Source organism: uncultured Bacteroides sp. (genome assembly GCF_910586915.1).
Taxonomy (GTDB): Bacteria; Bacteroidota; Bacteroidia; order Bacteroidales; family Bacteroidaceae; genus Bacteroides.
The window spans coordinates 1-57671 of sequence record NZ_CAJULN010000011.1 but is presented as its reverse complement, the minus strand read 5'-3'; the positions used below and the strand labels follow the sequence as shown (position 1 = coordinate 57671).

Annotated in this window: 51 protein-coding genes and 1 tRNA gene (1 of these 52 running past the window's edge); 31 read left to right on the top strand and 21 right to left on the bottom strand. The window is 47.4% G+C overall.

Translation table 11 applies throughout. From position 1 onward, the window contains the following. From ilvD to ilvC, 5 genes are all read left to right on the top strand, one after another. Positions 1-575 carry the final stretch of a dihydroxy-acid dehydratase gene (gene ilvD / locus QZ331_RS06360; RefSeq protein ID WP_294629052.1) on the top strand. Its footprint begins 1228 nt before the window's first position, so 575 of the gene's 1803 nt are visible here — the last part of the coding sequence; the start codon falls outside the window, past its left edge; its stop codon occupies positions 573-575. A gap of 25 nt (positions 576-600) precedes the next feature. Beyond that, complete coding sequence (gene ilvB, locus QZ331_RS06355; protein ID WP_294629050.1) at positions 601-2298, top strand: biosynthetic-type acetolactate synthase large subunit; 1698 nt, start codon at positions 601-603, stop codon at positions 2296-2298. 32 nt (positions 2299-2330) lie between these two features. Next, positions 2331-2894: an acetolactate synthase small subunit gene (gene ilvN / locus QZ331_RS06350; RefSeq protein WP_294629048.1), complete on the top strand. Its 564-nt coding sequence runs from the start codon at positions 2331-2333 to the stop codon at positions 2892-2894. Next, positions 2894-3637 carry an acyl-ACP thioesterase domain-containing protein gene (locus QZ331_RS06345; protein ID WP_294629047.1) on the top strand — a complete coding sequence of 248 codons (744 nt, stop codon included), beginning with the start codon at positions 2894-2896 and terminating at the stop codon, positions 3635-3637. The genes ilvN and QZ331_RS06345 overlap by 1 nt, the downstream gene beginning before the upstream one ends. 64 nt (positions 3638-3701) lie before the next feature. Continuing rightward, a complete protein-coding gene (ilvC, locus tag QZ331_RS06340; RefSeq protein ID WP_294629045.1) occupies positions 3702-4745 on the top strand; it encodes a ketol-acid reductoisomerase in 1044 nt (347 codons plus the stop codon). 75 nt (positions 4746-4820) lie between these two features. On the opposite strand, the gene QZ331_RS06335 is transcribed toward ilvC, so the two are convergent. Then, positions 4821-6761 carry an AAA domain-containing protein gene (locus QZ331_RS06335; RefSeq protein WP_294629043.1) on the bottom strand — a complete coding sequence of 647 codons (1941 nt, stop codon included), beginning with the start codon at positions 6759-6761 and terminating at the stop codon, positions 4821-4823. A 136-nt stretch (positions 6762-6897) separates the two neighbouring features. Here QZ331_RS06335 and QZ331_RS06330 point away from each other — a divergent pair, with 136 nt between their 5' ends. From QZ331_RS06330 to QZ331_RS06305, 6 genes are all read left to right on the top strand, one after another. Further along, positions 6898-9141: an aconitate hydratase gene (locus tag QZ331_RS06330; protein ID WP_294629095.1), complete on the top strand. Its 2244-nt coding sequence runs from the start codon at positions 6898-6900 to the stop codon at positions 9139-9141. 2 nt (positions 9142-9143) lie between these two features. Further along, a complete protein-coding gene (gene icd / locus QZ331_RS06325) occupies positions 9144-10334 on the top strand; it encodes an NADP-dependent isocitrate dehydrogenase (protein WP_294629041.1) in 1191 nt (396 codons plus the stop codon). A 21-nt stretch (positions 10335-10355) separates the two neighbouring features. Further along, complete coding sequence (locus tag QZ331_RS06320; protein ID WP_294629039.1) at positions 10356-11699, top strand: citrate/2-methylcitrate synthase; 1344 nt, start codon at positions 10356-10358, stop codon at positions 11697-11699. Between the two features lie 183 nt (positions 11700-11882). After that, on the top strand, positions 11883-14297 hold the full coding sequence (locus QZ331_RS06315) for a TonB-dependent receptor (RefSeq protein WP_294629037.1): 2415 nt from the start codon (positions 11883-11885) through the stop codon (positions 14295-14297). 42 nt (positions 14298-14339) lie between these two features. After that, positions 14340-15734, top strand: a complete 1395-nt coding sequence (locus QZ331_RS06310) for a DUF4374 domain-containing protein (protein ID WP_294629035.1) — start codon at positions 14340-14342, stop codon at positions 15732-15734. 2 nt (positions 15735-15736) lie between these two features. Next, positions 15737-16855 carry a PepSY-associated TM helix domain-containing protein gene (locus tag QZ331_RS06305; RefSeq protein WP_294629033.1) on the top strand — a complete coding sequence of 373 codons (1119 nt, stop codon included), beginning with the start codon at positions 15737-15739 and terminating at the stop codon, positions 16853-16855. A 524-nt stretch (positions 16856-17379) separates the two neighbouring features. Here QZ331_RS06305 and pfkA read toward each other — a convergent pair. The 3 genes from pfkA to cmk form a co-directional block, all read right to left on the bottom strand. After that, the gene (gene pfkA, locus QZ331_RS06300; protein ID WP_294629032.1) at positions 17380-18360 is read right to left on the bottom strand and encodes a 6-phosphofructokinase; all 981 of its coding nucleotides are present in this window, start codon (positions 18358-18360) and stop codon (positions 17380-17382) included. A 101-nt stretch (positions 18361-18461) separates the two neighbouring features. Beyond that, positions 18462-19334: a 4-hydroxy-3-methylbut-2-enyl diphosphate reductase gene (locus tag QZ331_RS06295; RefSeq protein WP_294629030.1), complete on the bottom strand. Its 873-nt coding sequence runs from the start codon at positions 19332-19334 to the stop codon at positions 18462-18464. Between the two features lie 42 nt (positions 19335-19376). Then, complete coding sequence (cmk, locus tag QZ331_RS06290; protein ID WP_294629028.1) at positions 19377-20150, bottom strand: (d)CMP kinase; 774 nt, start codon at positions 20148-20150, stop codon at positions 19377-19379. Between the two features lie 132 nt (positions 20151-20282). Between cmk and QZ331_RS06285 the strand changes: the two genes are divergently transcribed. From QZ331_RS06285 to QZ331_RS06245, 9 genes are all read left to right on the top strand, one after another. Beyond that, positions 20283-20966, top strand: a complete 684-nt coding sequence (locus QZ331_RS06285) for an energy transducer TonB (protein WP_294629027.1) — start codon at positions 20283-20285, stop codon at positions 20964-20966. Positions 20967-21039: 73 nt separating this feature from the next. Beyond that, entirely contained in the window at positions 21040-22014 is a 975-nt protein-coding gene (locus QZ331_RS06280) for a polyprenyl synthetase family protein (RefSeq protein WP_294629026.1), read from the top strand. 15 nt (positions 22015-22029) lie between these two features. Further along, positions 22030-22749: a hypothetical protein gene (locus QZ331_RS06275; protein WP_294629025.1), complete on the top strand. Its 720-nt coding sequence runs from the start codon at positions 22030-22032 to the stop codon at positions 22747-22749. Further along, complete coding sequence (locus tag QZ331_RS06270) at positions 22740-23513, top strand: TatD family hydrolase (RefSeq protein WP_294629023.1); 774 nt, start codon at positions 22740-22742, stop codon at positions 23511-23513. Before QZ331_RS06275 ends, QZ331_RS06270 begins: the two co-directional genes overlap by 10 nt. A 123-nt stretch (positions 23514-23636) precedes the next feature. Then, a tRNA-Ser gene (locus tag QZ331_RS06265) sits at positions 23637-23724 on the top strand. Between the two features lie 75 nt (positions 23725-23799). Further along, the gene (locus QZ331_RS06260) at positions 23800-24600 is read left to right on the top strand and encodes a MotA/TolQ/ExbB proton channel family protein (RefSeq protein WP_294629021.1); all 801 of its coding nucleotides are present in this window, start codon (positions 23800-23802) and stop codon (positions 24598-24600) included. Between the two features lie 6 nt (positions 24601-24606). Next, positions 24607-25092 (top strand): hypothetical protein, encoded by a 486-nt coding sequence (locus QZ331_RS06255; RefSeq protein WP_294629019.1) that lies wholly within the window; start codon positions 24607-24609, stop codon positions 25090-25092. A gap of 35 nt (positions 25093-25127) precedes the next feature. After that, positions 25128-25724 carry a biopolymer transporter ExbD gene (locus QZ331_RS06250; protein ID WP_294629017.1) on the top strand — a complete coding sequence of 199 codons (597 nt, stop codon included), beginning with the start codon at positions 25128-25130 and terminating at the stop codon, positions 25722-25724. After that, on the top strand, positions 25724-26194 hold the full coding sequence (locus QZ331_RS06245; RefSeq protein ID WP_294629015.1) for a biopolymer transporter ExbD: 471 nt from the start codon (positions 25724-25726) through the stop codon (positions 26192-26194). Before QZ331_RS06250 ends, QZ331_RS06245 begins: the two co-directional genes overlap by 1 nt. Before the next feature lie 79 nt (positions 26195-26273). Here the strand turns inward: QZ331_RS06245 and QZ331_RS06240 are convergent, their stop codons facing one another. Both QZ331_RS06240 and QZ331_RS06235 read right to left on the bottom strand, forming a co-directional pair. Continuing rightward, positions 26274-26810 (bottom strand): GNAT family N-acetyltransferase, encoded by a 537-nt coding sequence (locus QZ331_RS06240; RefSeq protein ID WP_294629013.1) that lies wholly within the window; start codon positions 26808-26810, stop codon positions 26274-26276. Positions 26811-26878: 68 nt separating this feature from the next. After that, positions 26879-28159 carry an IgA Peptidase M64 gene (locus tag QZ331_RS06235; protein WP_294629011.1) on the bottom strand — a complete coding sequence of 427 codons (1281 nt, stop codon included), beginning with the start codon at positions 28157-28159 and terminating at the stop codon, positions 26879-26881. A 153-nt stretch (positions 28160-28312) separates the two neighbouring features. Between QZ331_RS06235 and QZ331_RS06230 the strand changes: the two genes are divergently transcribed. Continuing rightward, positions 28313-28792: an Lrp/AsnC ligand binding domain-containing protein gene (locus QZ331_RS06230; protein WP_294629093.1), complete on the top strand. Its 480-nt coding sequence runs from the start codon at positions 28313-28315 to the stop codon at positions 28790-28792. Between the two features lie 41 nt (positions 28793-28833). Here the strand turns inward: QZ331_RS06230 and QZ331_RS06225 are convergent, their stop codons facing one another. From QZ331_RS06225 to QZ331_RS06200, 6 genes are all read right to left on the bottom strand, one after another. Continuing rightward, entirely contained in the window at positions 28834-29328 is a 495-nt protein-coding gene (locus tag QZ331_RS06225) for a dihydrofolate reductase (RefSeq protein ID WP_294629009.1), read from the bottom strand. A 5-nt stretch (positions 29329-29333) separates the two neighbouring features. Next, positions 29334-30128, bottom strand: coding sequence for a thymidylate synthase (locus QZ331_RS06220; protein ID WP_294629007.1), 795 nt, complete (start codon positions 30126-30128; stop codon positions 29334-29336). A gap of 43 nt (positions 30129-30171) precedes the next feature. Then, on the bottom strand, positions 30172-31443 hold the full coding sequence (gene cls / locus QZ331_RS06215; RefSeq protein WP_294629005.1) for a cardiolipin synthase: 1272 nt from the start codon (positions 31441-31443) through the stop codon (positions 30172-30174). A 137-nt stretch (positions 31444-31580) separates the two neighbouring features. Continuing rightward, positions 31581-31910, bottom strand: a complete 330-nt coding sequence (locus QZ331_RS06210) for a DUF5056 domain-containing protein (RefSeq protein ID WP_294629003.1) — start codon at positions 31908-31910, stop codon at positions 31581-31583. Further along, the gene (locus tag QZ331_RS06205) at positions 31891-32442 is read right to left on the bottom strand and encodes a sigma-70 family RNA polymerase sigma factor (RefSeq protein ID WP_294629001.1); all 552 of its coding nucleotides are present in this window, start codon (positions 32440-32442) and stop codon (positions 31891-31893) included. Before QZ331_RS06205 ends, QZ331_RS06210 begins: the two co-directional genes overlap by 20 nt. Then, complete coding sequence (locus tag QZ331_RS06200; protein ID WP_294628999.1) at positions 32439-33038, bottom strand: DUF6249 domain-containing protein; 600 nt, start codon at positions 33036-33038, stop codon at positions 32439-32441. The genes QZ331_RS06205 and QZ331_RS06200 overlap by 4 nt, the downstream gene beginning before the upstream one ends. Positions 33039-33149: 111 nt before the next feature. On the opposite strand from QZ331_RS06200, the gene QZ331_RS06195 reads away from it, so the two are divergent. Then, on the top strand, positions 33150-34619 hold the full coding sequence (locus QZ331_RS06195; protein ID WP_294628998.1) for an RsmF rRNA methyltransferase first C-terminal domain-containing protein: 1470 nt from the start codon (positions 33150-33152) through the stop codon (positions 34617-34619). A 28-nt stretch (positions 34620-34647) separates the two neighbouring features. Here the strand turns inward: QZ331_RS06195 and QZ331_RS06190 are convergent, their stop codons facing one another. After that, on the bottom strand, positions 34648-35799 hold the full coding sequence (locus QZ331_RS06190) for a 6-bladed beta-propeller (RefSeq protein WP_294628996.1): 1152 nt from the start codon (positions 35797-35799) through the stop codon (positions 34648-34650). Positions 35800-35917: 118 nt separating this feature from the next. Here QZ331_RS06190 and QZ331_RS06185 point away from each other — a divergent pair, with 118 nt between their 5' ends. Then, positions 35918-36205, top strand: a complete 288-nt coding sequence (locus QZ331_RS06185; protein ID WP_294628994.1) for a hypothetical protein — start codon at positions 35918-35920, stop codon at positions 36203-36205. Positions 36206-36236: 31 nt separating this feature from the next. Here the strand turns inward: QZ331_RS06185 and QZ331_RS06180 are convergent, their stop codons facing one another. The 7 genes from QZ331_RS06180 to QZ331_RS06150 all read right to left on the bottom strand — a co-directional run bounded on the left by QZ331_RS06180 (position 36237) and on the right by QZ331_RS06150 (position 48992). Then, positions 36237-37427: a TolC family protein gene (locus tag QZ331_RS06180; protein WP_294628992.1), complete on the bottom strand. Its 1191-nt coding sequence runs from the start codon at positions 37425-37427 to the stop codon at positions 36237-36239. A gap of 16 nt (positions 37428-37443) precedes the next feature. Further along, on the bottom strand, positions 37444-40533 hold the full coding sequence (locus QZ331_RS06175) for an efflux RND transporter permease subunit (protein ID WP_294628990.1): 3090 nt from the start codon (positions 40531-40533) through the stop codon (positions 37444-37446). Positions 40534-40566: 33 nt separating this feature from the next. Then, positions 40567-41844, bottom strand: coding sequence for an efflux RND transporter periplasmic adaptor subunit (locus QZ331_RS06170; protein WP_294628988.1), 1278 nt, complete (start codon positions 41842-41844; stop codon positions 40567-40569). Positions 41845-41929: 85 nt separating this feature from the next. Beyond that, positions 41930-42349 (bottom strand): DUF6769 family protein, encoded by a 420-nt coding sequence (locus QZ331_RS06165; protein ID WP_294628987.1) that lies wholly within the window; start codon positions 42347-42349, stop codon positions 41930-41932. An 85-nt stretch (positions 42350-42434) separates the two neighbouring features. Next, entirely contained in the window at positions 42435-44072 is a 1638-nt protein-coding gene (locus QZ331_RS06160) for an ABC-F family ATP-binding cassette domain-containing protein (protein ID WP_294628985.1), read from the bottom strand. A gap of 77 nt (positions 44073-44149) precedes the next feature. Beyond that, positions 44150-46444, bottom strand: coding sequence for an inorganic phosphate transporter (locus QZ331_RS06155; protein ID WP_294628983.1), 2295 nt, complete (start codon positions 46442-46444; stop codon positions 44150-44152). A 463-nt stretch (positions 46445-46907) separates the two neighbouring features. Continuing rightward, positions 46908-48992 carry an RNA degradosome polyphosphate kinase gene (locus tag QZ331_RS06150; protein ID WP_294628982.1) on the bottom strand — a complete coding sequence of 695 codons (2085 nt, stop codon included), beginning with the start codon at positions 48990-48992 and terminating at the stop codon, positions 46908-46910. 385 nt (positions 48993-49377) lie between these two features. Here QZ331_RS06150 and QZ331_RS06145 point away from each other — a divergent pair, with 385 nt between their 5' ends. The 7 genes from QZ331_RS06145 (at position 49378) to rfbB (ending at position 55277) form a co-directional block, all read left to right on the top strand. After that, positions 49378-49989, top strand: coding sequence for a hypothetical protein (locus QZ331_RS06145; protein WP_294628980.1), 612 nt, complete (start codon positions 49378-49380; stop codon positions 49987-49989). Positions 49990-50073: 84 nt separating this feature from the next. Then, positions 50074-50328, top strand: coding sequence for an NVEALA domain-containing protein (locus QZ331_RS06140; RefSeq protein ID WP_294628978.1), 255 nt, complete (start codon positions 50074-50076; stop codon positions 50326-50328). A gap of 95 nt (positions 50329-50423) precedes the next feature. After that, a complete protein-coding gene (locus QZ331_RS06135; protein ID WP_294628976.1) occupies positions 50424-51587 on the top strand; it encodes a 6-bladed beta-propeller in 1164 nt (387 codons plus the stop codon). Between the two features lie 23 nt (positions 51588-51610). Then, positions 51611-52615 (top strand): 6-bladed beta-propeller, encoded by a 1005-nt coding sequence (locus tag QZ331_RS06130; RefSeq protein WP_294628974.1) that lies wholly within the window; start codon positions 51611-51613, stop codon positions 52613-52615. A gap of 62 nt (positions 52616-52677) precedes the next feature. Continuing rightward, complete coding sequence (locus QZ331_RS06125; RefSeq protein WP_294628972.1) at positions 52678-53172, top strand: metallophosphoesterase family protein; 495 nt, start codon at positions 52678-52680, stop codon at positions 53170-53172. A gap of 72 nt (positions 53173-53244) precedes the next feature. Beyond that, on the top strand, positions 53245-54114 hold the full coding sequence (rfbA, locus tag QZ331_RS06120) for a glucose-1-phosphate thymidylyltransferase RfbA (RefSeq protein ID WP_294628970.1): 870 nt from the start codon (positions 53245-53247) through the stop codon (positions 54112-54114). A gap of 23 nt (positions 54115-54137) precedes the next feature. Then, a complete protein-coding gene (gene rfbB, locus QZ331_RS06115) occupies positions 54138-55277 on the top strand; it encodes a dTDP-glucose 4,6-dehydratase (protein ID WP_294628968.1) in 1140 nt (379 codons plus the stop codon). A gap of 6 nt (positions 55278-55283) precedes the next feature. Here the strand turns inward: rfbB and QZ331_RS06110 are convergent, their stop codons facing one another. After that, positions 55284-56177, bottom strand: a complete 894-nt coding sequence (locus tag QZ331_RS06110; RefSeq protein ID WP_294628966.1) for a 1,4-dihydroxy-2-naphthoate polyprenyltransferase — start codon at positions 56175-56177, stop codon at positions 55284-55286. Between the two features lie 416 nt (positions 56178-56593). On the opposite strand from QZ331_RS06110, the gene QZ331_RS06105 reads away from it, so the two are divergent. Beyond that, positions 56594-57658: a metallophosphoesterase gene (locus QZ331_RS06105; protein WP_294628964.1), complete on the top strand. Its 1065-nt coding sequence runs from the start codon at positions 56594-56596 to the stop codon at positions 57656-57658. Positions 57659-57671: the final 13 nt, after the last annotated feature.

Below are 57671 nucleotides of genomic sequence, written 5' to 3'. Positions count from 1 at the left end.
TGGAACACGCTTACAGTAAAGACGGCGGACTCGCCGTACTGAAAGGGAACATCGCACAGGACGGCTGTGTGGTAAAGACAGCAGGCGTAGACGAGAGTATCTGGAAATTTACCGGCCCTGCCAAAGTATTTGATTCGCAAGAAGCAGCCTGCGAAGGTATTCTCGGCGGGCGGGTGGTCAGTGGCGACGTGGTTGTCATCACGCACGAAGGCCCGAAGGGCGGTCCCGGTATGCAGGAGATGCTTTATCCTACCTCTTATATAAAATCACGCCATCTCGGAAAAGAGTGCGCCTTGATTACCGACGGGCGTTTCAGTGGCGGAACTTCCGGTTTGAGTATCGGACATATTTCGCCCGAAGCGGCGGCAGGAGGAAATATCGGAAAGATTGTTGACGGAGACATCATCGAAATCGACATTCCTGCCCGGACCATTAACGTGCGGCTGACGGATGAAGAATTGGCGGCACGTCCGATGGCGCCTGTCACTCGGGAGCGTTATGTGCCGAAGAGCCTGAAAGCATATGCAGGCCTGGTAAGTTCCGCCGATAAGGGAGCAGTGAGAATAATCGATTGATACACATCTTTCAATATCAAAAAGAATGAGTAAAGACTTAATAACAGGTGCGGAAGCTTTGATGCGCTCTTTGGAACATCAGGGAGTAAATACCATCTTCGGATATCCCGGGGGCTCTATCATGCCGGTATTCGATGCTTTATTCGATCATCAGCAGACGTTGAACCATGTTTTGGTTCGTCACGAACAGGGAGCTGCCCATGCGGCACAAGGTTACGCCCGCGTATCGGGCGAGGTAGGGGTTTGCCTGGTGACAAGCGGCCCCGGCGCTACCAACACGATTACCGGCATTGCCGATGCAATGATAGACAGTACGCCTATCGTAGTGATTGCCGGGCAGGTGGGAACCGGTTTCCTCGGAACGGATGCTTTTCAGGAAGTCGATTTGGTAGGTATCACGCAGCCCATTTCCAAATGGAGTTATCAGATTCGGCGGGCGGAAGATGTAGCTTGGGCGGTGGCACGTGCATTCTATATTGCCCGCAGCGGCCGTCCCGGTCCGGTGGTGCTCGATTTTGCCAAGAACGCGCAAGTGGAAAAAACGAAATACGAACCGGTGAAGTTGGACTTTGTGCGCAGTTATGTTCCCGTGCCTGATATGGACGGGGAGGCACTGAAAGCGGCTGCCGAACTGATAAATAAGGCCGAACGTCCGCTTGTATTGGTAGGACAGGGCGTTGAATTGGGCAATGCACAGAGTGAATTGTGCGCTTTTATTGAAAAGGCGGACCTTCCTGCCGGCTGTACACTGCTCGGACTTTCGGCTTTGCCGACGGAACATCCGTTGAATAAGGGTATGTTGGGTATGCACGGCAACTTGGGGCCGAATATCAACACCAACAAATGCGATGTGCTGATTGCCGTCGGTATGCGCTTTGACGACCGTGTGACAGGCAATCTCGCTACTTACGCCAAACAGGCAAAGGTTATCCACTTCGACATCGACCCTGCCGAAATAGACAAGAATGTGAAAGCGGATGTAGCGGTGTTGGGCGATTGCAAACATACATTGGCGGCTGTCACGGAACTCTTGAAGGAGAATACCCATACCGAATGGATTGACAGCTTCAAGGAATACGAGCGAGTAGAAGAGGAGAAGGTAATCCGCCCCGAACTTTATCCAGTTTCGGATGCTTTGACTATGGGAGAAGTGGTACGTGCGGTGAGTGAGGCAACTCGTCACGAAGCTGTGCTGGTGACGGACGTAGGACAAAATCAAATGATGTCCGCACGTTATTTTAAATATACGAAAGAGCGTAGCATCATCACTTCCGGCGGACTTGGAACGATGGGCTTCGGACTTCCTGCCGCTATCGGCGCGACGTTCGGTGCACCGGAACGTACCGTATGCGCATTTATGGGCGATGGCGGGCTTCAAATGAATATCCAGGAGTTGGGAACCGTCATGGAGCGCAAAGCCCCGGTGAAAATTATCTGTATGAACAATAACTACCTCGGCAACGTGCGCCAATGGCAAGCTATGTTCTTCAACCGCCGCTATTCATTTACACCGATGTTGAATCCGGACTATATGAAAATAGCTTCGGCGTATGATATTCCTTCCAAACGTGTCTTCACCCGCGAAGAATTGAAGGAAGCCATTGAGGAGATGTTGGCTGCCGATGGGCCGTTCCTGCTCGAAGCCTGTGTGTTGGAAGAGGGGAATGTATTGCCGATGACACCTCCGGGCGGTTCGGTCAATCAAATGTTGCTGGAGTGTTAACGGAAGTCGGGGTTCGCATAAAAAATAGAGTTATGAGTGATAAGACATTATATACCATCATCGTCCATTCGGAAAACTTTGCCGGATTGTTGAATCAGGTAACGGCTGTATTTACCCGTCGGCAGATAAATATTGAAAGTTTGAATGTATCCGCATCGTCCATCAAAGGCGTACATAAATATACCATCACGGCTTGGACGGATAAGGATACGATAGAGAAGGTTGTGAAGCAGATAGAGAAGAAGATTGACGTTATCCAGGCGCACTACTTTACGGAAGATGAAATTTACTTTCATGAGATTGCCCTATATAAGGTATCTACTCCAGAGTTTCAGGAGAACCCGGAAGCATCGAAAGTGATACGCAGGTACAACGCCCGTGTGGTGGAAGTGAATCCTGTATTTTCCATTGTCGAGAAAAACGGCATGAGTGAAGAGATTACTTCGCTTTACGGCGAACTGAAAGCGCTGGATTGTGTTCTTCAGTTTGTCCGTTCAGGGCGCGTGGCCATCACTACCAGTTGCTTCGAACGAGTGAATGAGTTTCTCGACGGACGGGAAACAAGGTATAATCAAAGTAAAAAACAACAGGAATAATGAGTGAATCTGATAAAATAGGAACTTACAAATTTATTGCCGAACCGTTTCATGTCGATTTCAACGGACGTCTGACAATGGGCGTGCTTGGCAATCATCTATTGAATTGCGCTGGCTTTCATGCTACCGACCGTGGGTTTGGTATTGCGACGCTGAACGAGGATAACTATACTTGGGTGCTTTCCCGATTGGCTATTGAACTGGACGAAATGCCTTATCAGTACGAGAACTTCTCGGTGCAGACGTGGGTGGAGAATGTGTATCGCCTGTTTACCGACCGTAACTTTGCCATTGTCGATAAAGACGGCAAAAGGATAGGCTATGCCCGTTCGATATGGGCTATGATTAATCTGAATACCCGCAAACCTGCCGACTTGCTGACATTGCACGGTGGAAGTATCGTAGACTATGTGTGCGATGAACCTTGCCCGATAGAGAAGTCTTCACGCATTAAGGTGACAAGCGACAAGCCGTTGGCGACACTGACGGCGAAATACAGCGACATTGACATCAACGGTCATGTGAACAGCATTCGTTACATAGAACATATCCTCGATTTGTTTCCGATAGAACTTTATAAGACGAAGCGCATCCGCCGTTTTGAAATGGCCTATGTAGCGGAAAGTTATTTCGGCGATGAACTTTCGTTCTTCTGCGACGAAGTCAACGAAAACGAGTTCCATGTCGAAGTGAAGAAGAATGGCAGCGAGGTAGTCTGCCGCTCAAAAGTAGTATTTGAATAAGTAGAATATAAAATCAATTAATAACAGATGGCGTAAGCTGTCGAAACTAAAAACAAAGAAGAAAATGGCACAGTTGAATTTTGGCGGAACTGTTGAAACAGTAGTGATTCGTGACGAATTTCCATTGGAAAAAGCTCGCGAAGTATTGAAAAACGAAACAATAGCTGTTATCGGTTATGGCGTTCAGGGACCCGGACAGGCATTGAACTTGCGTGACAACGGTTTCAATGTAATCGTTGGGCAGCGTGAAGGAAAAACATACGATAAGGCAGTGGCAGACGGATGGGTTCCGGGCGAAACATTGTTCGGAATTGAAGAAGCCTGCGAGAAAGGTACTATCATCATGTGTCTGTTGTCCGACGCGGCGGTCATGTCCGTATGGCCTACCCTTAAGCCTTATCTGACTGCTGGAAAAGCACTTTATTTCTCTCATGGTTTTGCCATCACCTGGAACGACCGTACGGGCGTTGTTCCTCCTGCCGATATCGACGTTATCATGGTTGCTCCTAAGGGGTCGGGTACTTCCTTGCGTACCATGTTTCTTGAAGGTCGCGGCTTGAACTCTTCTTATGCTATTTACCAGGATGCTACCGGTAAGGCTTACGAAAGAACCATCGCTCTGGGTATCGGTATCGGTTCGGGCTATTTGTTTGAAACGACTTTCCAGCGTGAAGCTACGTCTGACCTTACAGGTGAACGCGGCTCATTGATGGGTGCTATCCAGGGTTTGTTGCTGGCACAATATGAAGTCTTGCGCGACAATGGTCATTCTCCTTCCGAAGCATTCAACGAGACGGTAGAAGAACTTACTCAGTCGTTGATGCCGCTTTTCGCAAAGAACGGTATGGACTGGATGTATGCAAACTGTTCTACTACTGCTCAGCGTGGTGCTCTTGACTGGATGGGGCCTTTCCATGATGCCATCAAGCCGGTAGTTGAAAAGTTGTATCACAGCGTTAAGATCGGCAACGAAGCTCAGATTTCCATTGACAGCAATTCGCAACCGGATTACCGTGAGAAACTGAACGAGGAACTCCGCCAACTGCGTGAAAGCGAAATGTGGCAGACGGCTGTTACCGTACGCAAACTTCGCCCGGAGAATAATTAATCCGGTCGGGATATTGCTTGGGTGGGATTTAGCACGGAAGTCTTGGAATTCCGTGCTGAGTCCCATCTCTTTTATTTAATAATCCTCCTTTTGGATGAACGACATCAGTTTCTTGTAAAAAGGATGTTTGGTCAGTGTAGCGGCGTCTCCAAGTATGACGAGTTTCATTCGTGCCCTGGTGATAGCCACATTCATTCTGCGCAGGTCATTCAGAAATCCTATCTGGCCGTTTTCGTTGGCACGGACAAGGCTGATGAAAACAACGTCCCGTTCCTGCCCTTGAAAACCGTCTACCGTATTCACGGTGATGAGGCTGCGGAAAGGACGCAGGAAACTGCTCCCTTTGATTTTGCTTCTCAGATATTGGACCTGTGCTTTGTAAGGTGAAATCAATCCGAAATCGATTCTTTCTTCCAATATCCGTTCTTTGCCGATTCGGCCGATGTATGTTTCCAATTCCTGCAAAAGCAGTTCTGCTTCCTGTTTGTTGATACGTCCGAAACTTTCGCCCACAAATTCTTCGTGGAAGTCCATTTCCGAAGTATCTATCCAGTTCATTGGCGTGTCGAAATCGAGTATTCCCCGATACCGTACCTCAGGAGCGGCTTCCAACTCACCGTGATAGAACCAGTCGGAAGGAAACTGCATGATGGATTCGTGCATTCTGTATTGCACTTTCAATAATGAGACGGCAGCCGGCTTTTTTTGAACTACCTTTTCCATCAATGTACGTTCCAGTCCTCCACGGGCGGCTTCTATACATTTGATGGTAGGCGGAAGCTGGCAATGGTCGCCGGCGAGGACTACCCGGTCTGCTTTGCGGATGGCAATCCAACAGGCGGCCTCGAGTGCTTGGGCGGTTTCGTCTATGAATAAGGTAGGAAATCGTCGTCCGTTGAGCAGGCGGTGGTTGCTGCTTACCAAAGTAGAAGCAATGACGCGGGCACTGTCGAAAAGCTCGGTATTGATGAGTATTTCCAGTTCCGTAGCACGGTCGCGCAGGCGGCTCATGCGGTTGCGCATTCCTTCCCGTTCGGTGTAACTTCCCCGGCGCATTCTTCCGCTCATTTCACGAATCGACTTACGGATGCTCCATAGTTCCGGATAAGCCGGATGATTTTCGAATCGTCGTTCGTAGGTGAAAGACAACATTTTGTCGTTTACCCGTGTCGGGTTCCCGATGCGGAGTACAGCCACTCCCCGGTCTACCAATTTCTCGCAAATCCAATCGACGGCGGTATTGCTTTGTGCACAGACAAGCACTTGCGGCTCCCGGTGCAAGGTTTCGTAAATGGCTTCGACAAGTGTTGTCGTCTTTCCGGTTCCCGGTGGTCCGTGTACAATGGAAACGTCGCGTGTGCAGAGCACCTTGTTGACAGCCGCTTCCTGCGTACTGTTCAGCCACGGGAAACGCATCGGATACAGTTCGCGGAATCTCGGTTTTTGTGTGCCGAGCAGGATGTCGCGAAGTTCTGCCAACCGGTTGCCTTTGGCACGGGCGACATCTTCCAATGCTTCAAACATCGTCCGGTAAGATGTTTCGTCAAAGTAAAGTTGTACGCCAAGCACGTCGTTGGTTTGCAGTTCTGCCAAAGTTCCCGCTCCGGGCAATACAACCACCATCCGCTCTTCATCCGCATAACTGACGGTAGCGGTGAAACTCATATACTTTATTTTCCCCTCAAGCGACTGATGGAAAAAGCAGACGGGACGTCCGAACTCGAAAGAGTGTTCTATTTCTTTATTTTCGGTACGGTTGATATCTATTACAAGTTGATTCAGGGAATTATAATAACTTCGGCCGGGAGAGACGGGATACCAGCACAAGCCCCGTTTTACTTTTCGGGCTACACCCATTGTTTCGGTTTGCCGTTTGAACTCCTCTTTCTCGTATTCGTACTCCATTCGTAGAAGGAGTTGTTGCCGTTGAATATCGGCTATCGGGCTTTTCGGATTATCATTCATAACAAATGCAAAGGTAACAAATCTTCTTTTCGGGTCGAAAAAATAGCTCATTTTGTTAAGAGCCTGTTTCAATTTTGTCCGGCACTCTTTGGAGAGTTCTTTGGAAAGAAAATTAAAACAGGCTCTAAACATTACTCGGATGGCATTCGTTCTTTTAATAGATGGATTAAATAAAATGAAAAGTGATATGGTATATGATGTAACTATGTTAGAGGCCTTCTACGCTGCCTATAAAGGAAAGCTGGAACACGTGCGGGCTGTATTGAAACGCCCTTTGACGCTGACTGAAAAAATCTTGTACACGCATCTTTATGAGACGACCGGTGTGAAGGAGTACAAGCGGGGAGAAGATTATGTAAATTTCCGCCCCGACCGGGTGGCGATGCAGGACGCTACTGCCCAAATGGCTCTGCTTCAATTTATGAATGCGGGCAAAGACCGGGTGGCAGTACCCTCTACGGTGCATTGTGACCATTTGATACAAGCCTATAAAGGTGCGAAGGAAGACATTGCCACGGCAAGAACGACCAACGAAGAAGTGTACGACTTCCTTCGTGACGTATCTTCCCGCTACGGTATCGGTTTTTGGAATCCCGGAGCTGGTATTATCCACCAGGTGGTACTTGAAAACTATGCATTCCCGGGTGGTATGATGGTAGGAACCGATTCTCATACTCCCAATGCGGGAGGTTTGGGTATGGTAGCTGTCGGTGTCGGCGGAGCGGATGCAGTAGATGTGATGACAGGTATGGAGTGGGAATTGAAGATACCCAGGATTATCGGTGTCCGTCTGACCGGAAAGTTGAACGGATGGGCTTCTCCGAAAGATGTTATTTTGAAACTTGCCGGTATGCTTACCGTGAAAGGCGGGACGAATGCCATTATCGAATATTTCGGTTCCGGAACCGAATCGCTTTCGGCAACCGGAAAAGCCACCATTTGTAATATGGGCGCCGAAGTAGGAGCTACGGCTTCGCTTTTCCCGTTTGACGAGCGCATGGTTACTTATTTGAAAGCTACCGGAAGAGAATGTGTTGCCGGGTTGGCAGAAGCCGTTGGCGCCGACCTTCGGGCAGACGAAGCAGTGATGGACGAACCTGCAAAATATTATGACCGTCTCATTGAAATCGACCTGTCGGAACTCGAGCCTTATATCAACGGCCCTTTCACTCCCGACGCCGCCACGCCTATCTCCAAATTTGCGGAGAAGGTATTGCTGAACGGCTATCCCCGCAAGATGGAAGTCGGGCTTATCGGTTCGTGCACCAACTCTTCTTACCAGGATTTGAGCCGTGCCGCTTCTTTGGCGAAGCAGGTGGTCGAAAAGAAGCTGAGTGTGGCTGCTCCGTTGATTGTGAATCCCGGTTCGGAACAGATTCGTGCCACTGCCGAAAGGGATGGAATGATTGGTGCTTTTAAACGGATTGGTGCTACCATCATGGCAAATGCCTGTGGTCCGTGTATCGGCCAGTGGAAACGTGAGACGGACAACCCGACGCGGAAGAACTCCATTGTCACCTCTTTCAACCGTAACTTCGCCAAGCGTGCCGACGGCAATCCGAATACTTATGCTTTTGTGGCTTCTCCCGAACTGACAATGGCGTTGACTATCGCGGGCGACCTGTGCTTCAATCCTTTGAAAGACAGATTGATGAACCAAAACGGTGAAAAGGTGAAACTGGCGGAACCAGTTGGAGAAGAACTGCCTTTGAATGGTTTTGCACAGGGAAACGAAGGATATATCGCTCCGCACGGAACGAAAACGGAAATCAGAGTAAATCCCGGTTCCCAACGTCTCCAACTACTGACTCCTTTCCCTGCCTGGGAAGGCAGAGACCTGCTGAATATACCGTTGTTAATCAAAGCCCGGGGCAAATGTACTACCGACCATATTTCTATGGCGGGTCCGTGGCTCCGCTTCCGTGGACATTTGGAGAATATTTCCGATAATATGCTGATGGGAGCCGTCAATGCTTTCAACGGAGCAACGAATAACGTTTGGAACCGTTTGACAAATACCTACGGAACGGTTTCCGGCACGGCGAAGATGTATAAATCGCAGGGAATTTCCTCTATCGTTGTTGCCGAAGAGAACTATGGGGAAGGCTCCAGCCGAGAACACGCCGCTATGGAACCGCGTTTCTTGAATGTCCGTGTGATTCTTTCCAAAAGTTTTGCCCGTATCCACGAAACGAATCTGAAAAAACAAGGGATGCTTGCTTTGACATTTGTCGATAAAGCCGATTACGACAAGATTCGTGAGCGTGATGTTTTTTCTGTTCTTGGCTTGGTGCACTTTGCTCCGCAGCGGAACCTGACCGTTGTTCTTCATCACGACGACGGGACGAAAGAGAGTTTTGAAGTACAACATACATACAATGAACAGCAGATTGCCTGGTTTCGTGCCGGCTCTGCCTTAAATGCCAGATAAGGATGAATAAGATTACAATGAAAGCGGACGGTACGTTGTTAGTGCCCGATGTGCCTACTATACCTTATATTATAGGAGACGGAGTGGGAGCCGAAGTGACTCCTTCCATGCAGGCTGTGGTAAATGCAGCCGTCAGGAAAGCCTATGGTGGCAAACGCCGTATCGAATGGAAAGAAGTGTTGGCGGGCGAACGTGCCTTTGCAGAGACAGGTTCGTGGTTGCCGGACGAAACGATGAAAGCTTTTCGGGAATACCTGATAGGAATCAAGGGGCCGTTGACAACTCCTGTCGGGAGTGGTATCCGTTCGTTGAATGTGGCGTTGCGGCAGACGCTCGATTTATATGTCTGTCTGCGTCCCGTCCGTTGGTATCGGGGAGTGCAGTCGCCGTTGAAAGCACCCGAAAAAGTGAATATGTGCGTGTTTCGTGAAAATACGGAAGATATTTATGCCGGTATCGAATGGGAGGCTGGAACTCCGGAAGCGGAGAAGTTCTACAAATTTCTGAAAGACGGAATGGGAGTGACCGAAGTCCGTTTTCCGGAAACCTCCTCTTTCGGTGTGAAACCCGTATCGAAGGAGGGTACGGAACGTCTTGTACGGGCTGCCTGCCAGTATGCGCTCCACCATCATCTGCCTTCTGTAACATTGGTACACAAAGGAAATATCATGAAGTTTACCGAAGGTAGTTTCAAGAAATGGGGATATGAACTGGCGCAGCGAGAATTTGGCGATGCCCTGACAGATGGAAGACTGGTGATAAAAGATTGCATAGCCGATGCTTTCTTGCAAAACACGCTTCTGATGCCTGAAAAATACTCCGTGATAGCAACGCTGAACCTGAACGGTGACTATGTTTCCGACCAATTGGCAGCTATGGTAGGAGGTATCGGTATCGCTCCGGGAGCTAATATCAACTACCATACCGGGTATGCCATCTTTGAAGCTACTCACGGAACTGCCCCGGACATTGCCGGAAAAGATGTGGCGAACCCTTGTTCCATTATACTTTCGGCAGTGATGATGCTCGAATATTTGGGATGGAAAGAACCGGCAACTCTGATTGAAAAATCTTTGGAACAAAGTTTCCTGGAGGCTTGTGCCACACACGACCTGGCTCGCTTTATGCCAAATGGAACCCCTCTCCCGACTTCCGTGTTTACACGCGAAATAGTGGAACGAATAGAAAAGTAATGAATAAAAAAAGAAGAAACCATGAAGAAAGAATATGTGATTTACAAACTTTCCGAAGAGATGAAGGAAGCTACCCGGATGGATAATGAGCTCTTCTCCAAGTTTGATGTGAAACGCGGGTTGCGTAACGAAGACGGTACGGGAGTTTTGGTAGGCCTGACTAAAATCGGCAATGTGGTAGGCTACGAACGCATCCCGGGTGGTGGACTGAAGCCCATACCGGGCAAACTGTTTTATCGTGGCTATGATGTGGAAGATATTTCTCATGCCATTATTAAAGAGAAACGTTTCGGCTTTGAAGAGGTGGCCTACCTGTTGCTTTCTGGTCGTCTGCCCGATAAAGAAGAGTTGCTCTCTTTCTGCGAACTGATTAACGACAATATGCCGTTGGAGCAGAAGACGAAAATGAATATTATCGAACTGGAAGGCAATAACATCATGAATATTCTTTCGCGCAGCGTACTTGAGATGTATCGTTTTGATGCGAATGCGGATGATACCTCACGCGACAATCTGATGCGTCAGAGCATTGAGCTTATTTCAAAGTTCCCGACCATCATTGCCTATGCCTACAATATGCTTCGGCACGCCACCTTCGGACGTTCTCTGCATATCCGTCATCCGCAGGAAAAGTTATCCATTGCCGAAAACTTCCTGTATATGCTGAAGAAGGATTATACTCAACTGGAAGCCCGTACCCTCGACCTGCTGTTGATTCTTCAGGCAGAGCATGGCGGTGGTAATAACTCTACCTTTACCGTCCGCGTCACTTCTTCTACTGGGACGGATACTTATTCGGCCATTGCCGCAGGTATCGGTTCGCTGAAAGGTCCGCTCCACGGCGGTGCCAATATTCAGGTGGCCGATATGTTCCGTCATTTGAAAGAAAATATCGAAGACTGGACCAGTGTAGATGAGATAGATACGTACTTCACCCGTATGCTCAACAAAGAGGTGTATAACAAGACCGGATTAATCTACGGTATCGGTCACGCTGTTTATACCATTTCCGATCCTCGTGCAATCTTATTGAAAGAGCTTGCCTGCGAACTTGCCCGAGAGAAAGGCAGAGAGCGTGAGTTTGCTTTTCTCGAACTGTTGGAAGAACGTGCCATCGCCACTTTCGGGCGCATCAAGAACAACGGAAAGACGGTTTCCAGTAACATCGACTTCTACTCCGGCTTTGTCTACGAGATGATTGGGTTGCCGCAGGAGATTTTCACCCCTTTGTTTGCAATGGCGCGCATTGTGGGTTGGTGTGCACACCGCAATGAAGAGCTGACTTTCGATGGTAAGCGCATCATTCGTCCTGCTTATAAAAACGTTCTTGAAGATGTGGCTTATATTCCGATAAAGAAGCGTTGATAAAGATAAATCTGAATGTCAGTTTGTATTGGAAATACTCATATTTAGGTATTGTCTATATTCATACGTTTTGGTTCTGCTGTCTTGTTTTTACCGATAGATAGGGATTGTTTCGCACTTCCGTTTCTGCGTACCTTTGCATCGCTTTTTAAAGATTGAAAAAAGGTATAAAGTAAAAAGAAGATGATTCATAAATGTTTTTTTGTTTTTCTGACATTCTTGTTCTCCGTACCAGTCTGTTCACAAACAAGTCGTCATCATACCGGTATGATTTCGGGCAGGGTAATGTCTGTGGAGAAGGAAGCGGTGGATTTTGCGACCGTCTGTCTGAAAGGGACGAGTCATGGTAGCTATACGGATGAAAAAGGAATTTATCATCTGAAAGCGGCGGAAGGTGAATATACACTTGTCGTTTCGGCTGTCGGCTATCAGACTGTGGAGAAGAAGATTGAACTGTTCGGAGGGAAAGAGATAAAAGTCGATGTCACCATTGCGCCCGAAGTGAAAGAGCTGGCAGAGGTAGTGGTGACCACTTCCGGAGTCGGACGGGTGAATAAGTCGGCTTTCAATGCAGTGGCGGTTGATGCGAAGAAATTGCATAACAGTACGCAGACGTTGGCTGGTGCGCTGACGAAGGTGCCGGGAGTGAAACTTCGTGAAAGCGGGGGAGTAGGTTCCGATATGCAACTGTATATCGACGGTTTTAGCGGGAGACATATAAAGATTTTCATCGATGGCATACCTCAGGACAAAGCCGGAACCGCGTTCGATTTGAACAATATACCTATCGACTATGCAAACCGTATTGAGGTATATAAAGGAGTGGTTCCGGTTGGATTCGGTACGGATGCTATCGGTGGCGTGGTTAATATCGTCACCAACAGGCAGTCCGGAAAGTGGTTTATGGATGCTTCCTACTCTTACGGTTCATTCAATACTCATAAGTCATCTGTGCGTTTCGGGCAGACATTCAAGAATGGTTTCATGTATGAGGTAAACGCTTTTCAGAACTTCTCGGACAATGATTACTATGTAGATACTTATGTACGCGATTTTGAAATCAAAGAGGATGGAAGTGTACGTTTTCCCCCGCTCGACAAAAGTAAGATTTATCGTTTGAAACGCTTCAACGACCAATATCACAACGAAGCGGTGATTGGAAAAATCGGGGTGACAGGAAAGAAGTGGGCAGACAGATTGGCTTTGAATTTCAATTATTCCCGTTTCTGCAAAGAGATACAAACCGGGGTTTATCAAGATGTCGTGTTCGGCGAGAAGTTCCGCCGGGGATATTCATGGGTTCCTTCGTTGGAATACTATAAGAAGAACCTGTTTGTGAAGAATCTGGATTTGCAGCTCACGGCCGATTATAACCACAACTTCACCAATCATGTCGATACCGCTTCGAGGGCCTACAACTGGCGTGGCGAGTTTTACGAGAGAGAAAGTCGGGGAGAGCAGTCTTACCAGAATAGCGAATCTGAAAACAAGAACTGGAACGGAACGTTGAAAATGAACTATCACATCGGAGAGGTGCATACATTTACCTTCAGTCATGTAGTAAGTGATTTTGAGCGGACAAGCCGTTCTGTCATCGGTGCCTCGTTCCAATTGACCGATTTTACTATTCCTAAAATTACCCGGAAGAATGTCAGTGGTCTTTCCTATCGCCTCATGCCGTCGGATAAATGGAACCTTTCGGCTTTTGCCAAGCACTACCGGCAATACAACAGAGGGCCGGTGTCGCAGAATGCGGATGGGATAGGCAATTATGTGAATGCATCCAATGCGGTAAGCGCTTTCGGATACGGTGCTGCGGGCACATATTTCTTGTGGAACGGTTTTCAGTTGAAACTTTCTTATGAGAAGGCGTTCCGGCTTCCCACGACAGACGAACTGTTTGGCGATGAAGACTTGGAAGCCGGCAAGGTAAATCTGAAACCGGAGAAAAGTGACAACCTGAATCTCAGTCTCAGCTATAATCGCCAATTCGGCCGACACGGAGTATATGCCGAAGCAGGCTTGATATATCGGGATACGAAAGATTACATCAAAAGAGGATTGGATGTATTCGGGGGAACGAGTTACGGATACTATGAGAATCACGGTCATGTGAAGACTAAAGGATATAATTTGTCATTGCTTTACAGTTTCTCGCACTGGTTCGATGTAGGCGGCACGTTCAATAGTGTCGACACCCGCGATAATGAAAAATATTTGGCGGGCGCCTCTTTGCAGGAAAGTATGCATTATAAGGTGCGTATGCCCAATCTCCCTTATCGCTACGCCAATATAAATGCCGATTTCCATTGGAATGACCTGTTTGCAAAGGGGAATATGCTGACGATAGGTTACGATAGCTATTGGCAACATGAATTTCCTCTTTACTGGGAGAACATTGGCGACAAAGATTCGAAAAACAGAGTTCCCGAACAGTTTTCTCATAATCTGTCTTTGGCCTATAGCATACGGAACGGGCGCTACAACCTATCGTTTGAGTGCCGGAATTTCACAGACGCCCGCTTGTTTGACAATTTCAGTCTGCAAAAGGCGGGACGTGCATTTTACGGGAAGTTCAGAGTCGTGTTTGGAAAATAGTGCAGTTAAGTATTCAATATAAACCAATAAGAGAGAAATAAGATGGAAAAAAAGTTTTTGCAACGCGCTTTTACCGCAGCGTTGTGTTTGAGCGGCAGTATGTTTGCTGCATCTTGCGATGGGGCCGATGTGCCGGCAAATACCTCTTCGGACAACGGAAAAACAGCTTATGTAGTAGCTGCTACAGTAGGCGAGACCAGCTATTTGCTGACAGCCAACTCGCTCGACGAAGGAACGGTTTCGACCGAAGGCAACGGAACCGAAGTGATTGGAGGTACCTATTGGGTATATAAAGGTTTGGATTATGTATTTGCTCTTGTCTATAATAAAGGCGGTGCAGGTACGGGAGCGTCCTACTATTTGGGCACCGACGGCAAAATGAAAGAGCGCTATACCTATACGTACAATCGTATTACATCCTACGGGACATGGAGAGACAAAGTGGTGACTGTCTCCACTGGAGATTCAAAGCTGGTGGATGATGAACAGAATATAGCCCAAGCATTACTGTTCAATTATTTGGATGCAACCGACGGTTCGCAAGAAGAGGGTACTCTGATTGCCGAAAATTTTTTGGGTAATGGTGAAAAAGTAACATGGGCAGGACTGGTAGAAGCCAACAACCGGATTTACACCTCAGTCATTCCGATGGGAATGAGTCGATACAGTCTCAGGCAATGGCCCGATAAGGTGACCGACAGCGAACTTATCACCAAAACCGACGGCGGTAGCGGCAGCAGTGCCTATACGGCAGGCGTCATTCCTTCCACGCAATATCCGGACAATGCTTATGTGGCAATTTACAATGGCGCCGATTTCAACGAGCCCCCCGTGATTGCTACGACAGATAAAATAGGTTATGCGTGTGGTCGTATGCGTTCGCAATACTACCAGACTATTTGGGCTGCCGATAATGGCGATGTGTATCTTTTTTCTTCTGGCTACGGACGCACGGCCGTTTCTTCCGGCGATTTGAAGAAGGTGACAGGGAAGAATCCATCGGGCGTTGTGCGTATCAAAGCCGGTGAAACGGATTTCGACCCCGATTATTATGTAAACTTTGAAGAGACGGGAACGGGACATCCTGTTTTCCGTTGCTGGCCTATTTCCGGCGATTACTTCCTGCTTCAACTATATAGAAAAGGAGTGGACGATATGATTAACGGCGGTAAGAATGCGGATGTCAGCGAACTGGCTGTCTTTAAGGCGGAAGATAAAACGATTATTCCTGTCACTGGCCTGCCTGCCGACGGAAAGTTCGGCGGCGAGCCTTACGGAGAGAACGGTTATGCGTATATGGCTGTCAGTGTGACTACCGGAGAGAAACCTGCCTTCTATAAAATCGACACAAGGACAGGAAAGGCAGTCAAAGGGCTGACGGTAGAGGCCGATGCTATCACTACAGTAGGTAAAATGAAACCTCTTTTGAAGCAATAACCATGAGAAAAGTATTTAAAAAGATACATTTGTGGCTTTCCATCCCTTTCGGAGTGATAATCACCCTTATCTGTTTCTCCGGCGCTATGCTGGTGTTCGAGAATGAAGTGTACGAACTCTCTCGCCGCCATCTTTATTATGTGGAAACAGTAGGAGAGAGACCGCTTCCGGTCGGGCAGTTGCTCGAAAAAGTAGCAGCTACGCTGCCCGACAGTGTAACCGTGGCCAGTGTTCATATTTCTTCCGATGCTCGACGTGCCTATCAGATTATCCTTTCCAAACCACGTCATGCGTCTGTATATGTAGACCAGTATACGGGTGAAGTAAAAGGAAAGAGCGGGCGCAACGGCTTTTTCATGTATATGTTCCGGATGCACCGTTGGTTGCTCGACAGCGCGCCCCCCGGCAACGGAGGAGTGTTTTGGGGAAAGATGATTGTGGGGCTCAGCACCCTGATGTTTGTCTTTGTGTTGATTTCGGGAGTTTTCGTTTGGTGGCCGCGTACGCGCCGTGCATTGAAAAACAGTCTGAAAATATCGGCGGCAAAAGGGTGGAGACGATTTTGGTACGACCTGCACGTGGCAGGTGGAATGTATGCTCTGCTCTTTCTTTTGGCCATGTCGTTGACGGGATTGACGTGGTCTTTCCTCTGGTATCGGACTGCCTTTTATAAAGTGTTCGGTGCAGAAGTGCGTCAGCCTGCACATACTCGGGAACGCGGAGCGTATCCGCAGAATCCCACCACCCGTAAGGATACGCAAGCGGTCGCTTCGCCTTTCGCCCATTGGCAGGAAGTCTACGATAAACTTCGCCTTCAGAATCCGGAGTACAAGCAAATCAGCATATCTTCCGGCACGGCAAGCGTCTCTTTCGACCGTTTCGGCAACCGGCGTGCATCCGACCGTTATTCGTTCCGTACGGACAACGGTGAGTTCACGGACATAAGTCTTTATCAGTACCAGGACAAGTCGGCGAAGATTCGCGGCTGGATTTACTCCATACACGTCGGCAACTGGGGTGGAATGCCTACTCGGATTCTTGCTTTTATCGCCGCTTTGATAGGTGCCGCATTGCCCTTGACCGGTTATTACCTGTGGATAAAGAAGCGGATGCGCGGTTAGTTCCTACGGACATTCGGCCGGCTGAGAAGAACAACTGCATTTTAGCGATTGTCGTTATGTTCAAAGAGCTCAAACTTACGGTGATAAAGTTGCTACAACCCAATAACCAACTTCTCAGTGGTTACATATAAAGTCCCGTTCGATTGTTCATAATCTATAAACGCAACCTTCGTTTATAAAAACGAAGCCTTCATTTTTATAAACGAAGGTTTCATTTATAAAAACGAAACTTGCATTTATAGTTTGTAATTGATGAAAAGAAAGATGGTTGATACGCTCCGACAAGTTTGTCTATGATAAGGAACAACTTTATTGTTAGTCGATTGCGCGAAAGATAACGGTAGAGTGGAGTGCGATTGCCGCACGGTTACTCTGCCTGACGTAAGTTTGGTATGAAAACTGCTTTGTTCCGCCAAGATAAAATAATAGGTGAATACACCATATCATATCATGAATGTGTATTCACCTATTGTTTCGTTTGGGCGGGTGCTCTTTACAAAAGGAGCAGCATGGAGTTGCGGTTGTTAGATTGAAAGTGCTTTCAGTACATTTACCAATTCTTTCTTCACCGGCTTGTCGTTTTTGATAGCTTTGCTGAACGGTACATAAACGATTTCATCATGGTCAATGCCAATCATGACGTTGCGTTGGTCTTCCATAATAGCATCGATGGCTGCTGCGCCTAAGCGGCTTGCCAGAATACGGTCGTGGGCGGTAGGACTTCCTCCACGCTGCAAGTGTCCGAGGATGGTCACACGTACGTCGTATTGAGGATATTCGTTCTTGACACGTTCCGCATAATGCATGGCACCGCCTGTCAGTTCGCTTTCGGCTACCAACACGATGCTGCTGTTCTTTGATTTGCGGAATCCGTTCTTGATGAATTCTTCCAGTTGGTCGACTTCGGTGTTGAACTCAGGGATGATGGCTGCTTCGGCACCCGAAGCAATCGCTCCGTTCAGCGCAAGAAAACCTGCATCGCGTCCCATTACTTCCACAAAGAACAGGCGCTCGTGCGAAGTGGCTGTGTCGCGAATTTTATCCACTGCATCCAGAATTGTGTTCAGTGCGGTGTCGTAACCGATGGTCGTATCTGTTCCGTAAAGGTCGTTGTCAATCGTTCCCGGCAGTCCGATGCAGGGGATATCGAATTCCTGCGCGAAGACGCGGGCGCCTGTCAACGAGCCGTCGCCGCCGATAACAACCAGGGCGTCGATACCCTCTTTCTTCATGTTGTCGTAGGCAAGTTGCCGTCCTTCGGGAGTGGTGAACTCCTTGCAACGGGCGGTTTTCAGAATAGTACCGCCCAACTGGATGATGTTACTTACGTTCTGGCTTTTGAATTCTTTGATTTCACCCGTCACCAGGCCTTTGTATCCTCTATATATACCTTTCACTTGTAGTCCGTTGTAGATGGCTGCACGTGTCACGGCACGTATGGCAGCGTTCATTCCCGGAGCATCACCTCCGGAAGTCAGAATTCCGATACACTTTACTGTTCCCATATCCAATCTTTTCATTAATTAGTTTGATGCGACAAATGTACGATAAAAACTTCAAAGAGCTGCGTAATGCTTTCTTTTTATTCTTAATCTGTTGCTTGCTGTCACTCCTTATTTATCAGCGTTTGAATCTGGCTGTACACCTTTTCCATCAGCCATTTGGGAGTTGACGTAGCCCCGCATACACCAATTGACAGTACGTTTCGGAGCAAAGAAGCGTCTATCTCCTTTTCGTTGTCTATCAAGTGTGAGTTCGGATTTACTTTCAGGCACTCCTCAAACAGCATCTTTCCGTTCGAGCTTTTCTTCCCGCTGACGAAGAATATCAGGTCGTGCGCAGCCGCAAACTCCCTGAGCTTGGGCATACGGTTGGCAACTTGGCGGCAAATCGTGTCGTAATACTTGAAAGTCGCACTCGGCGAAATATGCTTTTTGATATATTCCACAATCTCCTGGAATTCGTCGAGCGATTTCGTTGTCTGCGAGAAAAGCCGGATGTTCTTGCTTAAATCCAGTTTCTTCGCTTCCTCTGCTTTTTCGATGACAATCGCTTTGCCGTCTGTCTGCCCCACCAGCCCGAGCACTTCGGCATGGCCGTTTTTTCCGTATATGACAATTTGCGTCTCTTGGTTTTTGTCTTGCAGAAACTCTTGCTTGATGCGCTTCTGCAAACGCAGTACTACGGGGCAGGTAGCATCGATAATCTCGATATTATTTTTGCGGGCAATCATATACGTTTCCGGAGGTTCCCCGTGTGCTCTGAGCAGCACCTTTGCATTCCGTAGCTGCTCGAATTCCTCGTGGTTAATGGTGATTAATCCCATCGCTTTCAGTCTGTCCACTTCACGGCTGTTGTGTACAATATCTCCCAGGCAATAAAGCGTTTCTCCTTTTGCCAGTTCCTCTTCTGCTTTATGAATGGCGGTCACTACCCCAAAACAGAAACCAGAGCCTTCGTCTATTTCTACCTTAATCATAACAGAAAACTGCTTATATCATGCGTCATACAGAACGGAAAGCTATTTGCTTACTTTATTGAATAGCTCGGACAGCCACTTCTTCTGCTGTTCGATGGTCAAATCTGTGTTGTCCAACAGGATTGCGTCTTCGGCTTTGCGCAACGGACTTACTTCACGGTTCTGGTCGATATAGTCCCGTTGCTTCACGTTCTCCAGTATTTCATCGAAACTGGCTTCCTGTCCTTTTGCTTTCAATTCGTCATAGCGGCGCTGGGCACGGACTTCCGGTGTGGCGGTTACGAATATTTTCAATTCGGCTTCTGGAAAAACTGTGGTTCCGATGTCTCTGCCGTCCATCACGATTCCTTTCTCCTTTCCCATTGCCTGCTGTTGGGCTACCATTGCTTCGCGCACAAAGTCGAGCGCACTGATAAGGCTCACCTTAGACGATACTTCCATTGTACGGATTTTGTTTTCTACATTCCTGTCGTTGAGGTAAGTGTCCGGACGTCCCGTCTCAGGATTCAGACGGAAGGAAATATGAATATTCCTGATTTCGTTTTTCAGTTTTTCCGCGTCTATGACATCGCCGTCGAAAATCCCGTTCTCCATACTATATAAGGTGACCGCACGGTACATGGCTCCGCTGTCAATGTAAATGTATCCTACTTCACGGGCGAGCTCTTTGGCCATAGTACTTTTCCCGCAAGAGGAAAAACCGTCGACTGCTATTACTATCTTTTTCATATTCAGTTCATTTAAATTGTGTGCCAAAGATACGCTTATTTTGAAAATAGACCGAACGTTCCGTCTAAAAAAGAGTGGAATAAGCATGAAAGGATTAAAAAAACTAAAAAGCAAGATAAAAAAAGAAGAAGAAATGAGCTGTTAACCGAAAATGCGCTATATTTGCCCAAAGACACGTGAAAAGACACTTTTTTATTAATCATTATATTAATTATTTTTATGGAAGTTAAAAAATCACCGAAAGCGGACTTGGAAGGCAAGAAGTCTACATGGCTGCTCGTTGGTTACGTGGTGGTATTGGCTTTCATGTTCGTAGCGTTCGAATGGACTCAGCGTGACGTGAAAATTGATACAAGCCAGGCAGTAGCTGACGTTGTGTTTGAAGAGGAAATTATTCCTATTACCGAAACCCCTGAACAAGCGACTCCGCCGCCGCCCGAAGCTCCGAAAGTAGCAGAATTGCTGGAAATTGTGGACGACAAAGCGGATATTGAGGAAACAACAACCATTATCAACGAAGATAATGTTGCTCCGGTAGAAGTAAAATACGTGCCTGTGCAGGTTGTTGAAGAAGAGCCGGAAGAACAGACAATTTTCGAAGTTGTAGAAAATATGCCGGAATTTGACGGTGGACAGTCAGCTTTGATGCAATATTTGGCTAAGAATATCAAATATCCGACTATCGCACAGGAAAACGGAACTCAAGGACGTGTTATCGTACAGTTCGTTGTCAACAAAGACGGTAGTATTGTAGACGCGAAAGTTGTACGTAGCGTTGACCCGTATCTGGATAAAGAAGCTCTCCGTGTGATAAATGCCATGCCGAAGTGGAAACCGGGTATGCAGCGCGGTAAACCGGTGCGTGTTAAATTTACAGTGCCCGTAATGTTCAGATTGCAGTAATTTGTAATACTATAATTTGAGAGGCTGCCACAAGCAGCCTCTTTTTTTCATTCATTAATATTTTTCATCCATCATGTTCACAGCTTCTCAATTACTTGATAAAATAAATAATCATATTTCAGAAATACAGTTTACTCGGACGCCGGAAGGGCTTTATGAACCGATTGAGTATATCCTTTCTTTAGGGGGGAAGCGGATACGTCCCGTATTGATGCTGATGGCCTATAACTTGTATCGTGAAGATGTAGCCTCTATCTATGATCCAGCTGTAGCTATCGAAGTATATCATAACCATACGTTGCTGCATGATGATTTGATGGACCGTTCGGATATGCGTAGGGGAAAACCGACCGTGCACAAAGTATGGAACGATAACGCTGCCGTACTGTCGGGAGACGCTATGCTGATTTTAGCATTCCGATACATGACAGCGTGTCCAATGGAACATTTGAAAGAGGTGATGGAACTGTTCGGGCTGACTACACTCGAAATATGTGAAGGACAGCAGTTGGATATGGAGTTTGAGTCCCGTTGTGATGTCACCGAGGATGAATATATTGAAATGATTCGATTGAAAACGGCTGTGTTGCTGGCAGGCAGCCTCAAAATCGGTGCTATCCTGGCGGGAGCGACTGCCGAAGATGCCGATAATCTATATAATTTTGGTATGCAGATCGGAATTGCATTCCAGTTGCAGGATGATTTGTTAGACGTCTATGGTGACCCGGAAGTGTTCGGTAAGAAAATAGGCGGTGATATTCTTTGCAACAAAAAAACGTATATGCTTATCAATGCGTTGAACCGTGCGGATGTAAAGCAGAAAGAAGAATTGGAACGTTGGCTGAACGCCGAAACTTATCAGCCTGCTGAAAAGATAGCAGCAGTGACGGAATTGTATAATCAACTGCATATTCGTAACATCTGCGAAAACAAGATGCGCGAATATTATACGCTTGCTATGGAGAGCCTTTCGGCAGTGGCAGTGGCGGAGGAGAGAAAAAAAGAATTGAAGAACTTGGTGAAACTGCTGATGTATCGTGAAATGTAGTTAAGTTTTTAGAATATGCCATACAGACGACTACCAAATACAGACCAGGCGAGGGTTCGGGCGTTGAAAGCAGCAGTTGAAAAAGGAGAACGGTATAATGTGCACGACTTGGCAATCACACTGAAAACTTTGTTCGATGCACGCAATTTTCTGCAACGGTTTGAAGCGGCACAGATTTATTATACGCAATGTTATAGTAATCAGTCACGGGCAAGCCGGAAACATCAGGCGAATGTGAAAAACGCCCGTTTGTATGTTTCTCATTTTATTCAGGTGCTTAATTTAGCAGTTCTCCGGGATGAAATAAAAGTGACGCATAAAAGGCTCTACGGCCTGCCTGATGCGAATAGTGTGCCTGATTTGTTAAGCGAAGCTTCATTGGCAGAGTGGGGAAAGAAGATAATAGAAGGTGAACAACAGAGAATCTCCCAGGGGGGCATACCTATTTATAATCCTACCATTGCACGTGTGAAAGTACATTATGATATTTTTTTGGATAGTTACGAACGGCAAAAGAATTATCAGGTCTTGACCGGCAGAAGTCTCGATGAATTGGCGTCTATGCGTGCTCGCGCCGATGAATTAATCTTGGATATATGGAATCAGGTAGAGGCTAAATTTCAGGATATTACTCCTAATGAACTCCGATTAGATAAATGCCGCGATTATGGATTGGTATATTATTACCGTTCCGGTGAAAAAATAAAGGAAGAAAACGAAATATCATGCTCATAGATACTCACTCTCATCTTTTTTTGGAAGAATTCTCCGAAGATTTGCCGCAGGTAATGGAACGTGCGCGTCAAGCAGGTGTCTCATCTGTTTTTATGCCCAATATTGATAGTACGACAATTGAACCCATGCTCTCCGTATGTGCCGATTATCCGGGCTTTTGTTATCCTATGATTGGGTTGCATCCTACCTCTGTCAATGAAACCTACGAGCAGGAGTTAGCGGTTGTGTACGAACAATTGTCAGGCTCTAATCCGTATGTTGCCATTGGTGAAATAGGTCTTGACCTTTATTGGGATAAGACCTTCCTGAAAGAACAATTGCTGGTTTTTGAAAAGCAAATTGAATGGGCACTCGAATACAGACTACCGGTTGTCATTCATGCAAGAGATGCATTCGAATATATATATAAGGTAATGGAAGCCTATAAAAAGACGCCGCTTGCCGGTATTTTTCATAGTTTTACCGGAACCCCGGAGGAAGCAGCAAAATTGTTGGAGTTTGAAAACTTTATGTTGGGGATTAACGGAGTAGTTACTTTTAAAAAATCGACTTTGCCGGAGGCGCTGTCGACGGTTCCTTTGGAACGTATTGTCCTCGAAACCGATTCACCGTATTTGACGCCGGTTCCTAATCGTGGCAAGCGGAATGAAAGTGCGAATATAAAGGATACCCTTGCCAAAGTGGCTGAAATCTATCGGATGTCTCTGGAAGATGTGGCTCTGGTCACTTCGGAAAATGCGTTAAAAGTGTTCGGAATCGGCTAATAAGCTCTGAAAGGTTTTAAATTATATTAATTTGCAGTATTTATTTAAGATAAAAAAGGGATAATGCTTCAAGAAAAGAAAAAAAAGGATACATTTGTAGCTGAAAATACGGAAAACATATAAGGAGAGATGCTCGAGTGGTTGAAGAGGCACGCCTGGAAAGCGTGTATACGCCAAAAGCGTATCCGGGGTTCGAATCCCCGTCTCTCCGCAGAATTGAAAAACGAAGCGAGAAGTAAAAACAATAATAATAATCAATTAATTAATCTTAAAAATTAGACACACAATGAAAAAGTTATTCGCAATTGTTGCTGTGATTGGTGCCTTTACATTTGGCTCTATTCAACTTGCTCAGGCTCAAGACGCTCCTGCAGCAGAACAAACTGAACAACAAGCTGTTGCTCCCGCTGCTGAGACTACTCCTGCTGCCCCTGCTGCAGAAGAAGGCGGTCTTCACAAAGAATTGAAAGTTAAATTCATCGAAGGTACTGCATCTTTCATGAGTTTGGTAGCTGTTGCTTTGGTTATCGGTTTGGCTTTCTGTATCGAACGTATCATTTATTTGAGTTTGGCTGAAATCAACACTAAGAAATTTATGGCATCTATCGAAGCTGCTTTGGAAAAAGGAGATGTTGAAGCTGCTAAAGACATCGCTCGTAACACAAGAGGTCCTATTGCATCTATCTACTATCAGGGATTGATGAGAATCGACCAGGGCATCGACGTTGTTGAAAAATCAATCGTATCTTACGGTGGTGTACAGGCTGGTTACCTTGAAAAAGGATGTTCTTGGATCACACTGTTTATCGCAATGGCTCCGTCACTCGGATTCTTGGGTACTGTAATCGGTATGGTGCAGGCGTTCGACAAAATCCAACAGGTAGGTGATATCTCTCCGACAGTTGTTGCCGGTGGTATGAAGGTTGCCTTGATTACAACTATCTTCGGTTTGATCGTTGCTTTGATTCTTCAGGTATTCTACAACTACGTACTTTCTAAGATTGAAGCTCTTACAAGCGAAATGGAAGATTCTTCTATCTCTTTGCTTGATATGGTAATCAAATATAACTTGAAATACAAAAAATAATTCGAGATGAGTAAGTTAACATATAAAATATCGTATTACGCTCTGTATGCGATGTTTGCTGTCATCCTCGTCGTATTGGGACTTTTCTACTTCGGTGGTGATGCCCAAGGTGCGGATGTTGTCGTAGGAGTCGATCCTGAAATGTGGCAACCGGCCTATACTAATACTTTGCTGATGCTTATTTACGCATTGTTCGGTTTGGCTGTAGCTGCTACAATAATTGCTGCTGTGTTCCAATTCGGTGCAGCTTTGAAGGATAATCCGGCAAATGCAATCAAGTCTTTGCTTGGCTTGGTGCTATTGGCTGTCGTATTAATCGTAGCTTGGTCTATGGGAGATGGTACTCCTATGCAGATTCCGGGTTATAGCGGTACGGATAATGTTCCTTTCTGGTTGAAGCTGACTGATATGTTCCTTTATTCTATTTACATTCTGTTGTTTGTGACTGTTGTTGCAATCATCGTGAGTGGTATAAAGAAAAAAATATCGTAATCAATTGGGGAAACTCAATTAAATAAGTAATTACAATGGCAAAAGGAAAAAGAAAAGTTCCTGATATTAACTCAAGTTCTACGGCGGATATCGCTTTCTTGTTGCTGATCTTCTTCTTGATTACGACATCTATGGATACGGATCGTGGTTTGGCAAGACTCTTGCCGCCGCCGCCCGAAGATCAAGACCAACAGAACACGGATAAGATCAAAGGACGTAACATCTTACAGGTTTATCTGAATAAAGATGATGCTTTGATGTGCGGTAATGATTATATCGGTGTTGATCAGTTGAGAGATAAGGCTAAAGAATTTATTGCTAATGTCAATAATGCAGAGAATATGCCTGAAAAAACACAGAAAAATGTGGAATTCTTCGGTACATATTTGGTTAATGACAAGCACGTAATTTCTTTGCAAAATGACCGTGGATCTTCTTATCAGGCATATATCAGTGTGCAAAACGAATTGGTTGCTGCATACAATGAATTGAGAGACGAGTTAGCTGAACAGAAATTTGGAGTAAAATATGGGGATTTGAACGATCTGCAGCAAAAAGCTGTACGTGAGATTTATCCGCAACGAATTTCTGAGGCAGAACCTAAAAAATACGGAGAAAAAAGAAGTAAGTAATGGGAAAATTTAATAAGACTGGTAAACGTGAAATGCCGGCATTGAATACTTCTTCGTTGCCTGACCTTATCTTCACCTTGTTGTTCTTCTTTATGATTGTAACAACAATGCGTGAGGTAACATTAAAGGTGCAGTTTACACTTCCGCAAGGTACTGAACTCGAAAAACTGGAGAAGAAATCATTGGTGACATTCATTTATGTAGGTGAACCTACTCAGGAATATCGTGCGAAAATGGGTACTGAAAGTCGTATTCAGCTCAATGACAGCTATGCTGAAGTTGGTGAAGTGCAAGACTTTATCTTTCAGGAACGTGCGAGTATGAGTGAGGGAGATGCAGCAAAAATGACTGTATCTCTGAAAGTTGACCAAAAGACTAAGATGGGTATTATTACTGACGTAAAAAATGCTCTTAGAAAATCTTACGCTTTGAAGATTAACTACTCTGCTACTAAGCGTGGTGAGAAATAATTAGTTAATTCGACTATACTAAAAAGGGCTTTCGAATTTGTTCGGAAGCCCTTTTTATTTATTAATCTTTATCAGTTTGTTATTCTTTTACTCCGTATACGATTGTATGGAGTTTATGTCTGATTGTTTCGTAATCTGTTTCCGGTTTGAGATTGCCATACACCATTAGATACATGGGCAGGAAGTCATCTCCCGGTTTGTAGGGAGGCTGGTAATAATCTTGTTCCCATAAGACGAAGCCTTGACGCTGGTAGAATCCGATGCGGCGTTTTGCCATATCTTCTACCGGGCGTTCCACTTCGAGCACAAGAGGCCGTTTCAGTTCGTTGCACAAGTATTCAAGTGTACGTTTTCCATATCCGCCATTTCGTAGGGTGGGGGCGGTGGCGAAGTGTTCTATGTAATAGAAGCTGTCGAAGTCCCAATAAGTAATAAGGCCGACAGGCAGGTTTTCATCGAAGATAAGGTTATTATGAAAGTTGTTCATGCGGTCGGTGTATTCGCGAAGTTGGTTCAGTTCGCGGTATTCTTCCGGTGGAAATGCGTCTATAAGCAGTACCTCCATGAACTTGTAATGTTGGATATCCGATGTGGTTATCGGTTGAATTTTAATCATGCGGTTGTGACTTTAAGCGGTTACTTTGAACTATTTCTTTAAATTGTGATTTAAAAGTTCAGACTTTATCATTGTGGGATGTAGAATTCGATGAGCCGGCGAATGGCACGTTGGCAAACCGGGCAGAACTCCGGATGTTCGTTGGTTCTCATTCGGCAGTTATAAGCAGGGCGATAAATACCTTTGAAAGAATACCCTGCTCCTTCGTATACTCCTATCGGGTATTTATTTTTTTCGGTTACAGGAGTTGGTATCGGTGTTCCGGATGGAAGCATATCTTTCCATTTGGTGGCGAAGGTCACTCGTGTTGAGATGTTCTGTTCCCACGGTTCGATGTCCAGAGGATAAAGGTCGGTCATTACATCTTCCTCATAGAAATATTCGTCGGCGAGCCCGGCAAAGCTATGTCCGAATTCATGAACTATTACAGGTTTGAACATCGGGTGATGGGCGGTAGTCAATGTATAAGAGTTGTAGATTCCTCCGCCGCCATATACGTTCGTATTGGCAAGGATGATAATGTGTTCGTAAGGAATGCCGGCAAGAGCATTGTGAATGGATTTCACTCGGCTGGTAGTCAAGTAACGTTCGGAGTAGAAAGTATCGAAATGGGAGTGCACGGCCGTCTGCTTCCATTGGTTTTCGCGGGGGACACTGACACCACTGTCCGTAGACGGGCTGGCGACAGCGATAATGTTGAACCTATTCTTCATGGAACGGAATGGTTCGTGCGAGAACAGCGCTTCACAGGCAATTTGCGCATCCTGATAGAATATGTCCATTTCCTTTTCAGTATAGCCTTCGGCAAGGATGGCAACGTCAATGCACTCCTTTTCATTTCCGCTTTGAAGCATATAGCGATGCGGAGTGATGTGTGATGTGCCGCGTTTATGAATCAGGATATCGTCCGGACGGACAATGTGTTTGTAGCTTGCCATGACTTCCCTGCGTGGAGAAAACAAAGCAACCTCCACTTCGACCGCCTGCTTGGGGTAAGGGAGAAGGAATGTGTTTTCGAATCCCTTTGCCGTTTCTTTGGCTTCGTCTGTAGTGAGCCATTCCTGAAACAGTGAAGAGAAAGAGGTTTTGTAAATACACTGTTTGGTAGCGAGGTCTTTTACGATAATTTGCCCGTTGCCTGCCAACGGAAGCTCGGATAAATGATGCCGGCGACCCGCCCATGAAGGAAGCTGTGACAACTCGTCCAAGTAGATAGCCTGTTGTTTGGCGTTTCCGGTAAAGATATAATCCACTCGCAATGTTTTGTCTTGAAAATAGTCGTCAAAGTTCTGTGTATGAGCTTCTACGAAACTGAATAACAGTAGGATGATGCAGTAAAATTGTTTCATATAAATAGTATATTTATGTTTTTTACAAAGATACAAACTATTATTGATTTGCCTGCTTCGCATAAATAAAAGTAATAGATTATTGTATTTATTATTAGAAAATCGCTAACTTTGCATAAAAGAATTACTGACAAAAACAATTTGATTGAAAAAATGGGACATCACCAATTAGATACTTTAGATGAGCAAATACTAAAGCTGATAGCAGGCAATGCCCGTATTCCTTTTCTGGAAGTGGCAAGGGCTTGCAATGTTTCCGGAGCTGCCATTCATCAACGCATTCAGAAGTTGACTAATTTGGGAATACTAAAAGGTTCGGAATATATTATCGACCCCGAGAAGGTAGGGTATGAGACTTGTGCTTATATCGGTATATATCTGAAAGATCCCGAATCTTTTGATTCGGTGACGAGAGCTTTGGAAGCCATTCCCGAAGTGGTGGAATGTCATTTCACTACCGGAAAGTATGATATGTTTATCAAGATTTACGCAAAAAACAATCACCACTTGCTGAGCGTTATCCACGATAAGTTGCAGCCGTTGGGACTGGCGCGTACGGAGACGCTGATTTCCTTCCACGAAGCCATTAAGCGGCAGATGCCTATAATGGTTGACGTAGGAGGTGAAGATTAATCGGGGAATATCCCGGTGACAATCGGAAAGAGAAAGCAGGTTTACTTTCTCACATAATCTACAAAAGCATAAGAGCAGAGATGTTTCTCATCCGCAAGATGAGCTTCTCTGCTTTTTTCTTGCCATAGCTCCGGAGAAACTTCCGGAAAATAGACATCGGCTTCCGGAGCGGTGTTGTCAATCTCGGTCAGACAGAGTTCGTCGGCTACTGAAAGTGCTTGTCGATAAATGCTTGCGCCGCCGATTATATACACGTGTTCGTCCTCTTGGCAACTTTGCAGGGCGGCTTCGAGTGAGGGAAAGACCTCTGCACCGGGACACTGGGTGTTCGGATTGGCAGACAACACAATGTTTCTGCGGTTGGGCAATGCACCTTTCGGAAGAGATTCGAACGTTTTGCGTCCCATTACAATCGTGTTTCCGGTAGTCAGCGACTTGAAACGTTTCAAGTCGTTGGGCAGCCAAAAAAGCAATTTGTTCTGAAAACCTATTGCCATACGTTGGTCTATGGCGGCGATAATTGATATTCTACTCATGGGGATTATACAGCTACTACTCCGGCGATGTGCGGATGCGGGTCATAATTCACTAATTCGAAATCTTCGTATTTGAAATCGAAGATACTCTTCACATCCGGATTGATTTTCATTTGCGGGAACGGGCGCGGTTCGCGCGACAGTTGCAGTCTGACCTGTTCCAAGTGGTTCAGATAGATATGCGCATCGCCTAAGGTATGGATAAAATCGCCCGCTTTCAATCCTGTCACTTGCGCCATTATTTGCAATAACAATGCATAAGAAGCGATGTTGAAGGGAACGCCGAGGAAAATATCCGCACTACGCTGATAAAGTTGCAGGCTCAACCGTCCGTTTGCTACATAAAACTGGAAGAACGCATGGCAGGGCGGAAGATTCATATTGTTCAGGTCGGCTACGTTCCAGGCACTTACAATGATGCGGCGCGAGTCGGGGTTGTGCTTGATTGTCTCCACCACTTCACTGATTTGGTCGATGAATCCGCCGTTGTAGTCGGGCCACGAGCGCCATTGGTAGCCGTAGACGTGACCTAAATCACCGTTCTTGTCGGCCCACTCATTCCAGATGCGCACTCCGTGCTCCTGAAGGTATTTCACGTTGGTATCCCCCTTCAGAAACCAAAGCAGTTCGTATATGATTGATTTCAGATGCAGTTTCTTTGTTGTCAGACAAGGAAAACCTTCTTCGAGATTAAATCGCATTTGGTGTCCGAAAACGCTGATTGTTCCCGTTCCGGTGCGGTCGCTTTTTTCCGCACCTTCGGTCAGTACGCGGTTCAGCAAATCCAGATATTGTTTCATAATGAATAAGTTACATGATAATCAAATAATTCTCCGCACAAAATTACAAAAACGGAGTGAATAAATTCGCAAACCAGCCGACGAACTTCTTCCAGGGCGAACGCTTTTTCCAGAATTCGGGCGTCAGTTGCGTGCAGTGTTCGATGTCGTTGTAGAACATCGTATTCAGTTCGGCAGTCATTGCCTTGTCAAAGACGAAAGCATTCGTCTCGTAGTCGTATCGCAGGCTCCGGCTGTTCAGGTTGGCAGTGCCTACTGTGCAGAACAAGTCGTCCACCATCATGATTTTCGAGTGGTGAAATCCGCCGTTGTACAGATAGACGGTAGCTCCTCTTTTCATCAGTTTGTGTAGTTTGTAGAGCGCGGCATCCGGAGTAAACGGAATGTCGGATGCGGAAGAAACCATGATTGTCACATTTACCCCCCGGTCGATGGAGCGGTTCAGTGCTTTCTTGATAGAAGAGGTCGGCACGAAGTAGGGGTTGACGATGTGCACATTCTTCTGCGCCGAATAGATACTCATGGCATACGCATGACTCAGCATACGGCTATTCTCCTTCGGGGTGCGGTCTACAATGGCAACCACGACATTGGTGCTGTCCGTCCGTCCCTCCTGTGGCGGGAAATAGGCTTCCCCGCCTATATTCTGTTTGGTTTCCTTGTTCCAGATTGTGAGGAATATCTCCTGCAAATCGCTGACAGCACCTCCTTCGATACGTATATGCATATCGCGCCATGTTCCGATTTTGGGCAAACCGTTGATGTAGTAATCGGCGATATTCATCCCCCCCGTATAAGCCACTTTCCCGTCTATGACGGCTATTTTCCGGTGGTCGCGGTGGGCGGCGTGATTGATGTAAGGGAAGGTAAACGGGTCGAACTTGACAATCTCGATACCCTTGTCCTGTATTTCCCGGAGATGTCTCTTTTTGAGCGGCTTGTTGTTCGACCAGTTGCCGAAGGCGTCGAACATGGCACGTACCTCAACCCCCTCCTTCACCTTTTCCGCCAACAGGTCGAACAAAGCGTTGGCGATGGAGTCGTTGCGGAAATTAAAGTATTCCAGATGCACATGATGTTTGGCTTCGCGTATGGCTTCGAATAAGTCGATAAACTTTTCCCGTCCGCTTTTCAGTAGTTTCAGCCGGTTATTGCCGGAGATAGGGATTCCCGATTCTTTCAGGAAATTCAGTACAAGAGAATCACTTGTCAGTCCGATTGAGTCTCTGGGCTGAGTCATCAGGCTGTCGACAACATCCGCCTGTGCACGCACCAAAGACAGGAACAGAAATAAAATAAATAGATACGGTTTCAAAACTTTTCTCTCTCTTTTAGTTTACAAGGCAACAAAGATACAACATATAGGTTGGGGGCTGCCCGGGAGAAAGGAGAAATTTACCATTGTTTAACAGACCGGGCAGACGTTGAAAGCTCTGAACGTGAATGATAGGTTTACGCTAAGGAAGCCACTTTCCGGGTTGCCATGCATAGCAGAACGACGGCAGCGATAATCACCGATTGCGGGTCGAGGCTTGCGGCGTTGTGGCTGACCATGCCGATAAACACTTCCCTTATCGTTCCCCAAACAGCTTCCACCCCGTCCATCCAAACGAAAAGCCCTGTCGCTATGGCCATCACGCACGTGTTCCAGATACGCGCTAACCGACGGCTGCGGTCGGGCAAGTGACGTATGACGCGGCGGCTGAATCCGTTGTCCGCTATTTCCTGTCTGTTTTCCGCGAAGAAATCCCGCAGGAGTCTCTCATTGTCTGCTTCTGTCATAACCGTTTTGTTTTAAATATGCTGCTAATTTATCTTTTCCACGCGACAGATGGCTTTTCACCGTTCCTGCCGGCAGGCCCGTTATCCCTGCAATTTTGTCGATGCTCACATCCTCCATGTAGAACAGCGTGATGCAGGTTCTTTCCACCTCTTTAAGCGTATTGAGCGACTGGTAGATGTCCATCTTTCTACCGACATTCTCCTGTTCGGTGCTGTTGAAAGCATCTACTTCCCTTGTGTTCAGCTCGGCCGTCTCTTTCCGGCTGCGAATATAGTCATAAAAAACATTGTAAGCAATACGATACAGCCACGTAGAGAAGCTGGACAGGTTTTGAAAGGAGGCGATGTGGGTGTAAGCCTTGATAAAGGTGTCCTGTGCCAAGTCGTCGCTCAATTCGCTGTCGCCGCAAGTCAGGTGCAGGAAAAAGCGCCTGACGGGCGACTGGTATTTCTGCACCAGCCGGTCGAAAGCCTTCGTGTTTTTGAACACTACGACTTGTGCGACGAGCGATATGTCGTTGAGCCGGCTCATTCGTTGGCGCCGTTCTTGTCTTTGTAAGATTCACCTTGCGACCGTCCTATCATCCACTGGCCGAGCCCCATAAACGTTACCAATAGCCCTATCGTACCGATGCCGAAGTCTCCGGTGATGGCCCAAAGGAAGATGAAAAGTCCGATGCCGGTAAAGGTGTTTTTGATACCCTGCGAGCGTTGGTCGATGAATTTGCTTTCCCGTATGAACTCCTCCGGTAACGGTTGTCCGGTGGCGAGCGCTTGTTCGACGAGACGGTAGCGTGCCTTCCGGCTCTTGTAGCGGAAGAAGAAGATGATGAACAGAACAAACACCGGAAATCCGAATACGGTAATGATGCTGATGACTGCTATGAGTATGCCCCCGTTGATGTTGTCTATCAGTTGGCTCAGCAGCGAGCGAGTGTTGTCGTTGGCGTTGCGGTTGTTGTCGTTGTCGCCGGCGAAGTCCGTTTCCGTAGCTTCGGTGCCAATCGTTGTCAGTGCGGTGGTATCTGTATCTGCCACCGTAGGTTGTGCCACCAGCGTATCGTTCTGAGCAATAGCCGAGGTACAAGTAGTCAGTACGACCATCAGAGCAAGTAGAAAATTTTTCATGTCAGTAGTTTCTTTTAGTTGTTTCTTTGTCTGTTTAGACGTAGTTAGTATCCAAGAAAGTTGCAAAGAGACGAAATATTCTTGATATTTGCACAAATTATTTGGAACAAAATGGATTTACCCGCTTCTTTTACAGCTTATACCCGCTCTATTCTGGGCGACGGAGAATATGACAGACTTGCTGCTGCCATCGGGCAGGAACCGCCCGTGAGCATACGGTTGAACAGTGGAAAATGGAGAAAGGAGAATGACGAATACCCCTTTCGTGCCCCCTTCGGCAAAGTGCCCTGGGCGTCCGGGGGATACTACCTGGAGGAGCGCCCTACGTTTACGTTCGACCCCCTGTTTCATGCAGGCTGCTATTACGTGCAGGAGGCGTCGTCGATGTTTGTCGAGCAGGTGTTGCGGCAGTATGTGGCGGAGCCGGTGGTGATGCTCGACCTCTGCGCCGCTCCCGGAGGAAAGTCGACCCACGTGCGGAGCGTGTTGCCCGAAGGGAGCCTGTTGGTGGCCAACGAAGTGATGCGCAACCGTTCGCAAGTGTTGGCTGAGAACCTGGCGAAGTGGGGACATCCGGACGTGGTTGTCACCAACAACGACCCTGCCGATTTCTCCTCCCTGCCTTCGTTCTTCGATGTAATTCTGACGGATGTTCCTTGTTCTGGCGAGGGAATGTTCCGCAAAGACCCCGTGGCGGTAGAAGAGTGGAGCCCGGAAAATGTGGAGATATGCTGGCAACGGCAACGGAGAATCATTGCCGATATATGGAGCAGCCTGAAACCCGGCGGAATCCTTATATATAGTACGTGTACCTATAATACGAAAGAGGACGAGGAGAACGTGCGCTGGATTTGCGGGGAGTTCGGGGCTGAATCCTTGCAGTTGGACGTTTGCGGAGCATGGAATATCACAGGCGACCTCTCGGCGGAGAGCGCTTCGTCCGCAAAGCTGCCCGTCTATCACTTCTTCCCCCACAAGACCAAAGGCGAAGGCTTCTTCCTTGCCGCCCTTCGCAAGCCGCAAGAGGGAGGAGCGTGCGTGCCTGCCTTCTCCCTCCCCCCGAGCAAGCCGGCAAAGAAAAAAGACCGGAAGGGAGGAGGAACGCCCTCGCTTCTCTCCAAAGAACATCTGCACACTGCCGAGGGGTGGCTCGACAGCGACCGGTGGCCAGGATACGTCGTCTCGGCCGAAGCGGGGCGGGTGTACGCTTTTCCGCAGCGCTATGCCAATGAGTTAGCGGCGATGAAACAAAGTCTGAGAGTCGTTTCGGCAGGCGTCGACGTAGGAGAGGTGAAGGGGAAAGACTTGGTTCCCTCACACGCTTTGGCGATGAGCTTGCTGTTGCGGCAGGATGCTTTTGCCGTCGAAGCCGTCACTTACGAACAGGCGATAGCTTATCTGCGCAAGGAGGCGATTGCCTTGCTGCCAACGGCCCCTCGCGGCTATGTATTGCTCACCTATCGGGGCTTTCCCCTCGGTTTTGCCAAGAACATAGGCAACCGTGCCAACAACCTTTATCCGCAGGAGTGGCGCATCCGTAGCGGATATTTGCCGGAGGAGATAAAGACCGTGTTCGGCTGAGGAAGCACCTCCCCGAAGGGGGAGGGCGTTACCGCAGCGTATAACAGAAGATGACCGGGTTCGACTCCTCCATGATTTCCTCCAGCAACGCAAGCCCTCTCTTTGAAAGCATCTTTCCAAGCGCCTCGTTTTCTTTCATCCGGCATAGTACATGAGCCGGATAGACGAAACAGGTACTCGGGTTGCCGGTGTCGGTGATGCAGGTCTGGTTAGGCATCGGCAGACCTAAGTAAGAGTTTATGATTTTCCGGTAATGGATGATTTCGCGCGTGTGTTTGTCCAGCACGAAGCTGCCGGGGAGATTGGTCGTGAAGAGTATCCGGTGGTCGTTTTCGGTCATGTTCGAGATGGAATAGATGTAATTGTGTTCCATACACAACTTGGCAAGTTCCGCACACGCGAAGATCTGCTCCTTTTGTGCTTCGGGAAACGCCAGTTCCCCCCAGTTGATGTGTATCTCGGGCGATAATTCTTTTCCTTTCAGCCGATAGATGTGAGAGTCGAACCGGCGCGTGAAGAGGGTCGTTGTTCCTTCCGTCAGATTGCGTCCCGAAGCGTGGCAGTAAGGTGCGGTTTCGGGCAGCGGTTCCAGTATCCGGTAACTTTTCTCCGGATGTTTTTTGTCGATAATTGTGATGGACGTCTCTGTCGGCTTGTCGTTGTAGAATGTCGGGTTCAACAAATAGATGAATTCGTTGTCTGCCGACAAGGCGTGGAAACTTGTTGGGTTTTCCAAACAAATGCTTTTGACAAATGCTCCCTCCAAGTTGTAATATAGCAGTGTGGAGGGGTAACCTAACAGTATCAGTTGCGACGATTCCGGGTCGATGGTCATATCCGTCAGTGCGGTGTATTCGCCCGGTCCGTTGCCGACGGAACGGATGGAATGGATAAACTTCCCGCTCGCTTCGTAGCATAGTACTTGTTTGCTTCGTTTGTCGAGGATGTAATACCTCCCGTTGTGCCGGATGATACGGTCGATGGAGGCTATGAGCGACTTCTCTGTCAGCTCGGGGATGAATACCTGCGGGTGAGAAAACAGGCAGGTGTCCGGCAGGTTGTCTATGTGCTCCGAAACGAAGGCAGAAGGTTCGTTCGGCCGGTGCGGTTGACAGGCGGTGCATAGCAGCAGTAATAAGGAAATCCATTGGATGGAATGGATGAAATGAGTAGGTTTCATGTTTTTATGGGATGAGAAAAGTTAAGAATGAGGTTTGTTCCTGCTGCAAAGTTGGCCATTATTTCCTGTAGTGAGTAGTCGGATTTTCCATAATTGATGTACAAATAGTACGGATGGAATGATTTTCAGCCATCAGGAGGCGGCGCATACCTTGCAGGGAACGGAGACGCAAGATGCAATGTCGGGTGCAAGGAAAAGGACTTTTATTCATCGGACGACTCCAGTCGGCCGATTGGTCAACTCCAGTCGGCCATTCGGCAAAAATGCTTGTGAAATCATTCGGCAACGGATGTGGAAGCCGTTGGGAAGCTGTTTGTGCGGTAGTATAATGCAGGCGGGATACGAAAAACAGCCTGTAGGGCAGACAGCCATACAGGCCGGCTTACTCTACAGACTGTTCTTTTAAACGAGCAGTGTATGACTACAAGCTCACCGTTCTACAATTTGTTCTTGTAAATCCGTGCCATTGCCTTCTGATACTGATTCTCCAATTGCAGGTAATTCTGATGGCTTTGGTAAATCACGGACACTTCGACAAAGTATTCAATCATGCTGATTTCCCCTCCCGTCAGTGCTTTCTTCAGCAAGGCCAAGTCCTGTTGCGAGCGGAAAGTCTTGCTGTATGCTTCCATCGAGTCGTGCAGTGTTTTGGCCTCTTCGTAAAGCTGTGTCAGTTCGGAAGCTACTTGTAGGGTGGCGTTCTCCTTTTGCAAGTCGGTGCCGAGTGCTTGCGCTTTGGCAATCTTCACCTGGTTGCGGTTTTCAAAGATAGGAAAGGAGAAACCGACGACCAAACCGTTGAACGGTGTTCCCGTCTCCGTGTTGCGGCGGTAACCCAACTCCAACTTCGGCAACCACTGCGACCTGCTGACGGCAATCTGTTTACGGGCAACCAGACTCTCGCCGGCGAGTGCCGTCAGCGTGCGGTCGGCGGCAATCACTTCCGACTTCAACGACTGGAAGTCGGCGGGGAAGGGCACGGCAGCATATTGGTTCTCTTCAAAGACTACCGGGAGATTGCCGTTCAGCACGTTCAGCTCCTGCAATTTGTTGCGCAGGGCCGTTTCGTTGAGCGATGTCTCCGTGCGTATGTTCAGCAGTTCCAGATTAATCTTGTTGGTCTCGATGGCGTTGGCGTCGCCCGTTTGCAGACGCTTGGCGTACATACCGGCAAGCTCTTCCGCATTGCGCAGGCGCTCTTCCAACAGGCTCTTCTGCTGGCGGAGCATGATGATGTCCAGGCAGAGTTCCTTTGCCTGCAAGAGTTTCTCCTGGCGGAATACATCCGCTTGGCTGTCGTAGGCGCCTGCCTTCAGGCGGTTCAGCTTGTTGCGCGTGGCATATAGGCTGGGGAAGTCGAAGCTCTGTGCCACGACGAGTTCGCCAATCGTCTTTTTCTCTTTAGCGCCCCAGAGATGGGCGTACGAGAGCGTGGGGTCGGGCAGGTTGTTGGCGGTGCGTGCTTCCAGCTTTTGCGAGGCAATCAGTTGTGCGTTTGCCTGCAACTCCCGGTTGTTGGTCTCGATGCTTTTCAAGACCTGTTCGATGCTGCCTTGCGCCTGCACCTCGCCCGTGGGGGCAAGGAGCGCGGTGGCGACAAGGGAACTTATAAGGATGATTCGTTTCATGTTTCTTATCTTTTGGTCATTTCTTTCTTTGATGCATCATCAGGTAGACAATCGGCACGATGAAGCCGTTGAGGAACGTCGATGTCAACAATCCTCCCAAGATGACTTTCGCCATCGGGCTTTGAATCTCGTTGCCGGGCAGGTCGCCGCCTAAGGCAAGCGGAATCAGTGCGAGGGCAGACGACAGGGCGGTCATCAGAATCGGGTTTAGACGGTCGAGCGAACCTTTTATCACGCTGTCGTACACGTTCAGCCCCTCTTCCCGTTGCAGGTGGTTGTAGTGGCTGATGAGCAGCATACCGTTTCGGGTGGCGATGCCGAACAGCGAGATAAAGCCGATGATGGCGGGAATGCTGACTTCGCCCGTGGTGATGACCAGTGCAAACACACCGCCAATCAGTGCCAACGGCAGGTTCAGCAGGATGACGCCCGACTCCTTCACGCTGTGAAACTCGTGATAGAGCAGCAGGAAGATAACGACGATACTGATGAAGGAGGTGAGTGCCAACGTACGGCTTGCCGCCTGTTCGCTTTCAAACTGTCCGCCGTATTCGATGTGATACCCTTCGGGGAGTTGGACGGCGGTGTCGATGCGCTGTTGTATGTCGTTTACTACGCTGCGCAGGTCGCGGTCGGCAACGTTGGCCGAAATCACGATTTTGCGTTTCACGTTCTCACGGTTGATGGTGTTCGGTCCCATCGCCGATACCACGTCTGCCACATAGTTCAAGGGCACTTTGCTGCCGTCGTTGGTGTCTATCATCAGGTCGCTGATTTTCTCCATCCCGTCGCGGGCGTCGTCTTTCACCTTGACCGTGAGGTCGAAACTCTTCCCTTGCTCGTACACCTGCGAGACGACCTTGCCTGCAAGGGCTACGTTGACATATTCCGAGAACTTTGGCAGGGTGATTCCGAACTTGGCCAACATCTCCCGCTTCGGTCGTATTTTCAACTGCGGACGTTCGATTTGCTGTTCCACGTTGAGGTCGGCAATGCCCGGTATGTCGCCGATGGCGTCTTTAATCCGGTTGCCGAGCGAGAACATCCTGTTCAGGTCGTCGCCGAAGAGCTTGATGGCGATGTTCGCTTTCGTTCCTGAAAGCATGGCGTCGATACGGTGGCTGATGGGCTGCCCGATTTCGATGTTGGCGCCGGTGATGGTACCCAACTTCTCGCGCACTTCGGCAACTAATTCGTTGCGCGGGCGGTCTTGCAGTTCGAAGGGGGCTTCTATTTCCGACACGTTCACGCCGAGCGCATGTTCGTCCAGTTCGGCGCGTCCCGTTTTGCGTGCCACCGTCTGTATTTCGGGAATCGTGAGCAGCAGTTCCTCGGCACGTTGCCCCATCTTGTCGCTCTCTTCCAGCGAGATACCCGGCAGCGAACTGATGTTGATGGTGAAGGAGCCTTCGTTGAAAGAGGGCAGGAAGCTGCGTCCGAGGGTGAAGAACACAGCAAGCGTCACGGCAAACAGTCCGATGGTTGTTCCCAGTGTCACCCTCTTGTGCACCAGCACCCAAGTGAGTGCTTTGCCGTAAATCCCTTTCATCCAACGGGCGATGAAGGATTCCTTCAGCTCCTTGCCGGTCTTGTTGTTGCTGCCTATCAGGTAGGAGCAGAGCACTGGAGTCAGCGTGAGCGCCACTACCGTCGATGCAAACAGCGCCACGATAAACGCGATACCCAATGGCACCAACATACGTCCTTCCATTCCGCTGAGGAAGAACAACGGCACGAAACTGACAACGATAATCAGTGTCGAGTTGAGGATAGGCATACGCACCTCTTTCGATGCGTTGAACACTACGTCGAGAGTGCCCAGCCGTTCGGCTTCGGGCTTTTGGCGGTTTTCCCGCAGGCGTTTGTACACATTCTCCACGTCTACAATCGCGTCGTCTACCAGCGAACCGATGGCAATCGCCATACCACCGAGGCTCATTGTGTTGATGGTCAGTCCCATGTAATGCAGTGTCAGTATGGAGACGAGCAGGGAGATGGGCAGGGTCACCAGCGAAATCACCGTGGTGCGCACGTTGGCAAGGAAGAGAAACAGCACGACTACCACAAAGATACCGCCTTCAAAAAGCGACTTCTTCACATTGCCGATGGAGCTTTCGATGAAGCGGCTTTGGCGGAAGATGTCGGTAGATACTTTCACGTCTGCCGGCAGGTTCTTTTGGAGGTCTTTCAGCGAGGTCTCCAGTTTATCGGTCAGTTCGAGCGTACTGGTGGCGGGCTGCTTGGTGACGGTCAGCAGCACGGCGGGTTTGCCGCGTTCGGAAGCAGTTCCCAACTTCGGTACTTTCGGGGCGATTTTCACATCGGCGATGTCTTCCAATGTCACGGGGAAGGCATCGATGTTCTTTACAACCGCTTTGCCGAGTTCTTCCACCTGCGTGGTGGAGAGCAGACCGCGCACGATGTATTCGTTGCCGAACTCGTAGAGCACGCCGCCGTTGGAGTTGAGGTTCATGTCTTGCGTCACCGTTAGCACCTCGTCCATCGAGACGCCGTAGTGGCGCATCCGTTCGGGGCTTAGCTGTATCTGGTATTCCTTGATGTCTCCGCCCAATACGGCTACCTGTGCCACACCGCCGGTAGAGAGCAGTCGTGGGCGGATTGTCCAGTCGGCAATGGTGCGCAGGTCGAGCATCGAAGTAGAGTCGGCGGTCAGCCCGACAATCAGCATTTCGCCGAGAATGGAGGATTGTGGCCCTAAGGTCGGCTTGCCCACGTTGACGGGAAGCGATTCGCTGACCACTGCCAACTTCTCGCTGACAATCTGGCGGGCAAGGTAAATATCCGTCCCCCAGTCAAACTCCACCCATACGACGGAAAAACCGTTGGTGGAGGAGGAGCGTACGCGGCGCACACCGGTGGCACCGTTCACGGCTGTTTCTACGGGGAAGGTGACAAGTTGTTCCACTTCCTCCGCCGCCATACCGTTGGCTTCGGTCATGATGACCACCGTGGGGGCGTTGAGGTCGGGAAAAACGTCCACTTCCGTATGCATGGCGGTGTAGGTTCCCGCAAGGAGCAGGAGAAGCGCCGCACAGAGCACAACCAGGCGATTGTGCAAAGAATAATATATAATCTTATTAAGCACGTTGTTAGTGTTTTAGTGGTTAATGACTGGTGGTTAGTGCTCGTGGCTGTGGGCAGGGATGGCATTGCTGGCACTTGCCAGGCGTACTTGGTAAGCGCCTTCGGTCACCACACGGTCGCCCGGTTTTATTCCGGTGAGTATTTGCACGCTCTTGCCGTTGTTGGCTCCTAAAGTGACTTCCTGCTTCTTGTATCCCTCTTCGTCGAGTTGCAGGTAGACAAAGAATACTCCCTGCTCTTCGGTCAGTGCCGTGCGCGGAAGGGAAAGCACGTTTTCCTGCTGCGAAGAGAGTAGGTAGATTTCTACGTAGGAGCCGGCAATGATATCGCCTTTGTTGTCGAATTCAAACGTTACGGGCACGTAGAAGGAATTATCGCCCGATGTTTTTCCGGACGAGAGTAGCCGTCCGTTCAGTGTGCTCAGCTCGTACACCTTATTATCATAGGGCGTCTGGAAATTGGCGGAGCCGATGGTGCGAAGATACGGGTAGTACTTTTCCGACACTTCGGCACGGAGGAACAGGCGGCGGTTCTGCGTCACGCTGACCAACGGTTGGCCGATGGTCACGTAGTCGCCTTCTTTCACGAGGATGCTCTTCACGTATCCGGCGATGGGGGCGGTGATGCTTTGTCCGCTTGCCGAGTGGTTCTTGGCGAGTGCTTCGTAGCTGATGCGTGCGTTTTCGTAGTTCTGCTCTGCCTGTGCGAAATCCTTGTCGGACACTATCTTATCGGCTACAAGGGCTTTCATGCGTTCGTATTCTTTCTTCGACACTTCGTAAGCGATGCGTGCGCGTTGCACCGGGTCTCCCTCTGCGATGTTGTTTGAAGAGATGGTGACGAGCGGAGTGCCGCGCCCTACGCTCATGCCTTCCGTCACTTTTCCACGGAAGGAGACAACACCCGCCACTGTGGCTACGGCTACCGATTCGTCGCCTTGTGCCGCCAATACTTGTCCGCTTGTTTTGATAACTTGCTGGAATGGGGCAGGCTCTACGATGCTTACTTTTACTCCGGCAGCATCGGCTTTGGCTTTTGGGAGGATGATTTCGTCGCTGTGGGAGCCGGTATGGTTGCCGGTTGCGGCTGCTTCGTGGTTGTGGCCGTCATGGCTATGCCCTTCGTGGTCATGTTCGTCATGATTATGTCCTTCATGATTGTGTTCATCATGATTGTGTCCTTCGTGGTTATGTCCCTCGTGGTTGTGCACATTCTCGCTGTGGTCATGTCCTTCATGACTGTGTGCATTCTTGTCGGTACAGGAGCCTAAGGCAAACAAGCCCAAGATTCCCATCAAAAAAATCTTTTTCATAAATGATGTCTTCCTACTAAGTTTTACTGTTTTTTTACGTTGCAAAGATAAGGTGATGCGTATGCAACGTGTTTGCATTCACGTTTTACGCAAAAACAGTGTGGTAGGGAGGGGCACGTAGCGAGGTGGCACGGGGAGTATCCGTGCCGTGCAGGGAGTCGCGGTAGACGTAGTAATTCTTAATCCGTCTTTCTTGCGGGCGCAACAGATGTTCGATGATTACATCCGTGAACAGGGTAGCAATGAATACATAGTCCGGTTTGCTGTCTGTATGTACGGATGGGATAGGTGACTGAAAATGCGTCAGGCATTCGCTGCCGCAACACGCATCATTGTCGGGATGATGGTGGTGATGTCCGTGTACGGGACACTGCTGTTCTACAGGTAAGTCCTGTTTCATACAGATTGTCCCGTTGTGGTGATGATGGGGGATAACGGCAGCTATCAACATGATGATGTTGATTAAAAATAGTACGGTTACTATAATTCGTTTCTTCCCTTTCATCCTTTCGTTTGGAGAATTAAATAACACAAATATAAGAATACTTTTTTTCTGCTTATCGTTACCTGTCTTCTTTTTTATTAATTTATTATTTCTTTTCCAACTCCTGTAGCGACTCCATTTTCTTCTTCTCCAGGAATTCATAGATACCGCTAAGATGTTCCGTCACCTTTTGGTTACCAAATTCATAGACTTTCGTTACCAGTCCGTCGAGGAAGTCACGGTCGTGCGAAACGACAATCAGTGTGCCGTCGAAGTCGAGTAATGCTTGCTTCAGGATATCTTTGGTTTTCATATCGAGATGATTGGTCGGCTCGTCGAGAATCAGAAGATTGACAGGTTCCAGCAGCAACTTTATCATCGCCAGCCGCGTACGTTCACCACCGGACAACACCTTCACCTTCTTCATCGACTCTTCCGGACCTCCGAACATGAAAGCTCCTAACAAATCACGAATCTTGTTCCGAATCTCACCCTTCGCCACGTCGTCAATCGTTTGAAACACCGTCAGGTTCTCGTCTATCAGCGAGGCCTGGTTTTGCGCGAAGTATCCGATTTGCACGTTGTGTCCCAGTGTCAGTGTGCCGTCATGTTCTATCTCCTTCATGATGCACTTTACAAGCGTAGACTTACCCTCGCCGTTCTTGCCGACGAAAGCCACCTTATCGCCGCGCTCAATCGTAAGGTTGGCGTTGCGGAATACAGTCTTTTCGCCATATGCCTTTCCTACGCCTTCCATCACTACCGGATAACTGCCCGAACGCGGTGAGGGCGGGAATTTCAGCCGCAATGCCGATGTATCCTCTTCGTCCACTTCCAGCAATACTAACTTCTCCAACATCTTCACGCGGCTCTGCACCTGTAATGTCTTGGAGTATGTTCCCTTGAACCGTTCGATAAACTCCTTCGTCTCGGCGATGAATTTCTGCTGTTCGTCATACGCCTTCTGTTGCTGTTCGCGGCGTTCCTTGCGCAGTTGCAGGTATTGTGAGTAGTTCACTTTATAGTCATAAATGCGTCCCATCGTCACTTCGATGGTGCGCGTCGTGATATTGTCTACGAATTTACGGTCGTGACTAATCACAATCACTGCCTTGCCGTTATTGATTAAGAAATCTTCCAACCACTGGATAGATTCGATGTCGAGGTGATTGGTCGGCTCGTCGAGCAGCAGCACGTCCGGTTTCTGCAACAGCAGTTTCGCCAATTCGATGCGCATCCGCCATCCGCCACTGAAATCGCTCGTCTGACGTTGGAAATCCGTCCGCTTGAATCCTAATCCCAACAGTGCTTTCTCTACATCCTCCTCGTAGTTGGTGGCGTCAATCGAGTAGAACTTCTCGCTCAGTGCCGACACTTGCTCAATCAGCGACATATAGCTGTCACTTTCGTAATCCGTTCGCGTCTCCAACTCCTTGTTCAACCGTTCAATCTCGGCTTCCATCTCGTGCAGATGGGCGAAAGCCTGTGCCGTTTCGTCGAACACGGTGCGTCCGTCTTCCGTCATCAGGTGTTGCGGCAGATACGCCACTACGCAATCTTTCGGGGCGGAAACCTTGCCGCGGGTAGGCTGGCGCACACCTGCTAAAATCTTCAGGAGTGTACTCTTTCCCGCTCCGTTCTTTCCCATCAGGGCGATGCGGTCTTTTTCATTAATTACGAAGGAAATATCACTAAATAAAGTAGTGCCGCCAAATTCTACGGCAAGTCCGTCAACAGAAATCATACTATTCTTACTAAATTATGCGGCAAAGTTACGCAAAAAATCGGAACAGGCACACAACACGCCCTATAAACCGATGCTTATTCGGTATATAGTCCGGTGGTTTCGATGTCGGCGGTATGCTGGGCAGTCGGTATTTTGTCCGTCTGAAACTTGCGGTTGGCTTTCATCAGGTTGAGGGTATAAGTCACCACGTTTTGCGCTTCCTGAATCATGGTCAGGTAGATGACGCTCACGCGGATGCTTCCCGTCTGATGCTGGATGCGTTGCAGCTCTTTGTGTTTCAGTGACGAGAGTTGCCGGTTGAGGTTGTCTGCCAGTCGTGCCTCTTCCTCGATGCTGTCGTACTCGTTATTTTCCATCTTTTTGCGGCATTGGTGGATGAAGTAGGTGATGTCTTCGGTGGCATCCTTGAATTCTCCTTTCTGAATAGCGTCTAAGGGGTTGAAGTTGTTGTCGATATGCTCCAGGCAAGGTTCGCACAGGCGAGCGATGCTGTACACCAGTTCGCCGGCAAAGTCATTTCCCTGATAGTAGTAAAGCCCTTTCTCCAGCACGGTCTGGCTGTCGAGGCGGCACATGGCTACGGTTCCCGTGCGTTTCATCTGCTTGATAAGCTGTTTCTCGAATTTGGTGGCGTCCGTTGCACGGCGCAATCCCCGCAGGTTTTCGTGGATGAAGGAGTTTACCGCCAGTTCGAAGTTTGTTTCGGCATACTTGAGTACTTTACCAAGCTCCTCGCCGGTGTGCTTGCGCATCAGTTGCAGAGCCTCTTGGTTGTCCGATGTCTGTAGCAGTTGCTTGAAGGTTTCGCTGTCCTGTGCTTTTTTGTTCCGTTTGTTGTACATCACCTGGCTACGTATGAGGATAAAGACAGCCAGACCGACGAGGACAATGATGGAGACATTGCCGCCGTAATGAAGGATGAAGGTGACGATGAAACAGATGGTAAAAGCAGCTCCGGCAGTGATGAACCAGCCGCCGATGACGCTCAGTACGCCGGTGATGCGGTAGACGGCGGAGTCGCGTCCCCAGGCACGGTCGGCGAGCGAAGTACCCATTGCTACCATAAAGGTAACGTAGGTAGTAGACAAGGGGAGTTTCAGCGAAGTACCCAAAGCGATGAGCAGGCTTGCCAACACAAGATTGACAGATGCACGTACAAGGTCGAATGCAGCACCGTCGGCAATGATGGCTTCGTCTTTGCGGAAGCGTTTGTTCAGCCATGCTTTGGTGCTTTCGGGGGTGATGGAAGCTATTCCGTTGGCAAGTGTCATGCTGAAACGAACCAGTGTGCGGGCTATGGGTGTGCTGCCGAAGGCCTCTTCGCTCTCGTCCTGCCGGGCAAGGTCGACGGAAGTCTTGATAACGGCTTGTGCCTTTTTGGAAGTACACAAGGCATAGACCATGACGGCTCCGGCGCCGACGAGGAAATACCACGGTGTCTGTGCGGCTCCCAATAGCGAAGACATCAGAAAACCGTTGGCATTACCGTTACCATTGGCAGTGTAGTCCATAAAAGCGGAGAAGCCTGTCAACGGGATACCGATGAAATTGACGAGGTCGTTGCCCGCAAACGCTAATGCGAGAGCGAAAGTACCCATCAGGACGACAATCCTGAATACATTCACCTTGCACCAGTGCAGCACCTGCATCAGCAGGGTGAAGAATACTAAGAAGGAGGCGATGAGCATCCAGGCGTTTGCCTGTATCCACTGTTTGTTTTCGGGAGTCATGAACGAGCTTTCTTTCAGCCCTTTGAAGAGCATGAAGTAGAGGATGGAGGTGGCAGCTATCCCACCGAAGAGGGCGATGCTGTATTTCATCTTTCTCTTATAATTGAAGGTAAAGACGACGCGGGCTATCCATTGCACTATCATCCCGAAGAAGAAGGCAATGGCTACGGATACGAAGATTGCCATGATGACGGAGAGTGCTTTGTCGGTATTGATTAGGTCGCCTAAGCCGAGGGTGTCGCTGCCCTGCACCTTGATGAGAGAGAGGGCGAATGTACCTCCGAGGAGTTCGAATACCATCGAGACGGTGGTAGAGGTAGGCATTCCCATCGAATTGAACACATCGAGCAGCACCACGTCGGTCAGCATCACGGCAAGCAGGATACACATGATTTCGGCAAAGTAAAAATGCTGGGGTTGGTATATACCGTGCCGGGCGATGTCCATCATACCGTTGGACAGTGCCGCACCGATGAATATTCCCAAGCCTGCAATGAACAGGATGGTTTTGAACGAAGCGGCTTTGGCTCCTACTGCCGAGTTAAGGAAGTTTACCGCATCGTTGCTTACTCCGACTGCCAGGTCAAAGATGGCAAGGGCGAAGAGGAAGATGATGATACATAAATAGATTGTTTCCATAAATTGTTCGTATGTTATTTACGGAAGCAAAGGACGTAATTTCACATTGCAGCAGCATATCATTTATGTTACAATTCTGTTACAGAATTGCGGAGACATCCTTTTTTTATAGTGTACTTCATCGGATGCTTATGTTCACCCTATCGGTTAACGGAGAATTGCCTACGATTTAATTTTCCGTTGCCTACAGACTAACGGTCGGAATGCATAAATTTATTCGTCTGACTATAGTTGAACTTGCGTCTGACTGTAGTGTTTCTTTCGTCTGACTATAGTCAGACGAAACGGTCACTATAGTCAGACGAATAAATTTTAGTAAGAAAACCGACAGACATTCGCATGGCAGCCGACAGGCCATCGCAGGAAAAAGATTAGTTTTATATAAGAGCCTGTTTAAATTTTCCTCAATAATAATCTTATAGTGGCTATTTAAACCATTTCCTCTGCCGAATCGAATGTCGCTTCAAAGAGAGATACAATTGGCCTGATACGGAATAGCGGATGACAACCATTTGTAAAACGCATATTGTGCGCGTATGGCGGGTGTGCCGGAGGAGCGTTTTTTGAACACGTTTCGCAGTTCGTCGTCTACCCGGCAGGCCTTTTGATTGTCGGCAAGCTGGATGTCGAGCATCTTTATCAGGCTGTCGCGCAGGTCGTTGTCGAGAACGGGGGTGACGGCTTCGATACGCCGGTAGAGGTTACGACGCATCCAGTCGGGTGAGCCCATGAATACTTTGGGGTTGCCGTCGTTGCCGAAGTACCAGATGCGGGCGTGCTCCAGAAAACTGTCCACAATGCGGGTGACACGGATGTTGCGGCTGTAGGGCTTGCCGGGGATAAGGCAGCAGATACCGCGGACGATAAGGTCGATTTGTACGCCGTGTTCGGAGGCTTCGTAGAGACGGTCAATCATGACGGGGTCTTGCAGAGCATTCATTTTGAGAATGATGCGTCCTTGTTTGCCTTGATTGGCGAGGGCAATCTCGCGGTCGATGAGGCGGTTCAGCTCCGGAATAAGGTTGAAGCGGGCAACAAGTAGGGTAGAGAATTTCGGTGTCTGCTTGCCTTGTAGCGTGCGGAACAGGTTGTAGAGGTCGTTCACAATCTCTTTGCGGCACGTGAAAAGTCCGCAGTCGGCATATAGGGTGGCGGTTTTTTCGTTGAAGTTGCCGGTGCTGATGTAGGCGTAACCGGGCAGTTTCTCACCGTTCGGGCCGCGACGCCGGATAAGGGCGACTTTGGCGTGTACTTTCAGTCCGGGTAGGCTGTAGATTATCTTGATGCCGGCAGCCTGCATCATTTCGGCGGTGGCGAGGTTGTTTTCCTCGTCGAAGCGTGCTTTCAGTTCTACGAATACGGTTACCTTCTTGCCGTTCTGTGCGGCAGCTATCAGGGTGTTGATGACTGCCGAGTTTTCGGCTACGCGATATTGTGTTACCATGATTTCGCGGGTCTCCGGATTGTGCACGGCTTCGTAGAGGAAATGGATGAAGTGTTCGAACGAGTGATACGGGTAATAGAGCAGCAAGTCCTTCCGGGCAACATAGTTGAAGATGGATTCCTTTTCGTCGAGAACGGTGAGTTTCATCGGCTTCGGCTTTTCGACGGTGTGTGCGGATTTGGTCGGGTTGGGCAGATGGCGCAGGTCTTCCAGGTTAAGGTGCTTGTCGCCGGGGACAAGTTCGTCGCGCTGGATGCAGAAGGCGTCTACGAGAAAATCAAGAAAGTCTTGCGGCATGGCACGGTCATAGACAAAGCGACACACGTCACCTATCTTGCGTTTCTTCACCTTCTTTTTCAGTTGGGCAACGAGGTCGGCGCTGCTGGCGGTGTCGTCAATCAGGATATCGGCATCGCGCGATATTTTGATGCAGTAGCTTGAGTCGATGTCGTAACCGGGAAAGATGAGGGGAAGGTTTGCCTTGATGATGTCTTCGGCAAACATCAGGTAATGGTTCTTTTCGTGTGCGGGAAGTTCGATGAAACGGGGCACTTTGGCGTAGGGTTGCTTCATGACAAAATAATAAGGTATGTGTGTATCTCCGTTTTTCAGATAGGCACGGATGGCGAGATAGAGTCGGTTGTCTCGCAGGAAAGAGACGATTTTGTCTTTCGACACGGGAACGGGTTGCAGGTAGGGGAAGATTTCTTCCTTGAAAAAGTCCTCGATAAACTGCTGATGAAACGGTTCTACGTGGCTGTCCTGATAAAATATGATGTGATTTTTGCGCAAGGCAGGTAGTATCTTCTGCTCGTAGATACGCACACGATCGTCCAGTTGGCGGTTGACTTCCCGATTGATTTCTTCTACCAGTTCGCAGGCGGATTGCACGGTTTCTTCGTCACTTTCCGTAGCTCCCGAAGCAACGGCTTTATGGTCGGCTACGCGGATTTTGTAAAACTCCTCAAGGTTGGACGAGTAGATGGAGATAAAATTAATGCGTTCGTAGAGCGGAAGATGCTCATCCAGTGCTTCTAGTAGTACGCGGTAGTTGAACGACAGCCAACTGATGTCTCTCTTGAAATAATTATATTTGTTTTTCATGTGCTTTAAGATTTTTCCAAATATAGTCTTTTTACCATAGTCCGATGCATTTTATTGAGAATATTTTGCGATAAAAATACTAAAAAGGAAAACGGCATCATTTCTTTAACCGAGAAACGGTCTGTCGTTGGAAAAAATGTCTAACTTTGGTGTCTGAAAATGAGCAACACACGGATATACGATGAAAAAAGAAGATAGCATACTATTGTTGATATATGTGGTCATAGGTCTCGTGACGGCAGGAGTTACTGGCTGGTTTCTGTATCAGGACCGGTTAGGGTTTTGGCAAACGTAGGCGCGTAGCACTTTTCATGTAGCTTTGCAGGAAGAGTTGCAGAAATGGAAGAGTATCGATGTGTATTGCCATTTGTCGGGGAATATTCGATTGTTAGAGGATGTTGTCAATAGCAAAAAAGAACCGATAAAGGTAACATTAAGGAACGAAGCCGGTAAAAAAGACTTTTGGATTCCTTATGAAAAATACATTCACAACATAGAACAGTCTTCGGACGACTTGAGAGGAGTGCACTCTTATCTTCTACATATATCTCCTTTAAATGCCGATTCATTAAACATTGTTTGGAAGAATCGTTTGGCTGAATTAGGATTTTTCGGAAAAACAGCCATACGTATTTCTGTATCAGACTGGCAGGAACATGAAACTTATACTTATTCAACAGATTCCTTTTATTTGTCAAAGTCGGATAGTTTGACCGTTTCTTATATAGGATGTAGATGTGAAGTAGGTGTAACCGGATATCTTTACGATTCCTGGTGGATGATATTTTCCGGTAGAGATATAACCTGGTTGGTCGCTTTGATTGCTTTTTGTATTTTCTTGTTTTTTATGCAGAACTATGTGTATAGGATTTGTTGTTGTCTTTTTGTTAAACAAAAGTCCATAGTGGTAGAAAAGGAAGTTTCGGTGGTTGTCTGTCATAAAAGTTATTCACATATTTATCAGTTGGAAGAAGGTGTATACTTTGATATAAATTGAACAAGCAATATGTTTGCTTTTCCGTTGAAAGGATAGATACGGAAATAGATAAAAAATAAAATCTTTAAAATAAAAATAGAAATAATGAAGAAAGTAATGAGAGTAACTTTTGTTGCAGTAGTAGCAGCAGTAGCAGGATATGGTGTTTATACAAATCAAAAAAAGGATATAATGTCTGATTTAATGTTGGCTAATGTAGAAGCGCTGGCTAACAATGAAGCAAACTCAAATGGTAATACAGGACCAAGTGAATTGTATGATTGTCCTCTTTGGTTTACTGGAGATGGTATTCATTGTAAATGTGAAAATGAGTATAATTGTACGGCTGTATTGTGTTAAGTTGCTAATATCTTTTATGTGTAATTTTCTTCCTACAATTTTTTGTAGGAAGAAAATTGAAATGAATGTATTAAATTAAATATATAATGAATAGAATGGTAGATAAGAATCATCCCTTTTTTAGAATGAGAAAACTATTGATTTACAGCTTTCTTCTAATGTTTTTTTCAGCTTGCGGAAAATCGGATAAAAAGCAAATGTTTAATGCCAAAACAGTAAATCTGACTGTTGAAAAACTTGCAGAACAACGAAATATGATTGATAAGGTAGATTCAATATCGATTATTCCGTTAAATGCAACTTGCGAAGATGCTTTGTTGAAACAAATAAATAAATGTTTGGTGATTGATGATAAGATTTATTTATTGGATTATTTTGGAAATGCTTCTTTGACAGTTTGGGATAACACAGGGACTTTTCTTCGTAAAATAGGACAACAAGGGCAAGGTCCCGGAGAATACCATAAAATAACTGATTTTGATGTGGCTGATAAGCACATTTATCTATTGGATTCGAGTCAAAGGAGGATTTTGAATTATACTTTAAATGGAGATTTTATAGGTGAATATGTTTATAATGGTATATTAGAGGGGGTAAATGATTTGGCCATTACTTCAGACAGAAATTTTCTATTAGGATTGGATGTTGAATTGAGCACGGGCAATCAATTGATATTGACTGATTCGGAGTTCAATATAAAACAGGTTTTATTGTCTTTTGATGAAAAAACGACACGGGGTCATTTGAATATTGGCTGTCTTAAAAGATGTGGTACAAATATCGTTTATAATTATCCTGTTTCGGACGATGTCTATATTTTGAATGCTGCCGGTGAACTAAATCGGAAATACGAAATAACTTTTGAACGAGGTCTTCCCGAAAGTGTGCGGAACAATTATCAGGAAGTGGTTAAACAAAGAAAATCAAGTAAGTTTAGTTATTTTTATGAGACTCCTTTTATCTGTGGGAATCTTTTGTTATCATCTGTTTTTTACGATTCTAAAAAAGCAGTACTTGCAATCGATTTAGAGAAGCAGGCTTTTTCAAAAACTGTATATGATAGGGATTTTATTTTATCTCTTTTACATTTTAATTTTCCTATATATATGGATGAAAAACATATATATTGTTGGCTTAATTCTGCTACTTATAACCTTTTTGATGAAGAATCCCGAAAAAGAATGGGTGGTGAAATACTCAAGCATTTGGAAAATGGAGAAGATGCTTTAGTCGTTTATTATTTAAAGTCTGAAAAATAGATTTTTTGAAAACAAATTCCTTTATGAAACACCTTGTATCCCTTGTCTTATTAGCTTTCTTGTACGGATGCTCCAATCGTTCGGGCATTGATAAACATCTACGCCATTCCGACAATGTTTTGAATGTAAAAGAATTGGTTTACGAAATCGTGATAGACACTCCGCTTGTAGGGATGGCAAGGCCTTATGTGTTAGGTGATTATTTTATATTAGCCGATAGACTTTCGGAAAAAAATCAAATATTGCTCTTTGATAAAAAAGACTTCTCATATATCACAGGGACAGGACATCCAGGAGAGGGGCCTAATCAAATAACACGTTTGGGCGAACTCATACCAGATAGCATACATCAATGTATTTATGTCGCTGACTATGGAAAAATGAAAATATTAGGTTATGATTTGAATCGTATTTTAACTAATTCCGATTGTGTGCCTACATATAGATTTGATTTGAATAAAGCGGCAACACCTGTTATGTTTTCTTATGTCAATGATACCCTTTGTTACGCTTGTTGTATCGTGGCGGAACCAGGCAAGCATTTTCAAGAATCTCTGGTGACTTGGAATATGAAGACCGGAGATATACATACTTTGGTGGATGGGCATCCCGAAGTTGAAAGAAAAAGATTCCGTTATGCTGTTTCTTTAAAAGATGATTTAATTGCAGTCAGTTATGACCATCACGATTTGTTGGCCATTTACAATCTTAAAGGGGAGCTGAAGCATTATATCTATGGTCCTAACTGGGATAATGCGACTAATAATGCTATGATTTATTATTATGGGAGTATTATAATCTGTAATAATCGGATTATTGTGGGGTATTCTGGCGAGAGGAATCCCGATGCGGGTAATATTTCTGTCTCTAAACTTTTGGTATATGATTTGGAGGGTAATTATATAAAAACGTTGGATGTAGGTTACAATATTGGTGTATTTTGTTATGATTCAGAGTATAATCGTATTATAATGGTGTTGGATGATGAGATTCAGTTTGGGTATCTGGAACTGAATGAAATTCTTTAATGGCTGATGTTTTATACATGAAAAAGTTGCCATATCTTTGTGTGCGTTAAACAAAGAATTTTATGACAAGAATCGGATTATTATCGGATACCCATGCTTGGTGGGACGAGAAATACCTGCAATATTTCGAACCGTGCGATGAGATTTGGCACGTGGGAGATATTGGCTCATTGGAAGTTGCGGAGAAGTTGGCGGCTTTTCGTCCCTTGCGTGCCGTCTACGGGAATATCGACGGGCAGGAAATCCGGAAACTGTTTCCACAGGTGAACCGCTTCACGGTGGACGGTGCGGAAGTGCTGATGAAACACATCGGCGGCTATCCGGGAAAGTATGACGCTTCGATTGCCGGTAGCCTGATGACGCGCCCGCCCAAACTTTTCATTAGCGGACATTCGCATATATTAAAGGTGAAATACGACAAGACGCTGAATATGCTGCACATCAATCCGGGTGCGGCAGGGATGTCGGGCTTTCATAAAGTGCGGACGTTGGTGCGGTTTGTTATCGACCGGGGCACGTTCAGCGATTTGGAGGTTATTGAATTGGCTGATAAATAATAATACATTATTTTTGTCATGTCGGAATTCTTTCCGACATTTGCACGCAGTTAACAATCAATTCTGACGAACATGAAAGGAATTATTCTTGCCGGGGGGAGTGCTACTCGCCTTTATCCGCTTTCCAAAGCGATTTCTAAACAGATTATGCCTGTATATGACAAACCGATGATTTATTATCCGTTGTCTACACTGATGCTGGCAGGCATACGTGAAGTACTGGTAATCTCAACCCCTCGCGACTTGCCGATGTTCCGTGACCTGTTGGGGACAGGTGAAGAACTGGGTATGTCGTTTTCCTACAAGATTCAAGAACAGCCCAACGGACTGGCACAGGCTTTCGTTCTCGGAGCCGACTTCCTGAACGGTGAACCGGGATGTCTCATTCTCGGTGACAATATGTTCTACGGACAAGGCTTCTCCGCCATACTCCGCCGTGCGGCAAGTCTGGAGAAAGGAGCCTGTATCTTCGGCTATTATGTGAAAGACCCCCGCGCCTACGGTGTGGTCGAATTCGACGGACAAGGGAATGTGCTTTCTTTGGAAGAGAAGCCCGAAATGCCGAAAAGCAACTATGCAGTGCCCGGACTTTATTTCTATGATGCCAGCGTGACCGAGAAAGCGGCGGCTCTTCGCCCTTCGGCACGCGGCGAGTATGAGATAACGGATTTGAACCGCCTCTACCTCGAAGAAGGCACGCTGAAAGTAGAGCTCTTCGGACGCGGCTTTGCTTGGCTGGATACGGGAAATTGCGACAGCCTGCTGGAAGCATCCAACTTCGTGGCTACCATACAGAACCGCCAGGGATTCTACATCAGTTGTATTGAAGAAATCGCTTGGCGCCAGGGATGGATATCGGCCGAACAACTGCTTCTGTTGGGACAACGCCTTGAAAAGACCGAATACGGCAAATACCTTATCGAACTGGCAAAACAATCCTGAAATCAACATAAAGACATAAGAATATGAAAACTTATTTAGTGACCGGTGCCGCAGGCTTTATCGGTGCGAATTATATTAAGTACATCTTGGCCAAGCACAACGATGTCAAAGTCGTGATATTGGATGCGCTGACGTATGCCGGCAACTTGGGAACCATCGCCAAAGACATCGACAACGAACGCTGCATTTTTGTCAAGGGAGACATTTGCAGCCGCGAAGTTGTAGATGTTCTTTTTGCCGAATACCGCTTTGACTATGTTGTGAACTTTGCTGCCGAAAGCCACGTAGACCGCAGCATCGAGAATCCGCAACTCTTCCTGATTACGAACATCCTCGGAACACAAAACCTGCTTGACTGTGCACGCCGTGCATGGGTGATGGGCAAGGACGAGCAGGGATATCCGACTTGGAGAAAAGGAGTACGCTACCATCAGGTGTCTACCGACGAGGTGTATGGTTCTCTCGGAGCCGAAGGATACTTCACCGAGACAACCCCGCTTTGCCCACACAGCCCCTACAGTGCTTCCAAAACAAGTGCGGATATGGTCGTAATGGCTTATCATGATACATACAAGATGCCGGTTACGATTACCCGTTGTTCCAATAACTACGGTCCTTACCACTTTCCTGAGAAACTGATTCCGTTGATTATAAAGAATATCCTTGAAGGTAAAAACCTCCCCGTCTACGGTGACGGAAGCAACGTGCGTGACTGGCTCTATGTGGAAGACCACTGCAAGGCTATCGACCTCGTAGTGCGCGAAGGCAAGGAAGGCGAAGTCTACAACGTAGGCGGACACAACGAAAAGACCAATCTTGAAATCGTGAAGCTGACCATCGCCACCATTCACCGGCTGATGGCAGAACGTCCCGAATATCGTAAGATACTCAAGAAGAAAGTGAAGAATGCTGACGGCGAAATATCTATCGACTGGATTAACGAGGAACTGATTACTTTCGTTAAAGACCGTCTGGGACACGACCAGCGCTACGCTATCGACCCGACGAAGATTACCACCGATTTAGGCTGGTATCCGGAAACGAAGTTTGAAGTCGGAATCGTCAAGACCATCGAATGGTATTTGGAAAACCAGGCTTGGGTAGAAGAGGTTACCAGTGGCGATTATCAAAGCTATTACGAAAAGATGTACGGAAAAAATTGAGAATTCTCAATTTAACAACATTCCTATTGATAAGAGAATACCCATAAGCAGCATATTACGCGAAGTCTCGCCTAATATGCTGTTTAATTTTTTGCCACTGTGTATCTTCACCATCCGTCGCCAGGTGAAGATGTGAGGAAGCAGGTAAAGTTGCGGAAGGAGAGCGGCGTAGATATGTCCTTCGAGAAGGAAATACAGGCAGAGAAGCGAAGCGGCCGTTCCCAATATCAGATAGAAATAACGTCCGAATTTCTCGCCGAAGCGCACGATAACAGTTCGTTTGCCACTGCGTGCGTCCGCTTCGCGGTCGCGGTAGTTGTTCACCACCAACAGCGTGTCGATAAGCAGTCCGCAGACGAGCGAGGCGACAGTGACGTCTGGCGTCCAAGTCAATGCCTGCACGTAGTAAGTTCCGCCTACGGGCACGAATCCGAAAAAGACGATAACCAGCACATCGCCCCAGCCGTTGTAGGAGAGGGGATAGGGGCCTGTGGTGTAAAGAAAGGCAAACAATACGCAAAGCATCCCCACAATAATCAGTTCCCATCCGGCAAAGAAGAGCAGCGTGCAACCGATGAGGCAGGCAAGTACAACGGTCGCGACGATTCCTTTTCGCATTGCTTGCGGAGAAATCCAGCTTTGTGCACAGGCACGTTCCGGTCCCAAGCGGTCTTCCCGGTCGGTACCTTTGAGGAAATCGAAGAGGTCGTTGATGAAATTGGCGGCAATCTGCATCAAACCCGCAAACAGGCAGCAGACAAGAGCGGGCCACCAATGAAAATGTCCGTCCATCGCGGCAAGCGCCGTACCTATCATAACGGGGGTAATAGCTCCTGTGAGCGTCTTGGGACGTGCTGCTAATATCCATGCTTGCAATGAGTTGCGCTTTACTACTTCCATCTTTCTTATATTTTATAAAGGTTTTTTGCGGGCAAAGATATTGAAAACAATGCATTTGTCATATATTCGGGCTAGTGTTTTTATTAACGATAAAGTTTTGTTAAAGCACTTCCAAAGTTCTTTTTAAAGGTATTTGAACTTCTTTTTCATTACTCACAAACTATAATTGCAACCTTCATTTTTATAAACGAAGCTTTCATTTATAAAAATGAAGGTTGCGTTTTTATAAATGAAGCCTTCGTTTATAGATTATAGGCGGTCGAGTACAACTTTGCAAGCAGTAGCGAAGAAGTTTGTGAGCGGTTGCGAGGAAGTTTACAAGGAATAGACTGTGCGATAAGTCCTATAAGTCGGTCGAAAGTACTATCTTTGTGCCCTTGCAATTTATAAACTGTCTCAGAAAAAATAAATAGAAGATGAAGAAAACAATATACCCTTTTTTCCTGCTGGCAATGTTTTTGCTGGTTTCCTGTAAGTCGAAAAAGAGTGTGGTAGTCACTTTGCCGCGTCCTGTTCTGAACATCGACTCCGTTTCGCTGAATAGTACGGAGAGTACCGATGACGTAGCCGGAATGTTCGCCCCCGACCATTCGCAACTCAAGGACTTGGACGTCTCGAAAGTCAAAAAGGATAATTCACGGCCTCCCAAGACGGTAGTCGGCAACAAACAGACTGACCGGGTGCTCCGTGGCACAAAGATTACCTTTTCGGCAGTCAAACTCTCTTCTGCTTATGCAGGCATAGACCGTGTAGTGAACTACGACTTTACCCACCGCGACGTTCCCCAGGCATTTGAAGGCTTTCGCATCGCTTTCATTTCCGACCTGCACTACAAGAGCCTGTTTAAAGAACAGGGCTTGAACAGCCTTGTCGCTCTTTTGAACGCTCAGAAAGCAGATGTCCTTTTGATGGGCGGCGATTACCAGGAAGGCTGCGAATATGTGGAACCTCTCTTTGCCGCACTATCGCGCGTAAAGACACCGATGGGAACTTACGGAGTAATGGGGAATAACGACTACGAACGCTGCCATGACGATATTGTACGTACGATGGAGTATTACGGAATGCGTGTGCTCGAACATAAAGTAGATACGATTCGCAAAGGCGGTCAGCAGATTCTTGTTGCCGGAGTGCGCAATCCTTTCGACCTTGCCAGCAACGGCGTATCACCCTCGCTGGCACTTTCTCCCGAAGATTTCGTCATTCTGCTTGTGCACACGCCGGATTATATAGAAGACGTTTCGGTAGCCAACACCGACCTTGCCTTAGCGGGGCATACGCATGGCGGACAAGTACGTATTTTCGGAGTCGCTCCGATACTGCCTTCGCATTACGGCAACCGTTTCGTGACCGGACTGGCTTACAATTCGGCAAAGACACCGCTCATTGTCACCAATGGGATTGGCACTTCGCAACTGCCCGTGCGCATCGGTGCGCCGTCGGAAATTGTGATAATCACCCTCCATCGGCTGACGGAGTAAACAAATCTTAAGA

Bases quoted from the DNA above. Each gene is read 5' to 3' on its own strand.
- ilvB (WP_294629050.1), top strand. From the start codon at position 601: ATGAGTAAAGACTTAATAACAGGTGCGGAAGCTTTGATGCGCTCTTTG.
- ilvN (WP_294629048.1), top strand. From the start codon at position 2,331: ATGAGTGATAAGACATTATATACCATCATCGTCCATTCGGAAAACTTT.
- QZ331_RS06345 (WP_294629047.1), top strand. From the start codon at position 2,894: ATGAGTGAATCTGATAAAATAGGAACTTACAAATTTATTGCCGAACCG.
- ilvC (WP_294629045.1), top strand. From the start codon at position 3,702: ATGGCACAGTTGAATTTTGGCGGAACTGTTGAAACAGTAGTGATTCGT.
- QZ331_RS06335 (WP_294629043.1), bottom strand. From the start codon at position 6,761: ATGAGCTATTTTTTCGACCCGAAAAGAAGATTTGTTACCTTTGCATTT.
- QZ331_RS06330 (WP_294629095.1), top strand. From the start codon at position 6,898: ATGGTATATGATGTAACTATGTTAGAGGCCTTCTACGCTGCCTATAAA.
- icd (WP_294629041.1), top strand. From the start codon at position 9,144: ATGAATAAGATTACAATGAAAGCGGACGGTACGTTGTTAGTGCCCGAT.
- QZ331_RS06320 (WP_294629039.1), top strand. From the start codon at position 10,356: ATGAAGAAAGAATATGTGATTTACAAACTTTCCGAAGAGATGAAGGAA.
- QZ331_RS06315 (WP_294629037.1), top strand. From the start codon at position 11,883: ATGATTCATAAATGTTTTTTTGTTTTTCTGACATTCTTGTTCTCCGTA.
- QZ331_RS06310 (WP_294629035.1), top strand. From the start codon at position 14,340: ATGGAAAAAAAGTTTTTGCAACGCGCTTTTACCGCAGCGTTGTGTTTG.
- QZ331_RS06305 (WP_294629033.1), top strand. From the start codon at position 15,737: ATGAGAAAAGTATTTAAAAAGATACATTTGTGGCTTTCCATCCCTTTC.
- pfkA (WP_294629032.1), bottom strand. From the start codon at position 18,360: ATGGGAACAGTAAAGTGTATCGGAATTCTGACTTCCGGAGGTGATGCT.
- QZ331_RS06295 (WP_294629030.1), bottom strand. From the start codon at position 19,334: ATGATTAAGGTAGAAATAGACGAAGGCTCTGGTTTCTGTTTTGGGGTA.
- cmk (WP_294629028.1), bottom strand. From the start codon at position 20,150: ATGCTTATTCCACTCTTTTTTAGACGGAACGTTCGGTCTATTTTCAAA.
- QZ331_RS06285 (WP_294629027.1), top strand. From the start codon at position 20,283: ATGGAAGTTAAAAAATCACCGAAAGCGGACTTGGAAGGCAAGAAGTCT.
- QZ331_RS06280 (WP_294629026.1), top strand. From the start codon at position 21,040: ATGTTCACAGCTTCTCAATTACTTGATAAAATAAATAATCATATTTCA.
- QZ331_RS06275 (WP_294629025.1), top strand. From the start codon at position 22,030: ATGCCATACAGACGACTACCAAATACAGACCAGGCGAGGGTTCGGGCG.
- QZ331_RS06270 (WP_294629023.1), top strand. From the start codon at position 22,740: ATGCTCATAGATACTCACTCTCATCTTTTTTTGGAAGAATTCTCCGAA.
- QZ331_RS06260 (WP_294629021.1), top strand. From the start codon at position 23,800: ATGAAAAAGTTATTCGCAATTGTTGCTGTGATTGGTGCCTTTACATTT.
- QZ331_RS06255 (WP_294629019.1), top strand. From the start codon at position 24,607: ATGAGTAAGTTAACATATAAAATATCGTATTACGCTCTGTATGCGATG.
- QZ331_RS06250 (WP_294629017.1), top strand. From the start codon at position 25,128: ATGGCAAAAGGAAAAAGAAAAGTTCCTGATATTAACTCAAGTTCTACG.
- QZ331_RS06245 (WP_294629015.1), top strand. From the start codon at position 25,724: ATGGGAAAATTTAATAAGACTGGTAAACGTGAAATGCCGGCATTGAAT.
- QZ331_RS06240 (WP_294629013.1), bottom strand. From the start codon at position 26,810: ATGATTAAAATTCAACCGATAACCACATCGGATATCCAACATTACAAG.
- QZ331_RS06235 (WP_294629011.1), bottom strand. From the start codon at position 28,159: ATGAAACAATTTTACTGCATCATCCTACTGTTATTCAGTTTCGTAGAA.
- QZ331_RS06230 (WP_294629093.1), top strand. From the start codon at position 28,313: ATGGGACATCACCAATTAGATACTTTAGATGAGCAAATACTAAAGCTG.
- QZ331_RS06225 (WP_294629009.1), bottom strand. From the start codon at position 29,328: ATGAGTAGAATATCAATTATCGCCGCCATAGACCAACGTATGGCAATA.
- QZ331_RS06220 (WP_294629007.1), bottom strand. From the start codon at position 30,128: ATGAAACAATATCTGGATTTGCTGAACCGCGTACTGACCGAAGGTGCG.
- QZ331_RS06210 (WP_294629003.1), bottom strand. From the start codon at position 31,910: ATGACAGAAGCAGACAATGAGAGACTCCTGCGGGATTTCTTCGCGGAA.
- QZ331_RS06205 (WP_294629001.1), bottom strand. From the start codon at position 32,442: ATGAGCCGGCTCAACGACATATCGCTCGTCGCACAAGTCGTAGTGTTC.
- QZ331_RS06200 (WP_294628999.1), bottom strand. From the start codon at position 33,038: ATGAAAAATTTTCTACTTGCTCTGATGGTCGTACTGACTACTTGTACC.
- QZ331_RS06195 (WP_294628998.1), top strand. From the start codon at position 33,150: ATGGATTTACCCGCTTCTTTTACAGCTTATACCCGCTCTATTCTGGGC.
- QZ331_RS06190 (WP_294628996.1), bottom strand. From the start codon at position 35,799: ATGAAACCTACTCATTTCATCCATTCCATCCAATGGATTTCCTTATTA.
- QZ331_RS06185 (WP_294628994.1), top strand. From the start codon at position 35,918: ATGATTTTCAGCCATCAGGAGGCGGCGCATACCTTGCAGGGAACGGAG.
- QZ331_RS06180 (WP_294628992.1), bottom strand. From the start codon at position 37,427: ATGAAACGAATCATCCTTATAAGTTCCCTTGTCGCCACCGCGCTCCTT.
- QZ331_RS06170 (WP_294628988.1), bottom strand. From the start codon at position 41,844: ATGAAAAAGATTTTTTTGATGGGAATCTTGGGCTTGTTTGCCTTAGGC.
- QZ331_RS06165 (WP_294628987.1), bottom strand. From the start codon at position 42,349: ATGAAAGGGAAGAAACGAATTATAGTAACCGTACTATTTTTAATCAAC.
- QZ331_RS06160 (WP_294628985.1), bottom strand. From the start codon at position 44,072: ATGATTTCTGTTGACGGACTTGCCGTAGAATTTGGCGGCACTACTTTA.
- QZ331_RS06155 (WP_294628983.1), bottom strand. From the start codon at position 46,444: ATGGAAACAATCTATTTATGTATCATCATCTTCCTCTTCGCCCTTGCC.
- QZ331_RS06150 (WP_294628982.1), bottom strand. From the start codon at position 48,992: ATGAAAAACAAATATAATTATTTCAAGAGAGACATCAGTTGGCTGTCG.
- QZ331_RS06140 (WP_294628978.1), top strand. From the start codon at position 50,074: ATGAAGAAAGTAATGAGAGTAACTTTTGTTGCAGTAGTAGCAGCAGTA.
- QZ331_RS06135 (WP_294628976.1), top strand. From the start codon at position 50,424: ATGGTAGATAAGAATCATCCCTTTTTTAGAATGAGAAAACTATTGATT.
- QZ331_RS06130 (WP_294628974.1), top strand. From the start codon at position 51,611: ATGAAACACCTTGTATCCCTTGTCTTATTAGCTTTCTTGTACGGATGC.
- QZ331_RS06125 (WP_294628972.1), top strand. From the start codon at position 52,678: ATGACAAGAATCGGATTATTATCGGATACCCATGCTTGGTGGGACGAG.
- rfbA (WP_294628970.1), top strand. From the start codon at position 53,245: ATGAAAGGAATTATTCTTGCCGGGGGGAGTGCTACTCGCCTTTATCCG.
- rfbB (WP_294628968.1), top strand. From the start codon at position 54,138: ATGAAAACTTATTTAGTGACCGGTGCCGCAGGCTTTATCGGTGCGAAT.
- QZ331_RS06110 (WP_294628966.1), bottom strand. From the start codon at position 56,177: ATGGAAGTAGTAAAGCGCAACTCATTGCAAGCATGGATATTAGCAGCA.
- QZ331_RS06105 (WP_294628964.1), top strand. From the start codon at position 56,594: ATGAAGAAAACAATATACCCTTTTTTCCTGCTGGCAATGTTTTTGCTG.